The sequence below is a fragment of the Bradyrhizobium sp. ERR14 genome, from assembly GCF_014198235.1.
Taxonomy (GTDB): Bacteria; Pseudomonadota; Alphaproteobacteria; order Rhizobiales; family Xanthobacteraceae; genus Bradyrhizobium.
This window is the reverse complement of the sequence record NZ_JACIHD010000014.1, coordinates 55,685-109,465: the sequence shown is the minus strand read 5'-3', so window position 1 is coordinate 109,465 and position 53,781 is coordinate 55,685. Positions and strand designations below refer to the sequence as shown.

Sequence of the window (53,781 nt, the reverse complement as noted above, 5' to 3'; positions counted from 1 at the left end):
GTCGAGCTGCCACCGTCCCCGGAGAGACTCCCCCTCACCCCAACCCTCTCCCCGCAAGCGGGGCAAGGGAGCAGACCGCCGATGCGGTTGGATTGTCGTTTACAACTTCCCCTGCCCGTTCACCTGACCCTGCTGCTGCCGCTGCTTCTCCTGTTCCTTGGCGTGGTGCCTGCCGTAGAGGCAGCCGGCGGCGGCGCCCAGCACGCCGTGATGGCCGGCATAGTGGCCGGCAACGCCGCCGACGACGGCGCCCTTGATGCAGCCCTTGGCGTTGGCGGCGGAGGTCGCGCCGCACATGAGCAACACGGCAGCGATGGCGAAGAGTGATTTCATGGATCGTGTCTCCGGAGGCAATGTCGGCGTCCCAACGAGCGCGAGCACATCGCGGTTCCATGCGGCTGCGCCGCGGTGACCTTGCGCATTGCGCCATCTGCGTTGCGTGTCATGCAGCTGAATGCAGCAAGAATTCGTGCAGCCTTGCCGCAATTCAACTCGCAATTGGCACGCCATGAACCTGGCATTGCGCTCGAGCGTCATATCGTCTGCAACATCCCTGTGATTTTGCGGATTGCCGGTGCAGGAGACCGCGCGTTAGCGTTGCAGGGCGCCACACGGCCAATGAGGACGGGCGGAATGACTGTCGAGAAGCTCAATCGCCAGCGCGTGCTGCATCTGCTCGACGCCTTCGCGCGCGGCGACATCGAGGCCGCGCTGGCGTGCTGCACCGATGACGTCGACTTCCTCACCCATGCGCCGATCGACGTGCTGCCGCACATGGTGCCGCGCCACGGCAAGGCCGAGCTGCGCGAGCTGTGGCAGACCGTCTGGTCGCGCTATTCGGAGATCCGGTACAAGGCACCGCACATCCTGGCCGAGGGCGAGGCGGTCGCGACCTACATGCAGGCCTATTTCAGGAAGCGCAGCAACGACCGCATCGTGCAGTTCGACATGGCCGTGTTCTACACCTTCCGCGGCGGGCTGGTGGCGGAGATCCGCGAGATCATCGATTCCTACGATCTGGTGCAGCAGGTGCTGGAGCGCGAGATCGGGCCGCTGATCACGGGTGCACGGGTGGACTGAGCCTGCTCCCTCCCCTGGAACCGAGCCGCCAGGACCCGGAAGATTACGGGGTTTTATTGCAGATCTCACATATCGCCATCAATTGTGCATTGCGAAAACGTGAATTGCGTTTTGGCCGAAATCGGGTATTTTATTCGTATACAAATGAGTTGAGCCCCACCGCCTGACTGCGCTGGGGTCGTTTTCCGTTTTTCTTTCGCAAAGCCAGCTTCAGGACTGCCCAAAATGACAGAGCACAGCCTCTGGCGTTTCTCGCGCGCGTTGCACCGCGCGATCAACGACCGGCATTTCGAGGACATCGAGGCCCTGATCGACGAGGATGTCGAATGGGCGCTCTACGGCCCGATCGACATGTTTCCGTTCCTCGGCGCGCGCCAGGGCAAGGACGCCGTGCTCGACGTCATCCGCCAGCTCGCCGACAATTTCCAGGTCCGCCGCTTCGACCGCGAGAGCATCATGCTGGGCGTCGATTCCGCCGCCTCGATGATGCGCTATTCGCTGACGGCACTGGACTCCAACAAGCCGATCAGCTTGCGGGTCGCGCAGTTCGCCCAGTTCAGGGCGGGCAAGCTTACCAGCATGCGCGTCCTGATCGACACCTTCGACCTGGTCGAGCAGGCACTCGGCCGCGCCATTCATCTGCCGAAGATGACCAGCGTCGGCTGAGGGGGACGCCAACGGGCCCCGCTGTTCGGGACCGACGACAATGCCTGACGCGACGTCCTGGCCGCCAGCCCCGCCGGATGCCGTCGCATCGAGAGCTCGTCGTCGGGCGCGCGCCTTTCGCGCGGCCCGTTGGTTCGCATCCCCACGCGAGTTGCCACAATTTCGCAACGATAAATCCGCATTGATGCAAGCAGACCGAATGGCGCATGGTCATCACCAAGGACCGCCTTATATTGGCGGACAACATGCGCTGGGGCTTGCGGGCAGGACGATGGAATTCTCGACAGGTTTCGGCTGGACCAGGCTGCCGGTGCTGGCGGCCGCGTTCATCTTGGGCTCTGTGCTGACGGTTTCGGCGCAGATCATTCCGCCCTTCTCCCCACCCGCGGCCGCGCCAGACGAGGCCGAGACGGCAGAGACCCCCGACGTCAACGACCCCGACGTGCTCAAAGGCATCGACGTCGACAAGCTCGACTGGAGCCAGCTCGCGGTCGATGCCGGCACCGGCATTGACCCGATCGCCGCCAAGAAGCGCGCCAAGGCCGCCGCCAAGGACGGCCTGGACTGGTCGTCGAACGCCAATGCGAACGGCTCCTCGGCGGTGACGGTGAAGCAATCCGTGTTCTCGTTCTGGGATACGCGGATCGGCGCCGACATGACGGTGACGAGCGAGCCGCGGACGATGTCCGAGCTGCTGGCGCAAAAGGCCACCAATGGCGGCAACCTGCCGCAATCCTCCGGCAGCGCCTGGGCGACGGCAACCGCGCCCGGCGCCGGAGTGATCTGGGACAAGACCGCGGTGGAAGCCCGCGTCGATCCCGGCTCGGAACAGAGCAAGCTCGGGGCCTCGCTGACCAAATCGGTGCCACTGTCCGGCGACACCTCACTGACGCTGCAGAACGGCTACAGCGTCAACCAGCAGGGCACGAGTGCGGTCCCCGGCATCGGCGGCCACATCACCCGCAATTACGAGACCGACCAGTCGGCCAAGGTGACCCTCACCGACACCGGCACCAGCATCACCGCCGGCCAGTCGCTGTCGACCACCGACGACAAATGGCTGCGCAAGGTCGGCGCCGAGCAGAAGCTGTTCGACAATGTCACCGTCTCCGGCTCGGTCGGCGAGACCTCGCAAGGCGCGATCAACAAGAGCCTGACGGCGGGTTTCAAGAAGAGCTGGTAGGCCGAGCCTCCACTCTTTCTCCTCGTCCTGAGGGCGCTCCGAAGGAGCGCGTCTCGAAGGATCGAGGCCCTGCATGGTTCGAGACGCGCTTCGCGCTCCTCACCAGGAGGAGCTGGAACGGTGGCCGCCGCAGCGACGTTCACACTCTCCTAACCATACGCCACGGCAAAACCCCCGAATGGTCCGCCCTTGCCGCATCTCGGCCCATTTGCGGCCCAATTCCGGCGCCCTGATGCGGGCTGCCTCACAGACGTCGTCGTGCGGGGGACACTCGCGCTGCGCTCAACGCGAACAGGGGAATAACGATGAACGCCATGCGTCCGGAAAAGACCGAAGCCGCCGAGACCGAGACGGTCGACACCAACCTCGCTGCAGTCACGGAAGTCGAAGCCGGCATCCGCGACTTCGTCCGCAACGACATTGCCTATCTGCGCCGTCCGGCGGCGGCGACCACCGACGCGCCCCCGCTCGATCCGAGCGCGGACGCCACCGTCACCAACGTCAACTCGCTGATCCAGCGCGTCGCCGGCACCTCGCTCGCCGAGATCGAGAATCTGATCTCGGAGCTCGAGAGCCTGCGTGACCTGCTGCATGCCGAGGGCCAGCGCGTCCAGCGCGAGATCTCCGGCTACGCCCAGCTCAGCCAGGCCGCGATGAAGTCGACCCGGATGATCGCCGACAACGTCGCGCAGTGGAAGCGCGCCGCCGACGGCCTGCGCAACAGCTAAGCACTGACATCACGCATCACCGGCTGCCGCGTTCCGCAAGGAGCGCGGCAGTTTTGATTCGGGATGTCGCCCCGGCGTAGCGTGTCCGGACGCTATCTCGTCAAAACAGGTGTCATCACCCGCGAAAGCGGGTGATCCAGTATTCCAGAGACGCCAGTGATTGAACCGAGACGCCGCGGCGTACTGGATGCCCGGATCAAGCCCGGTCAAGCCGGGGCATGACGGCGGTGGGTGTGGCTGCGAAAAAGGCCGCGTAAGACCGTGGACGCACGTTCACACCGTCGCCGTAGACATGCGGCGCGCTATTGAACCCGCCGCGCCTTCCCGACGACCAATGCCAAGCGCCCGCTTCTTTTGCGGCCGGGCCGGGGGACATCTCATGGAAAGCATTCGGCCCGACAACACGGACCCGATATCGCTGCGGCCCGCGCCCAATCAGCTCGGCACGATCATGCTGCGCTTCGTCGGATTGCTGGTGGTTGCGATCGCGGTGCTGGCGTTCGTCTATAGCCGCTGAGGCGGGGCCGTTTTCCGGCCCCGAGAGCTTAACAGATTCTTACCGGCTCGCGTCGACAGCCGAGGCTTCCAGGGTGTAGGCGCCATCGGCATAGCCCTTCACCACCATGCCGGCGACCAGCATCACGGCCAGCGTCGCGGTAGCGAAGATAAATCCAACAAACTTGAGTGCGCCGCGATCAGCCATGGTCCTCGTCCCCTGTCTCTGCCCAATTCGTTTCAATTAGACAGCGACAGGTTCATAATTAGTTAGCAACTCACTGGTTCCACCAAACTGCTTCGCGGTAACCATGTTGCGCAGGCTTATGGCAGCGGCCCGGAATCGCGTCCATAGCGCGCGGGCAACACTCGCGCACTCATTTGCCCGTTCATATTGGAACAGATCTAACCGCTCTTCCTCATCGGCACGAAGGCGCTGGCGATGATGGAATAGACGTCCTCGCCGCGCTGGTTAGTGCCGGTGGTGCGGGCGGTCAGGATGCCCCAGCCGGGGCGCGAGGCCGAGGTGCGCTTGTCGGTGACCACGTTGACGTAAGCGACGGTATCGCCGGCAAGCACCGGCCTGATCCAGCGCAGGTCGCGAAAGCCCGGCGAAGGCCCCCACACCGCAACCTCCTCGCCGCGCGCTACGGCCTCGCGCGCCAGACGCTGGCCGTCAGCGACAAGCAGGCTCATGCAGGCCGAGCCGACATGCCAGCCCGAGGCGGCAAGCCCGCCGAACAGCGAGTTCTTGCCCTCCTCCTCGTCGAGATGAAAACGCTGCGGATCGAACTTCGCGGCGAAATTCTTGATGGCCTCGGCCGTGAACGTATAGGTGCCGATCTCGCGGCGCTGGCCGATCTCGATGTCGTCGAAAAACCGCATCAGACCGCCCCCTCGCGCCGCTTGATCAGGATCGGCGAGGTCATCTCGCCCAGCGGCTCACCCTTGGCGTTGCGCACGGTGCATTTGAACTTGACGATGCCGAGTTCGGGCCGGCTCTTGGAGGGGCGCGCCTCCAGCACGTCGACGTCGAGCATGAGATCGTCCCCGGGCCGGAGCGGCGAGAGCCAGCGCACCTCGTCGACGCCGGGAGACCCCAGCGACGCGGCGCGGGTAATGAAGCCGTCGGCCATCATCCGCATCATCAGCGAGCAGAGGTGCCAGCCCGAGCCGGACAGGCCGCGCAGCATGCTCTTGGCTGCGGCCTCCTCGTCCAGATGCATCGGCTGCGGATCGAACTCGGCCGCGAAGGCCAGAATCTCGTCGCGGGTGACGTGTCGCGGGCCGAATGTTCCGAACCGGCCGGGCGGGAAATCTTCGAAGGTCAGGGTCATCTTGGGATTGGCTAGCGGAAATGACAGATTGTGGCCGCACTTTGCGGCAATCTCAACCCGCCGGCCCGCATGGCTCGTGCTACATACGGGGTGGCGGCGTTGGTCTTGAGTCGGATCAACCGAGGGCCAAGATCCATTTACCAAGGCCCGATGCCCTGGGGAGAGCAATGTTTTCATTCAGCGATCTGTTTCAGTGGGACCGCTTCATCACGCCGACGATCATCAAGACCTTCTACTGGCTGGTGATCGCGCTGATCTGCCTGTTCGGCCTCTCCGGCATCTTCTCCGGCCTGGCTGCGATGGCGATCAGTCCGTTCGGCGGCTTCCTGGTGCTGCTGTCGTCGATCGCGAGCGTCGTCGTCGGAATCGTGTTCTCGCGCATCGCCGCGGAGCTGATCCTGATCGTCTTCCGCATCAACGAGCATCTCGGCGCCATCCGCGACCAAGGCAGCGGGATGCGGTGAGCGTCACGCACAGGTGCCGTAGGGTGGGCAAAGGCGCACAGCGCCGTGCCCACGATCATTCCGCGAGATGAGAGAGATGGTGGGCACGCTTCGCTTTGCCCACCCTACAGCACCGATGTTGGTGTTTTACGTATTAAACCTGAAATGCATCACGTCGCCGTCGGCGACGACATATTCCTTGCCTTCGAGGCGGAGCTTGCCGGCATCGCGGGCGCCGGCTTCGCCGCCGAGCCCGACGTAGTCCTCATACGCAATCGTCTCGGCGCGGATGAAACCCTTCTCGAAATCGGTATGGATCACGCCCGCCGCGCCCGGCGCCTTGGTGCCGCGATAGATGGTCCAGGCGCGCGCTTCCTTCGGACCCACCGTGAAATAGGTGATGAGGTCGAGCAGCGTGTAGCCGGCGCGGATCAGGCGATCGAGGCCGGCCTCTTCGAGACCCAGCGTCTCCAGGAAGTCGGCGCGTTCCTCGCGCGAAATGGTCGCGATCTCGGATTCGATCTTGGCGGAGATGACGACGGCGACCGCGCCTTCCTTGGCGGCCTGCTCCTGCACCGCCTGGGAGAACGAATTGCCCGTTGCGGCTGAGCCTTCCTCGACGTTGCAGACATAGAGCACGGGCTTGGACGACAGCAGGCCGAGCATGCCGAAGGCGCGTTCCTCCTCCGCCTTGCGCTCGACGAGGCGCGCGGGCTTGCCTTCACGCAGCAGCACCAGGGTGCGGTTGACGAGGTCGAGCTGCTCCTTGGCGTCCTTGTCGTTGCCCTTGGCCTTCTTGGTGAGGTTGTCGACGCGCTTCTCGAGGCTGTCGAGATCGGCGAGCATCAGCTCGGTCTCGATGGTCTCGATGTCGGCGAGCGGGGCGATCTTGCCCTCGACATGGGTGATGTCGGAATCTTCAAAGCAGCGCACGACATGCGCGATCGCATCGACCTCGCGGATGTTGGCGAGGAACTGGTTGCCGAGGCCTTCACCCTTGGAGGCGCCGCGGACGAGGCCAGCGATGTCGACGAAGGTCAGCCGGGTCGGGATGATCTGGCCGGACTTGGCGATCGCCGCGAGCTTGTCGAGCCTGGGATCGGGCACGGCGACCTCGCCGACATTCGGCTCGATGGTGCAGAACGGATAGTTCGCGGCCTGCGCCGCGGCCGTCTCGGTCAGCGCGTTGAACAAGGTCGACTTGCCGACATTGGGCAATCCGACGATTCCGCATTTAAATCCCACGAGCGTTATTCCTTGCCGTTCTCGTCCTTGGTCAAAAATCCCTTCGCCTGCATGGCGAGATGCACCCTGTTGGCGAAGGTCGCATCCGTGCCCTTGGCGACCAGGCCTGCGTGCTCGGCCACCGCCTCGCACAGCGCCGACACCCAGTCGTTGTCGGCCTTGGCGAAGTCCGACAGCACATGGCCGTGCACCAGTTCCTTGACGCCGGGATGACCGATGCCGAACCGGACCCGGCGATAGTCGTTGCCGATATGCGCCGAGATCGAGCGCAGGCCGTTGTGGCCGGCGATGCCGCCGCCGATCTTCACCCGCACCTTGCCCGGCGGCAGCTCGAGCTCATCGTGAAACACGGTGACGTCGCCCATGGCGATCTTGAAGAAGCTTGCGGCTTCCTGCACGGCGCGGCCGGAATCGTTCATGTAGGTCGTGGGCTTGAGCAGGATCACGCGCTCGGTGCCGAGCGTGCCTTCCGAGGTCTCGCCCTGAAAACGACGGCGCCATGGTGCGAAACCATGACGCCGCGCGATCTCGTCGACGGCCATGAAGCCGATATTGTGCCGGTTACGTGCGTATTTTGCGCCGGGATTGCCGAGCCCAACAAAGAGTCGCATGACGCGGCGCGCCCCTCGCTCGGCGCGCGATCAGAGACCGCGCGCCAGCTTTGAGAGATTACTTCTTCTTGTCGCCGCCGGCGGGAGCCTTGGCAGCCGCGGCAGGAGCAGCAGCGGCCGGAGCCGCAGCGCCAGCCGCCGGAGCAGCCGCAGCAGCTCCAGGAGCTGCAGCCGCAGCGGCGGCCTTCTGCTCTTCGGCGTAGCCAGACGGCGGCACGATGGTGACGAGGGTTGCATCCTCGCGGGTCAGCGCCTTCACGCCGTTCGGCAGCTTGACGTCGGACAGATGCAAGGAGTGACCGATTTCGAGCGAGCCGACATCGGCCTCGATGTACTGCGGAATGCTCTCGACGCCGCATTCGAGCTCGATCGCGTGGGCGACGATGTTGACGGTGCCGCCGCGCTTCACGCCCGGGGACGTTTCCGCCTTCACGACATGCAGCGGCACGCTGATGCGGATGGTGGCGCCTTCGCCGAGCCGCATGAAGTCGACATGGATCGGGAAGTCCTTGACCGGATCGAGGTGGTAGTCGCGCGGAATCACGCGGTGCTTCTTGCCCTCGAGATCGATGTCGACCAGCGTGGTCAGGAACCGGCCGGCGAGGATGCGCTGGCGCAGTTCGCGATCTTCGATCGAGATCGTGACGGGGGGCTGGTTGTTGCCATAGATCACTCCGGGCACTCGCCCGGCGCGACGCTCAGCCCGGGCGGCCCCCTTGCCGCTCTTCGGACGTGCGGTCGCCTTCAATTCCTTGACGGTCGTCGCCATGTCGTTAAGTCCTTGTTTTTGCAAAAGTTAATGGGCCGCAGCGCGGCCCATGGCATCGTTCGCAGCAAGCCTCCAGGGGTGCGGGGGCCACGAACTGGCGGGCTTTTACCCGGAAGATGCGGAAATGACAAGGAGAATGGGCGGCACCCTCCCTGGAGGGGGAGGGTAAGAAGGGCGCCTACCCGCCGAGCTTAGCCTCCAGCGCCGTGATGCGCGCCTTCAGCGCCTCGTTCTCCTCGCGGGCCAGGCGGGCCATGTCCTTGACCGCCTCGAACTCCTCGCGCTTGACCAGGTCCATGTCGCGCAGGAATTTTTCGGCCTGGGTGCGCATCACGGTGTCGAACTCGCGCTTGACGCCCTGGGCGGCACCGGCGGCATCGTTCATCAGGCGGCCGATCTCGTCGAAAAACCGGTTGTTGGTCTGGGTCATTTCGGCCTCCTGGCAGCTCCGATAAACTTTGCGCGAACGCTCCAAAACACAATGGCAATCCGATTGGGCCGGTTCAAGGCCCGATCGGAGGTATCCTTGTCATGCCCCGGTTTCCTTGCAATCGTATTCATCGTCCCTGCATAAGAAGAATCACAAGGCGCATGAGATGATCGACCAGCAGATCGCGATCCCCACCAGGGACGGCCACACCGCAACCTTCATCAGCCATCCCGAACGCGGCGGGCCGTTTCCGGTCATCCTGTTCTACATGGATGCGCCCGCGATCCGCGAAGAGCTGCGCGACATGGCGCGCCGGCTCGCGACCTCAGGCTATTACGTGATGCTGCCGAACCTCTATTACCGCTCCGGCGTGATGGAGCTCGGCGCGCTACCGGCCGACCCGAACGCGCCGGAGCGCAAGCGCATGTTCCAGCTGATGGGCTCGCTCACCATCCCCATGATCATGGACGACACCAGAGCGCTGCTCGCCTATGCCGAGGGCCAGGCGGCCGCGAACACCAAGCTGGTCGGCACCGTCGGCTATTGCATGAGCGGCCGCTACGCCATCAACGCCGCCACGCATTTCCCCGACAGCGTCAAGGCGGCCGCCTCGGTCTACGGCGTGCAGCTGGCAACGGATCAGGACGACAGCCCGCATCTGGCCGCGGCTAAGACCAAGGCCGAGCTCTATTTCGCCTGCGCCGAGAATGATGTCTACGCGCCGCCGGAGATTATCGGGAAAGTCAAAGAAGGCATGAACGGCGCCAAGGCCGAGGTCGAGATCTATCCCGGCACGCATCACGGCTTCGCCTTCCCCAAGCGCCCGGTCTATGACCGCGACGCCGCCGAGCGGCATTGGGAGCGCCTCTTGGCGCTCTATCGCCGCAATCTCGTCCAGAAATAGAAGGCGAGATGCAGCTTCTTCTCATCGACTTCCCCGCCTTCAAGCCGATCGCGCTCGAGATCGGGCCGTTCGCGATCCGCTGGTATGCGCTGGCCTATATCTGCGGCATCGTGTTCGGCTGGCTCTATGCGCGCTCGCTGCTGAAGAAGGAGCGCCTGTGGGGCGGCCCCGCGCCGATGTCGCTGCTGCAGATCGACGACTTCATCCTGTGGGTTACGCTCGGCATCATTCTCGGTGGCCGCACCGGCTACGTGCTGTTCTACAATCTGCCTTTCTTCATCGATCATCCCGCCGCGATCTTCCGATTGTGGGAGGGCGGCATGTCCTTCCATGGCGGCTTTCTGGGCTGCGTCGTCGCGGTGATGTTGTTCGCCTTTCGCAATGGCATCTCGATCCTGTCGCTCGGCGACATCACCACCGCGGTCGCGCCGGTCGGACTGCTGCTCGGGCGCATCGCCAACTTCATCAACGGCGAATTGTGGGGCCGCGCCACCGATCCGAGCCTGCCCTGGGCGATGATATTCCCCAACGATCCGACGCAACTGCCGCGTCATCCGAGCCAGCTCTACGAGGCCGGCATGGAAGGCATCCTGCTGTTCACCGTGCTCGCGGTGATGATCCGGCTCGGCGCGCTGAAACGGCCGGGCATGATCCTCGGCGCCTTCATCCTGATCTACGGTCTGACCCGGATTGCCGGCGAGCACTTCCGCGAACCGGACGCGCAGCTCGGTTTCCTCTGGGGCGGATTAACCATGGGCATGCTGCTGTCGATCCCGATGCTTATCGTCGGCGGCATACTTATTGTATTGGCAGTCAGGCGCGGTGCGCCGAAGCCCGCAGGGGCCGTTCGTTAATTCATTTCGAGAAGATAGCCGTGACCGAACAGCCGCTACTCAACGAGATCAAGGCGCTGATCAAATCCTCAGGTCCCATGCCGGTCTGGCGGTACATGGAACTGTGCCTGATGCATCCGCGCCATGGCTATTACGTCTCGCGCGATCCGCTCGGGCGTGAGGGCGACTTCACAACCTCACCCGAAGTCAGCCAGATGTTCGGCGAGCTCTTGGGACTATGGACCGCCTCGGTGTGGAAGCAAATGGGCTCGCCGCAATTCCTGCGGTTGATTGAGCTCGGCCCCGGCCGCGGCACCATGATGGCGGACGCGCTACGCGCCCTTCGCGTGCTGCCGCCGCTCTACCAGGCGCTTCATGTCCACATGGTCGAGGTCAATCCCGTCTTGCGCGAGCGGCAGAATGCGACGCTGTCAGGCGTGCGCAACATTGCCTGGCACGACAGCATCGACGACGTGCCTGAGGGACCGAGCATCATCCTCGCCAACGAATATTTCGACGTGCTGCCGGTCCACCAGATGGTCCGCCACGAGAACGGCTGGCACGAGCGCGTGATCGAGATCGATCCCAACGGCAAGCTTCAATTCGGCGCGGCGTCCGAGCCGACGCCGCGCTTCGACGTGCTCCTGCCGCCGCTCGTGCGCGCCGCACCCGTCGGCGCCGTGTTCGAATGGCGCCCCGACGGCGAGATCATGAAGCTCGCCACGCGCGTGCGCGACCAGGACGGCGCAGCGCTGATCATCGATTATGGCCATTTGCGCAGCGACGCCGGCGACACCTTCCAGGCGATTGCGCGCCACACCTTCGCCGATCCCTTGAAGGCGCCGGGCCGGGCCGACGTCACCGCTCATGTCGACTTCCAGGCGCTGGCGCGCGCGGCCGAGGACGTCGGCGCGCGCGTGCACGGGCCGGTGACGCAAGGCGACTTCCTCAAGCGGATCGGCATCGACACAAGGGCCGCCGCCTTGATGCAGAAGGCAACGCCGGAGGTCGCCACCGACATTTCGATCGCACTCAAGCGGCTGACGGACACCGGGCGCAGCGGCATGGGCTCGATGTTCAAGGTGCTCGGCATCTCCGAGCCGCGGCTGACAGGCATTGCCGGCCTCACCGATCTCGAACAGGCCGGAGAAGCCTCATGACGCTCGCTTCGTCGCTGCTGTCGGCCGTGCCCGGCCTGCGCCACTCGTTCTTCACCCGCGAAGGCGGCGTCTCCAGTGGCATCTACTCCGCGCTGAACGGCGGCCTCGGCTCCAACGACGATCAGACCCTTGTCGCGGAGAACCGCCGCCGCATGGCCGAGCATGTCGGCGTCGCGCCGGAACGCTTCCTCAGCCTGCACCAGATCCATTCGCCCGACGTGCTCGTCGCCGAGACGCCGTGGCCGAACGGGCCGCGGCCGAAGGGCGATGCGCTGGTGACGAACACGCCCGGCATCGCGCTCGGCGTCTCCACCGCCGATTGCGGGCCGGTGCTGTTCGTCGATCCCAACGCGCGCGTGATTGGCGGCGCGCATGCGGGGTGGAAGGGCGCGCTGACGGGCGTGCTGGAGGCGACGATCGCGGCGATGGAAAAACTCGGCGCGACGCGCAGCGGCATCATCGCCGCGATCGGCCCCTTGATCCGGCAGGACAGCTACGAGGTCGGCAACGAGTTCGTCGCGCGCTTCATCGCGGCCGATGCGGACAACGCGATCTTCTTCATACCCTCGGTACGCGAGGGACACGCGATGTTCGATCTCGCCGGTTTCATTCGCAAGCGGCTGGACGCCGCCGGCATCCTGATGATCGACGATCTCGGCGTCGACACCTACGCCGACGAGCGCTTCTTCAGCTATCGCCGCTCGGTGCATCGCAAGGAGCCGGATTACGGCCGCCACGTTCACGCAATCGCGCTCGAAGCGTGAACACAGCGGCAACCCCGTCTCATTCCGGGGCGATGTCCCGTTGCGATGACAGTGGCCTGTGTCGCCTCCGCCCTAGACCTTAATCGATTTTAACGATATCGCTGCCCTCCATAATGAGGGACGCGTCATTCATCCTGGGCCGTGCGGGTGCGCGCGTGCTGGCGGTCATGCTGCTCGCGGCGGCGACTGCGCTTGGCGGCTGCGCCGGCGGCGGTGGGGCCGCCAACTCCTATGCAATGGCGCCGACCGCCGGCTCCGGGGCAACGGTCGCCTTCGAATCGATCGACGGGCCGCCGCCGCAGGTGTTCGACCGCATGGTCGGCGTGCTCGACAGCGAATCCAAGCTGCGCAGCCTGTCCGTCATCTCCCGCGAGGGGACCGCCGCCTACCGCGTGCGCAGCTATCTCTCCGCCCAGGTGGTGCGCGGCAAGACGGTGATCGCCTGGGTCTGGGACGTCTACGACGCCAACCAGCAGCGGGCGCTGCGCCTCTCCGGCGAGGAACCGACCTCGGCCAAAGCCGGCCGCGATCCGTGGGCAGCAGCCGACGACCTCGTGCTGCGGAAGATCGCCCAGGCCGGATTCAGCGGACTTTCCAACATGATCAACGGAACGCCGGATACCCCGGGCACGGCTCCTGGCTTGCGGGGCCCGGCGGTGGCGAGCGTGATCCCGCAGGCCCCGGTGGCGGAGATGCCTGCCACGGCACTCGGCTATGCCGAACGATAACCCCCGCTAAACCACGGCCTCGAGTTGCGGCCAAGCCGTTGGCCCGACTCAGGATTTCGAAGGGAAAACGTAGCATCCCGGGTTGCCATTGCAGCCCCCGGCCTGATATTTCCTCGCCCGTTGTAACCGTGCTTCCAGTGGGATCTGAGATGTTGAACGTCGTATCCAGCAAAGCGCGGGAGGAAGCGTCTATGTCGGCCAAAAACGGCTCCATCAAGCTCGTCGCCGGCAACTCCAATCCGGCCCTCGCGCAGGCGATTGCGCAGGGCCTGGACCTGCCGCTGACCAAGGCGGTGGTGCGGCGCTTCGCCGACATGGAGATCTTCGTCGAGATCCAGGAGAACGTCCGCGGCTCGGATGCCTTCATCATCCAGTCGACCTCGTTCCCGGCGAACGACCATCTGATGGAGTTGCTGATCATCACCGACGCGCTGCGCCGCTCCTCGGCGCGCCGCATCACGGCGGTGCTGCCCTATTTCGGCTACGCCCGGCAGGACCGCAAGTCGGGCTCGCGCACGCCGATCTCGGCCAAGCTGGTCGCCAATTTGATCACGCAGGCCGGTGTCGATCGCGTCATGACGCTCGATCTGCACGCCGGCCAGATCCAGGGCTTCTTCGACATCCCGACCGACAATCTCTATGCCGCGCCACTGATGGTGCGCGACATCAAGGAGAGGTTCGACCTCTCCAAGACGATGGTGATCTCGCCCGACGTCGGCGGCGTGGCCCGCGCGCGCGGCCTTGCCAAGCGCATCAATACCCCGCTCGCGATCGTCGACAAGCGCCGCGAGAGGGCGGGCGAATCCGAGGTCATGAACGTGATCGGCGACGTCGCCGGCTACACCTGCATCCTGATCGACGACATCGTGGACTCCGGCGGCACGCTGGTGAACGCGGCCGACGCGCTGATCGCCAAGGGCGCCAAGGACGTCTACGCCTACATCACCCACGGCGTGCTCTCCGGCGGCGCGGCCGCCCGCATCGCGGGCTCGAGGCTGAAGGAGCTCGTGATCACCGACTCGATCCTGCCGACCGACGCGGTGACCAAGGCGCCGAACATCCGCACGCTGCCGATCGCCAGCCTGATCTCCGACGCGATCGCACGCACCGCCGCGGAAGAATCCGTGTCGAGCCTGTTCGACTAGTTTTTCCGATCCGAAAGTCTCGTAGGGTGGGCAAAGGCGCAAAGCGCCGTGCCCACCTTTTCTTTTGTGATGAAGGTGGTGGGCACGCTTTCGCTTTGCCCACCCTACGGCAGTCCGCTTACCCCACGATCCCCGCCGCGACCTGGCCGCGCAGGCGCTCCAGGCCAAGCAACGTCTCCGCACAGGCAGCCGCGACCTCGACGCCCTTGATCGCAAAATGCTTGCGGAAGAAGTCGTAGTGCACCTCGGTCTCGTGGAATTGCTGCGGCGTCAGCACCGCCGAGAACACGGGCACTTCGGTACGCAGCTGCACGTCCATCAAGGCCTTGATCACGGTGTCGGCGACGAACTCGTGGCGATAGATGCCGCCATCGACGACGAGGCCGGCCGCGACGATGGCGGTGTAGCGCCGCGTCTTGGCGAGGACCTGCGCGTGCAGCGGGATCTCGAACGAGCCCGGCACCTCGAACACGTCGACATGGGTGAGATGGCGCGCCTCGGCCTCCTTGATGAAGGCGATGCGGGCCTCCTCGACCACGTCGCGGTGCCAGCAGGCCTGCACGAAGGCCACCCGCTGCGGCTTGGCAAAGCGCGGGTGGTCGGGCGCCGGGTCTTGCGGAACCGGCGGTTGGGTGGCTTCGGAAGTTTCGGTTTTGGGGTCTTGCAGCATCTGATTCATGGCTTTCCTTCTTAAGGACCAGAATCAGGGCACACGGAACGACAAACAGCCGCATCTTGCGATGCGTCTGCCTCCGACCGTTCTCTTTCATCCGGACTCTAACCGTCGGCTTCGGAGTTGCACCGAATCTGCTGACCCTTCCCCTCGGCAAGAAAGACCTAAGGGAAGGCGCTCGCGGGCTTAGGCCTTTCGGCCCTTACCGCCGGTGGGGACTTTCACCCCGCCCTGAGAACATCGGCCGTCCGGGATGAACGGCCTGGCTGGAAATATGCCGCCAGCCGGCGGCCGCAGCAAGCGTGTTCCGTATGGGCGGATCGCATGGTCCCATGTCATTCCCGCGGGAGCGGCCCTCGCGGGACGGAATTAACGAATGGCGCCCTCCCCCGCGAATCCGATTCCGGTTTGTTCTCATCCATCCGGATCGAGGACTTCCCTCCGTTAAGAATTGTGGCGGAGATGAGCTGTGGACGAACGAGTCCTGGCTTGTGGACGGACTCGGGACCCCGTTGCGCAGATTCCGCAAATCACATCACTTGATCCGCGACAGGCCCGCGCTGATCCGAGGGATCGCAAGACTCCGAGGGGACGCCGTAGCGACGTTTAGGGAGCGCGCGCCGGGCCCAACCGCGTGCGTATCAAAGACAACAAGAAGGCAAGAGGTCGAGACGGCATGTCCCTGCTCGAAGGCACTATCGATTCCAAAAGCCATCCGCTCGCGGTGGTCGAGGATATCGCTGCCAGCAACAACTGGCCGTTCGAACGCTCCGGCGAAGACGAACTCACGATTGTCTCCAAGGGACAATGGACCGATTACCAGCTCTCCTTCACCTGGATGGGCGAGATCGAGGCGCTGCATCTGGCCTGCGCGTTCGACATGAAGATTCCGGTTGCGCGCCGCAGTGAGGTGCAGCGGCTCGTCGCCGCGGTCAACGAGCAGCTGTGGGTCGGTCATTTCGATCTCTGGACCAACACCGGCATGGTCATGCACCGCCAGGCCCTGGTGCTGCCGGGCGGGCTCACCGCCTCGACCGCGCAATGCGAGGCCATGCTCGCCGGCGCCATCCATGCCTGCGAGCGCTATTTCCCGGCGTTCCAGTTCGTGGTGTGGGCTGGCAAGACCACGACCGAAGCGATGGACGCGGCGATGTTCGATACGGTGGGAGAGGCGTAGGACCCTTAAGGAAGCCAACACTCCCTCCTCCTGTCGTCCCGGACAAACGAAGCGCCGCTCCGGGACCCATACAGCGTGATGCCTCTTGTGGCACGCGGCTTGTTGCCAACACCTTCATCCACTAGAACCGCCTGTGGTGACGCGACGAGCGCAAGCGCTCGCGCGGGGGTCCCCGCGTTCGCAGGGACGACACCTTTTGCTTGGGTGATTACAGTGGCTAACAACAGCACTCTTCAAAACATCACCGGCACCATCCTCCTCGCCGGCGCCGGCAAGATGGGCGGCGCGATGCTGACCGGATGGCTTTCGGGCGGGCTCGACCCGCGCCGCGTCGCGGTGATCGATCCGCATATCTCGCCCGAGATCACCGCCCTTGCCGCCAAGGGCGTTGCGCTCAATCCCGAAGTAGCGACGGCCGGCCAGGTCGAGACGCTGGTCGTCGCGGTGAAGCCGCAGATGTTCCGCGAGGCCGGCGCGAAGCTGAAATCGTTCGTCTCGGACAAGACGTCGGTGGTCTCAATCATGGCGGGAACCACGATCGCATCGCTCCAGGAGGTCTGCGGCGGCGCCGTGGTGCGCGCGATGCCGAACACGCCGGCCGCGATCGGCCGCGGCATCACCGTTGCGGTCGCAGCCAAGAACGTCAGCGCCGCGCAGCGCGCGGTGGCCGATGCGCTGCTGCGTGCCACCGGCTCGGTCGAATGGGTCGATGACGAGAGCCTGATGGACGCGGTCACGGCCGTCTCCGGCTCCGGCCCGGCCTATGTGTTTCTGCTCGCCGAAGAGCTGGCCCGCGCCGGCGTCGAAGCCGGACTGCCTGAGGCGCTGGCAATTAAGCTCGCACGCAAGACCGTCGCCGGCTCCGGCGAATTGCTGCACCAGTCGGAGCTGCCGTCGAGCACGCTGCGCCAGAACGTCACCTCGCCCGGCGGCACCACGGCCGCCGCGCTCGGTGTGCTGATGGGCGAGCCGGGTCTGCGCGACCTGATGATCCGCGCGATCGCGGCGGCGACGAAGCGGTCGAAGGAATTGGCGAAGTAAGCAGGTGCCGTAGGGTGGGCAAAGGCGCAGGGCGCCGTGCCCACGATCTTTCAATTGTCTCTCCGGAAGCCGTGGGCACGCTTCGCTTTGCCCACCCTACGGCGTCGTGCCCGCGGCGAGCCGCCTGTTGAACATCTCGACATTGACGAGCCCGCGCGCGTGGCGGCCTTCGCCGAGCTTGCGGGTGCCCTCGAAGGCCGCGACCTCGAAGCGGATGACGCGGCGTTCAACGGCGACGACCTTCGCGGTGGTCCGCACCGTCGCGCCGACGAGGGCGGCCGCGAGATGGCGGATGTCGACCTCGGTGCCGACAGTGACCCAGCCGGGCTGAAGCGCAGCGCGGATCGCATCGCCCGCCGTCATCTCCATTTCCAGGATCATCATCGGCGTCGCGTAGACAAACGGCATGCCCGGCACGAAGTGCCCGACCGTGCGCTCCGCCGGGACCACCAGCGTGCGCTCGGCGCTCATGCCGACCTTGATGAAATCGCGTGCGTCCATGGGGGCCTCACACACGGTGTCGTCCCGGACAAGCGCGCCTTAAGCGCGCGCCGATCCCGGACCCATAACCACAGGACGTCGTGGTTTCGGGGACTCGGAGTTACCGCTTCACCGCATAACCAGTCCCTGTGGTTATGGCTCCCGGATCTGCGCTGACGCTTGTCCGGGACGACAGCGGTGATTGACGCTACAGCACTGGCTACTTCTTCGCCGCCGCCGCTCGCTCCACGAACGTCTTGCCGCCCTTCATCTTGTGGCGGAGCGGGGCTTCGTTGATCTGGATGACGACGGCATCGGCATCGACGCCGAGATTCTTCACCAACGCCTGGGTGATGTCGCGCATCATGCCGGCCTTTTGCTCGTCGGTGCGGCCTTCGGCCATGCTGACAGTGATCTCAGGCATCGTCTTCTCCCTGTTGCTGTCGTCATGGCCGGGCTTGTCCCGGCCATCCACGTGCTCATCCATCAAACAAGACGGGGATGCCCGGGACAAGCCCGGGCATGACGGCTTGGCGGAATGGCTATCCCCACTTTACGTCATGGCGGGCCAGGACCTCGCGCACCTTGGCGACGAGATCGGCTTCGCTGCACGAGAACTGCGCCGGGCGGCTCTCGCGCCATTCCTGGTTGGAGGCGATCGCAGCCGCCGCCTTGGCGCCTTCGATCAGATCCTTGATCTGCAGCTCGCCGCGCGCCTTTTCATCCGAGCCCTGGATGATCACGCAAGGTGAATTGCGGCGGTCGGCATATTTGAGCTGATTGCCCATGTTCTTGGGATTGCCGAGATAGAGCTCGGCGCGGATGCCGGCGGTGCGCAAGCTTGCCACCATCTTCTGATAGTCGGCGACGCGGTCGCGGTCGAACACGGTGACGACGACGGGCCCGAATTCAGGCCGCGTGTCGAGCTTGCCGAGCAGCGTCAGCGCGGCCTGGAGCCGCGACACGCCGATCGAGAAACCGGTGGCCGGCACCGGCTCGCCGCGGAAACGTGAGACCAGGCCATCGTAACGCCCGCCCCCGCCGACCGAGCCGAAGCGCACAGGACGGCCCTTCTCGTCCTTGGTGTCGAGCAGCAGTTCGACCTCGTAGACGGGGCCGGTGTAATATTCGAGACCGCGCACGACGGACGGATCGATCTTGATGCGATCCGCACCGTAGCCCGACGCCGTGACCAGCTTGGCAATCTCATCCAGCTCGCTCACGCCGGCCTGACCGATCTCGCTCTTGGCGAGGTAGGTTTCGGCCGCGGCAATGGCCTCTTTCCAATCGTCGCGCGGCTTGGTGATGGCGAGCACGACATCAGCCTCCGCCTCGCTCAAATTGGCGCCCTTGGTGAAGTCGCCCTTGCCTTCCTCGCCGCCGTCCCATCGTCCGGGACCGAGCAGCTTGCGCACTTCGTCGGCGGAAAACTTGTCGAGCTTGTCGATGGCGCGCAGCACGGTCAGCCTACGGCCTGCGTTCTCGTCGCCACCGAGCCCGATGGCTGCCAGCACGCCATCGAGCACTTTGCGGTTGTTGACCTTCACGACATAGGAGCCGCGCGCGATGCCGAGCGCCTCCATCGTGTCCGCAGCCATCATGCAGATCTCGGCATCCGCCGCCGGTGTCGCCGAGCCGACCGTGTCGGCGTCGAACTGCATGAACTGCCGGAAGCGGCCCGGGCCGGGCTTTTCGTTGCGGAAGACATAGCCGACCCGGTAGCTGCGGTAGGGCAAGACCAGAGCGTCGGTGCCGTAGCGCTCGCCGACATAACGGGCGAGCGGCGCCGTCAAATCGTAGCGCAGGCTGATCCACTGCTCGTCGTCGTCCTGGAACGAGAACACGCCCTCGTTCGGACGATCCTGGTCGGGCAGGAACTTGCCGAGCGCGTCGGTGTATTCCATCGCCGGCGTCTCCACGGGCTCGAACCCGTAGAGCTCGTAGACGGCGCGGATCTTCTCGACCATCTCGCGCGTCGCCCGGATCGCTGACGGATCGCGATCCTCGAGCCCGCGCGGCAGGCGCGCCTTCAGTTTCTGGGGTTTTTTGGGTTTCTCGGCCATGCGCGGCGTTTACCAGCCGGGGCGCGAGGCGGCAACCGGCCTGTGTTCTTCACCTCGCCCCGCTTGCGGGGAGAGGGTAAGAGAGAGCTTCCTTTACGGCTGCTCCATCCGCGCCCTCAGGGCATCCGCGTCCGCCTTCGGCAGCGACTTCAGCGTCGGCTTGATGGTTTCGCCGCCGACGATCTTGCCGTTGCGCATGAACATCCAGTCCGAAATGTCGGCCTCGGTGAACTTGACCTCGTCGCCGGCCCGCTTGCCGGGCAGGTCACGCGGTTCGTTGGCGAACAGACCGGAATAGGTCCCGTCTGGCCGCTTCTTCACCTCGCCGATCCAGATGTGCTCACCGCCCTTGCGGGTCGAGAAGCGCACCTTCAGGGCGTGCCCGGCCTCCGACGGCTTTGGCGATTGATAGGAGGCCCAGAAAGTCGGCAGCGTGCCCCGGGCGCGCGCGATCGCGGCATTCATCTCGGGATCGCTGGTGCGCACATCGACGATCGGCGAGCGGTCTTGCGCGACCACCTCATGCATCGGGCCGATGGTCAGGATGCCGAAAACGGAGACGCCGGTGATTGCGGCGAGAACGACCCATTTCATGGGTTGGGAGAGTTTCGTTGCCATGGTCGCGATGTCCTGATGTCCAGATGTGTCCAGACTTTGTCGCATGTCGGCAACGGCACGTTCAGTGCACGAAAAACCACAAACGATGCGCGTTTCCCCTCTCCTCACGAAAGGAGAAACGCGCATCGCCGCATCTCAAAACACCTTGCGGATCCAGTTATGGGGATCGTTGGTGCGGCCGTACTGGATGTCGACGAGCTGCTTGCGCAGGCCCATGGCGACGGGGCCGGCGGCGCCGCCCGAGATCTCGAAATCGCCGCTCACCGAGCGCACCTTGCCGATTGGCGAGATCACGGCCGCGGTACCGCAGGCAAACGCTTCCTTCAGCTTGCCGCTGACCGCATCCTTGCGCCACTGGTCGAGCGAATACGGCTCCTCGCGCACGGTTTTGCCGGCATCCTTGGCGAGCGCGATGATGGAATCGCGGGTGATGCCGGGCAGGATGGTGCCGAGCGGCGGCGTCGAGAGCGAGCCGTCGTCGAACACGAAGAACACGTTCATGCCGCCGAGCTCCTCGATATAGCGGCGCTCGATCGCGTCGAGGAAGACGACCTGATCGCAGCCATGCTGGATCGCTTCGGCCTGTGCACGCAGGCTCGCGGCGTAATTGCCGCCGCATTTGACGGCACCGGTGCCGCCGACGGCAGCGCGCGTGTAATTCTCCGAGACCCAGATCGACACCGGCGCAGGCCCGCCCTTGAAATAGGAGCCGACCGGCGAAGCGATGACGGCGAAGATATATTCGGACGACGGCTTGACGCCGAGGAAGGTCTCGCTCGCGATCATGAAGGGCCGCAGGTAAAGGCTGCCCTCGCCGCCCGGCATCCAGGCGCGGTCGATGCGCACGACCTGCTCGACCGCCTCGATGAAGACGTCCTCGGGCAACTGCGCCATCGCCATGCGGTCGGCCGAGTCCTTGAAGCGCCGCGCATTGGCGTCGGGACGGAACAGGTTCACGCCGCCGTCGTCACGCTTGTAGGCCTTGAGGCCCTCGAAAATTTCCTGGGCGTAGTGCAGCACCGCGCCGGCCGGATCGAGCTGGAAGTTGGCGCGTGCCTCGATCTTCGCCTCGTACCAGCCGCCCTTGGCCTGATTGTAGCGCACGATCGCCATGTGATCGGTGAAGACCCGTCCGAAGCCGGGGTCCACCAGCCTGGCCACGCGGTCCTTCTCGGACGTCGGATTGGATGCGGGCTGGATGTCGAATTTCATGCTCATGTCCTTGCCTCCCGCTGCCGGTGGCGGCGCCGTTCTGGCGCCGGCCTGCCCCTTTTCGGGCCCGGCTGGCTTGATTGGTTTTAGGCCGGACCCCGCCAGCCTTGTTACGGCCGGTTTCCGTGGCCAGCATATCGCCGAGGACATGCTTTTGCGGAAGGCGGAAGTCCAGTATGTTTTGCCGAAACGCCGCTCGACAATCGCACGGTAGATCTGATCCGGCCGTCGTCGCCTGTCCGGCTCTCTCCAGCCGCCCTGCTTCGATGCCACCCGCGCGAAACGATCTAAAATTTCGTGCTGGTCAATCGTTTTGTAACATTGAACCCAAGATACGTCAATATGCCTGACATAAATTTCGCGACTTCCTCTCACGACGCCGCCGAGCCCAAGCCGGCCGCACACGACGGAGGCAATTTGCGCTGGGATATCATCGAGCTACTGTTCTTCGCCTATCGCGACTTCGTCGGCGACCCCGACCAGGAGCTGGAGGCTTTCGGCTTCGGCCGGGCCCACCACCGGGTCATGCACTTCGTCTACCGCTATCCTGGCCTCAAGGTCGCCGATCTGCTCGACGTCCTGCGCATCACCAAGCAGTCGCTCGGCCGCGTGCTCAAGCAGCTGCTGGACGAGGGCTACATCGTGCAGAAGACCGGCGACAATGACCGCCGCCAGCGCCTGCTCTACGCGACGCCGAAGGGCGAGGCGCTGGTGCAGAAGCTTGCCGGTCTGCAGACCACGCGGATCACCAAGGCGCTCGCCGAAATGGGTCCGCAGGATGCCGAGACGGTCAAGCGCTTCCTGCGCGCGATGATCGATCGCGACGATCCGGACAAGGTGCTCGAGACGATCTTCGCTTCCGTCAACCACGACGCCAAGGAGTGACCGTGACGCTCGCTGCCACTCTCGCCCGCCCGCCGGCACGCCCGGCCGATGACGCGCCGCATTTGCTGCTCGTCGACGACGACCGCCGCATCCGCGATCTGCTCTCGCGCTTCCTCGCCGCCGAGGGCTACCGCGTCACCACCGCCGCCAGTGCCGGCGATGCGCGCTCGAAACTGCAGGGCCTGCATTTCGACCTCTTGATCCTCGACGTCATGATGCCCGGCGAGACCGGCTTCGATCTCGCCCGCTTCATCCGGACATCCTCCTCGGTGCCGATCGTGATGCTGACGGCACGACACGAGGCGGAAGCGCGCATCGAGGGCCTGCAGATCGGCGCCGACGACTACGTGGCGAAACCGTTCGAGCCGCGCGAGCTGGCGCTGCGCATCAACAACATCCTCAAGCGCGCCGCTCCGCCGCCGCAAGCCACCGCGGTGGAGAAGATCGCGTTCGGTCCCTACGTCTATCATCTCGATCGCGGCGAGCTGCGCCAGGGCGAGGAGGTCATCCACCTCACCGACCGCGAGCGCGAGATGCTGCGCATTCTCTCGGAGACGCCGGGCGAGACCGTGCCGCGCAGTGCGTTGACCGGCAACGGCAGCGTCAACGAGCGCGCCGTCGACGTGCAGATCAACCGCCTCAGGCGCAAGATCGAGACCGACCCCGCCAATCCGCTGTTCCTCCAGGCGGTGCGCGGCATCGGCTATCGGCTGGTAGCCTCGCCATAAATCAGTGAAGTGCGACCGATGAGCACGATCGATACCGGCCTGACGCTGCTCCGAAGCGCCGCCGGCCGCGTTTCCGCCGCCAATGGCTGGATGGGCAACGCGTTCAAGGGCTGGATGCCGACCGGCCTCTACGCCCGCGCGCTCCTCATTATGATCGTGCCGATGGTGGTGCTGCAATCGGTCGTCGCCTTCGTGTTCATGGAGCGGCACTGGAACACCGTGACGCGCCGACTGTCGGCCGCCGTGGTGCAGGACATCGCCGCGCTGATCGACGTCTACAAGGGTTATCCGCAAGATAAGGATCGCGACCAGATCCGCCGCATCGCGCAGCAGCGCCTCGGCCTCGTCGTCGACTTCCTGCCCGCCGGCGACATGCCGCCGCCGGGACCAAAGCCGTTCTTCTCGCTGCTCGACCAGACGCTGTCGGTGCAGCTCGGCCGCCAGATCGGGCGCTCGTTCTGGATCGACACGGTCGGTCGCTCCAATCTGGTCGAGATCCGCATCCAGCTCGACGACGCCGTGATGCGCGTGTTCGCGCAGCGCAGCGCCGCCTATGCCTCCAACTCGGAGATCTTTCTGTTCTGGATGGTCGGCACGTCGTCGATCCTGCTGATCGTCGCCGTGCTGTTCCTGCGCAACCAGATCAAGCCGATCCTGCGCCTCGCTGACGCTGCCGAAAGCTTCGGCAAGGGCCGCGAGGCGCCGAACTTCCGCCCAAGGGGCGCGCGCGAGGTGCGGCGCGCAGCGGTCGCCTTCCTGGAAATGAAGTCGCGCATCGAGCGCACCATGGAGCAGCGCACCGCGATGCTCGCCGGCGTCAGTCACGATCTGCGCACCATCCTGACCCGCTTCAAGCTCGAGCTGGCGTTGATCGGCGACAGCCCCGAGCTCGAGGGCATGCGCAAGGACGTCGACGAGATGTCGATGATGCTGGAAGATTACCTCGCCTTTGCGCGCGGCGATTCCGGTGAGCAGTCGCAGCCGACCGACATGGCGCAGGCGCTCGAGGAGCTGCGCAGCGATGCCGAGCGCCACGGCCATACCGCGACCGTCGCCTTCCACGGCCTGCCCGTGGTGACGGTGAAGCCGGCCTCGTTCAAGCGCTGCCTTGCCAATCTCGTCACCAACGCGGCGCGCTACGGCAAGGCCATCGCCATCACCGGCCAGCGCGATCACCGTTATTTGACCGTGACGATCGACGACGACGGACCCGGCATTCCCGCGCATTTGCGCGAAGAAGTGTTCAAGCCGTTTCTGCGGCTGGACAACGCCCGCAACCAGGATGAAGGCGGCACCGGCCTCGGCCTCGCCATCGCCCGCGACATCGCCCGCTCGCATGGCGGCGACATTACGCTTGGCGACAGCCCGATGGGGGGACTAAGGGCGAGCGTCAGGATACCGGTGTAGCCGCCGTAGCCCTACTTCGGCAGCAGCGCCTTCAGCTTGTCCATGTCGCGCACGTTCATCTTGAAGCCGCCGGGCATCACAATGTCGCCGGGCTTCTGGTCCGGCTTGCAGGACCCGAGCCACTTGGCTTGCAGCGTCATGGTGGTATCGCGCCCCGCAGCGCCGGCGACACCGCCTTGCGCGTGCGAGGAGGTCTTCACCGTATAGGCCGAGTTGAAATCGCCGGTGATCTCGGCATGCGAGGTAGTGCTGACGCCGGCGACGCTGCATTCGGAATCGCTGACATAGCCGGTCGCGGTCTTCTTGATCTCCTGCTTGGCGCAGATCTGCTTGGCCATCGGGGAGACGTTGTTGCTCATCTCCTTGTCGACGGTCTCGTCGGTGCAGTGCTGCATGGTCATCTCGGGCACGGGCGAGCCCGATGTGACCAGCTTCATCTCCCAAAGACCGGCCTTGCGGACCGGCAGGTCGTCGGCGCACGCCACGCCTGCAGACAACGCAAGGCAAAGGGTCGAGCCGAGCAAAGCGAGTTTGCGCGTCATGTGAGAGGCTCCCGGCTGAGAAATTGCAGGCCTGCGACAGCGCCTCAATAGAGCGTGCGGATCGGCTGGTCGGCGGCGCCATAAGGCACCCAGCGGCAGGAGAACGAGATGTAACCGCCCTCATAGGCCTGCACCGCCAGGAATTTCACGACCTTGCCGTAGCGCGCGCAGTGATCGACCGCGGCCTGGCGCGCATCGACCTGGGTGGCCATTGAATAGGCGATGATGCCGCCGGTGTCATTGCCCTTGAACGGCGGCACATAGTCAGCGCGCGCCGACTGGCTCGCCATCATACCCGAGACAACCAGGCTGGCGAGAAGACCCGCGGCCGCAATGATTCGCATTCCCGTCACTCCAATTGGCTGGCGGGCAGTTTACGGTGCCGGGAGGGAAGTGGAAAGAACCCAAGCCTGCCAACCACGAAGTTGTGGTCAACTCCTGGCGAAGTGTTGCCGCGCTGCACTTGACCTCCCCCGGCCTTCGCGGCACCGTCCAACCTTCGCAAGACTTTAGCTGTCCGGATTGACCATGCGCGCCCCCTTCCTGAAATTGCTCCGCTATGCCGCCGTGCTCGGCCTCATGTTCGGCGCGATGTCGCTCGGTGAGGCTAGGGCCGCCAATCCGCTGGAGCTTAACTTCTGGCTGAGCGGCCCGCGCTATGACGGCGCCGTCGCCGATTGCGACCGGGCGCTGCCGACCATCGCCACCCAGTTCTGGGAAAAGGAAAGCACGTTCTGGAATTCCTCGTTGAGGATCACCAGCTTCGCCGCCGTTCGCGAGACCGCATTCCGGCCCTGGCAGTCCGACAATATTCCCCGCCGCTATTGCACCGGCGAGGCCATGCTCAATGACGGCAAGGTGCGCAAGGTGCACTTCTCGATCATCGAGGATGGCGGCTTCGCCGGCTACGGCAACGGCGTCGAATGGTGCGTGGTCGGGCTCGACCGCAACTGGGCCTATAATCCGGCCTGCCGCGCCGCCAAGCCCTGAGCAGGAAGCCCTGATTCGAGATGATCGAAGGCGCCGAACGGCGGTCGCCCCGAATTTTGTTCTTGAAATGTTCCTATCGCCTGCTAGGCTTCCTCGCACAGTCTAGTTGAGGGGCGTCGCCATGTTTCATTCCAGATTGCATTCGTTTTCCCGTCTCGTGATCTCCCTGACCCTTGCCGCCGGACTGGCCTTGTTGGCCGGGAGCGCGAACGCCCAGGACAAGCGGCAGAACGGGCCCGGCGAATTCGACTTCTATGTACTGTCGCTGTCGTGGTCGCCCTCGTTCTGCGAGGAGGCCGCCGAGCGTGGCGGCCGGTCGCAGATCCAGTGCAGCGGTCGGCCCTACGCCTTCGTGGTGCATGGGCTGTGGCCGCAATATGAGACCGGCTTCCCGGAATATTGCCAGCGGCCCGCACCGCGGCTGAACCGCAGCATCGTCTCCTCGATGCTTGATCTGATGCCGGCGCCGGGCCTGATCTTCAACGAATGGGACAAGCACGGCACCTGCTCGGGCCTCGAGGGCCGCAACTATTTCGAGACGATCCGCAAGGCGCGCGCTGCGATCAAGATCCCGGCCGAATATCTCGATTTGTCTCAGGCCAAGACCGTGGCACCGGCAGAGGTCGAGGAAGCCTTCATCAAGGCCAATCCGGGGCTGAGCAATGCCGCCGTCTCGGTCACCTGCAACCGGACGCGGCTGTCCGAGGTCCGTATCTGCCTCAGCAAGGACCTGCAATTCCGCGCTTGCGACGAGATCGAACGCCGCACCTGCCGCCGCGATCAGGTGACGATGCCGCCGATCAGGGGCGGATAGGATTTGTTCGCCGCCATTCCGGGGCGCGCGGAGCGCGAACGATGATGCGCATTTGCGCATCTGAGAATCCATCCAGCAGCATGCGCCGTGGCGAAATGGATTCCGGGCTCGGTGCCATGCACCGCCCGGAATGACAGCAGTTACTTTCGGCGCGTGATGTCGTAACTCTTCGCCATGAATTACCGCCACGCCTTTCACGCCGGCAACTTCGCCGATGTCATCAAGCACATCGTGCTGGCGCGCATCATCACCTATCTGCAGGACAAGCCGGGGGCGTTCCGCGTCATCGACACCCATGCCGGCGCCGGCCTCTACGATCTCGACAGCGACGAGGCGCGCCGGGGCGGCGAATGGCTGACCGGAATCGCGCGGCTGATGCAGGCGCGCCTCTCGAACGAGACCCTCGCGCTAGTACAACCCTATCTCGATATCGTCCGCGCCTTCAATCCCAAGGGTGAGCTCAAGGCCTATCCAGGCTCGCCGTTGATTGCGCGCGGCCTGCTCCGGCCGCAAGATCGGCTCATCGCATGCGAGCTGGAGCCGAAGGCGCGGAAAGCGCTGATCGACGTGCTGCGCCGCGACGAACAGGCCCGCGTGGTCGACCTCGACGGCTGGATGGCGCTGCCGGCTTTCGTGCCGCCGAAGGAGCGGCGCGGCCTCGTGCTGATCGATCCGCCCTTCGAGGCCAAGGACGAGTTCGAGCGGCTGGGCGAAGCCTTCTCCACCGCCTTCGCGAAATGGCCAACCGGCATCTATGTCATTTGGTATCCCGCCAAGAATCGGCGCGCCACCGACACACTGGTTCAAACGGTGGCGCGGCTCGCATCTGCAGCAAAACCGCCGGGAAATTGTCTGCGCCTCGAGTTCAGCGTCGCGCCTCAGCTCGACGGCGGAGCTCTCGCCTCCACCGGGCTCCTGATCGTCAATCCGCCCTACACGCTGCAGGGCGAGCTCAAGACGATCCTGCCCGAGCTGGAAATGCCGCTCGGCCAAGGTGGTGCTGCCAGATTCCGATTGGAGGTGCCCAAGCCTTAAAGCCAGCCCGTAACACTCCGGCATTCTTGGGAAAAATATGCAGGAGCGGTAGTCAATCTGCAGAGAACCGTATTATGCTGTTTCCGTGACTGGCTTTACGTTCCGCTTCCGCGAATGGTTGCGGCGGAGTGAAGGCCTAAGAAAGATCCGGCCGGACCGCCAGCGGTCCGCCCAAGGATGGCCAGCTCCCGGGCTCCGTAGTGCCCCGTCATGTCGTGACGTGAGTCTGCGTTGCGGCGGAGGAGCAATGAGGGGGAGTTTCCCGATGGCCATGACGGGAACGGTTAAGTTTTTCAACGGCGAACGCGGCTACGGTTTCATCAAGCCTGACGACGGCGGCCGCGACGTCTTCGTACATATTACTGCTGTGGAGCGGGCCGGACTGAAGGACCTTGCGGAAGGACAGCGTATTACTTTCGAAGTCGAACCCGACAAGAAGGGGAAGGGACCGAAGGCGGTCAATCTGGTCATCCTCTCCTAGCGGGCCTGACGCACAACATTCGGCGCAATACTTGGCGCGAAGAATACCTGGCGCAAAAAAAAATCCCGGCCGCGAGCGGCCGGGAGGTTGTGGTCCGGTATTTTTTTCTTCAGCTATCAGAAGCGATAGTTCACGCCTGCGCGCACAACGCTGGCGCTATAGCCGTTTGACACCCCTGTAATTGCGAACTGTGTCGTCGACAGATCGATGTAGAGATATTCCAGCTTGGCGCTCCAGTTCGGGGCCAGACCGACTTCCGCACCGGCGCCGATGGTCCAGCCGGCGGTGGTGTGCGATTCCGTCCAGCCGAAGGTCTGCGCACGCAGCTCGCCGAAGGCGAGGCCGGCGGTGCCATAGAACAGCACGTTGCTGAAGGCATAGCCGGCGCGGCCGCGCAGGGTGCCGAACCACGGATTGGAGAATTTCCACGGCGCGAAGGTGTCGTCGGCACCGGCGGCCTGGATGTCGCCCTCGACGCCGAACACAAACGGGCCATTCTGGAAGTTGTAGCCGGCCTGCACGCCGCCGACGAAGCCCGACGGCTTCGAGGGGTTGTTGTCCACCGAGCCCCATTCATAGCCGATGTTGCCGCCGAGATACGGGCCCGCCCAGCTGTACGCGTTGAGCGGCTGGTTGACGGTATAGGGCGCGCGCTGACCGTAAGTCATGTCGGCGGCCTCCGCCGAAGCTGTCCAGCCGGCGGCAACCAACGCGGCTGCGCCCACAACGAGCCTCTTCATCACTTAACTCCAACGCAACTGCCGTCACCGGTGCGGCGCCCGCGCCGCCGCGCGAGGCAAAACGCATGGTTACGGAACCACCACTTTTTCGCGTAAGATTTATCGAGAGTTTTAAGTTAAAGGGCTGTTAAGCCGGGTTACCGCGCTGTTAACAGGCTTAAGCAAGCGTTACCGGGAACTGCGCCGCCATCCTGTGCGTGCCGCACGGCCGGAACTTCAAATCGGCACCCCCAGCGCCTAAATTCGCTCCATGGTTCACGATTCCACCGACAATCCGGACGACCGCGCGCGCAAACCCGTGCGTGGCGCCGTGCCGGACGTCCCAGCCGAAACACCTCCGGACCTCGATCCCGCCACCAGCGGCGGCGATGACGAGGACGATGCGCGGCTGCCCGATATCCTGGAAGAGAGCGGCGCCGTCGGCGAAGGACCGCTGGCGACCGGCCATGAGGCGATCGAGCACGCGGTGCGGCTCGCCCCGACCTCGCCCGGCGTCTATCGCATGCTCAATGCGAATGCCGACGTGCTCTATGTCGGCAAGGCCAAGAACGTCAAAAAGCGCCTATCCAACTATGCGCGCCAGAATGCACCGCAGCCGGCCCGCATCCTGCGCATGATCGCGGCCACGGTGACCGTGGAGATCGTCTCGACCAACACCGAGACCGAGGCGCTGCTGCTGGAAGCCAACCTCATCAAGCAGCTGCGGCCGCGCTTCAACGTGCAGCTGCGCGACGACAAATCGTTTCCCTACATCCTGATCACCGGCGACCATTGGGCGCCGCAGATCCTGAAACATCGCGGCGCGCAGAGCCGGCCCGGGCGCTATTTCGGGCCCTTCGCCTCCGCCGGCGCGGTCAACCGCACCATCACGGCGCTGCAGCGCGCCTTCCTGATCCGCTCCTGCACCGATTCCTTCTTCGAGAGCCGCACCCGGCCCTGCCTGCTCTACCAGATCCGCCGCTGCGCCGGCCCCTGCACCCGAGAGATCGACTTCGGCGGCTATACCACCCTGGTGCGCGAGGCGAGTGACTTCCTGTCCGGCAAGAGCCATGCGGTGAAGCAGGAGCTTGCAGGCGAGATGGAGAAGGCGTCCGGTGAGCTCGAGTTCGAGCGCGCCGCGCTCTACCGCGACCGCCTCGCCGCGCTGTCGGCGATCCAGTCGCAGCAGGGCATCAATCCGCGCACGGTGGAGGAGGCCGACGTGTTCGCCATCCATCAGGAGGGCGGCTTCTCCTGCGTCGAGGTGTTCTTCTTCCGCACCGGCCAGAACTGGGGCAACCGGGCCTATTTTCCGCGCGCGGAGAAGACGTACACCCCGGAAGAGGTGCTCGGCTCCTTCCTCGCCCAGTTCTACGACGACAAGCCGCCGCCAAGGAACATCCTGCTCTCGCACGAGATCGAGGAAAGCGAGTTGCTCGCCAACGCGCTGTCGATCAAGGCCGGCCACAAGGTCGAGGTCACCGCGCCCAAGCGCGGGGAGAAAAAGGAACTCGTCGCCCACGCGTTGACCAATGCGCGCGAAGCCCTCGGCCGCAAGCTCGCGGACACCGCCACGCAAAGCCGCCTGCTCGATGCCATCGCCACGACGCTGAGCCTGCCCCATTCGCCCAAGCGCATCGAGGTCTACGACAACAGCCACATCCAGGGCACCAATGCGGTCGGCGCCATGATCGTCGCCGGCCCCGACGGTTTCGTGAAGAACCAGTACCGCAAGTTCAACATCAAGTCGGAAGGGATCACGCCGGGCGACGACTTCGCCATGATGCGCGAGGTGCTGGAGCGGCGCTTCAAGCGCCTGATCAACCCGCCCGAGGAGGGTGCGACCAAAGCGAAGGACGACGACTTCCCGCAATGGCCTGATCTCGTCATCATCGACGGCGGCCGCGGCCAGCTCAACGCCGTTCGCGAGATCTTCGCCAATCTCGGCCTGACCCAGGTGTCGCTGATGTCGGTCGCCAAGGGGCCGGACCGGGATGCCGGACGCGAGACCCTGTTCATGCCCGAGCGCGAGGCGATCAAGCTGGAGCCGCGCGACCCCGTGCTTTATTTCATCCAGCGGCTGCGCGACGAGGCCCACCGCTTCGTCATCGGCTCCCACCGCAAGCTGCGCAAGAAGGACATCCGCGAGGCCGGTTTGCAGGAGATTCCGGGCATCGGCCCGTCACGCAAACGTGCCTTGCTGCATCATTTCGGAACCCTGAAGGAGATCGAACGGGCCTCGATCGCCGATCTCGGCAAGGTTCCGGGGGTCAGTGCCGAGAGTGCGCGCAGGATTTTCGAGTATTTCCATCCCCAGCCGGGATGAATTAAAGGGGGACCGCAGTCATATGATCGTCGTGTCCGCACCTCATTTGGGGTGCGGGACGGTTGACGTTCAGGCAGCAGCGGTATTGGTAGGACGGATGAACATCGCCACCACACGAGGGACGACCAGCCGCGCGATGTCCCTCCCCAACATCCTGACCTATGGCCGGATCGCCGCGATCCCGGTCGTCGTCGGATGCATCTATGCGCAGTCGATTCTGGATCAGCCGCTCTGGCTGCGCTGGGTGGCGGTCGCCCTCTTCATCGCGGCCGCGGTCACCGATTACCTCGACGGCTATTACGCGCGGATCTGGAATCAGCAATCGGCGTTCGGCCGGATGCTCGACCCGATCGCCGACAAGCTGCTGGTCGCCTCGTGCCTGCTGATGCTGGCCGCCGACGGCATCATCCATGGCTGGTCGTTGTGGGCCGCCATCGTCATCCTGTGCCGCGAGATCCTGGTCTCGGGCCTGCGCGAATACCTCGCCGCGCTCCGGGTCAGCGTGCCCGTGACCAAGCTTGCGAAGTGGAAGACCACGGTCCAGCTCGTCGCGATCGGCTTCCTGCTCGCGGGACCTGCCGGCGACGAGGTGGTGCCCGTCGTCTCGATGATTGGCCTCGCGCTGCTGTGGGCCTCGGCGATCGTGACCATCTATACCGGCTACGATTATTTCCGCGCCGGCATCCATCACCTCATCAAGGAGGACGAGGGATGAAGGTGAAGTATTTCGCCTGGGTGCGCGAGCGCGTCGGCAAGGCGGAGGAGACCATCGAGCCGCCGGCGACCGTGCGCACCGTCGAGGAGTTGATCGCCTGGCTGTCTGGCCAGAGCGAGGCCTATGCCTACGCGTTCGAGAAGCCGAAGGTGATCCGCACCGCGATCGACCACGCCCATGTCAAATCGGATGCCGCGATCGCGGGCGCCCGCGAGATCGCGTTTTTCCCGCCGATGACCGGCGGTTAGGCCATGTCTTCCCCAGTCGCCAGCTGCCCTGTCACCATCCGTATTCAGGAAGACGATTTCGACATCGCGCGCGAGATCGCCGTCCTGACCAAGAGCCGAACCGACATCGGCGCGGTCGTGAGCTTCTCCGGCATCTGCCGCGCGGACGATGACAGCGCCAAGGTCGCCGCGCTCACGCTCGAGCACTATCCTGGCATGGCCGAGGAAGAGATCAGGCGCCATGCCGACGAAGCCATTTCCCGCTGGCCGCTGAACGGCGTCACCGTGATCCATCGCGTCGGCCGCTTCATGCCGGGCCAGAACATCGTGCTGGTGCTGACCGCCTCGCAGCACCGCCAGGCCGCATTCCATGCCGCCGAGTTCCTGATGGACTACCTCAAGACCAGCGCCCCGTTCTGGAAGAAGGAAGAGAGCGCCACCGGCACCGGCTGGGTCGAGGCCCACGCCCGTGACGACGAGGCCGCCGCACGCTGGACCAAATCCTGATGGCAAGAGCATCCAAAAAGACCGCGCGCAGCCGCGCCGCACCGAAGCTCGCGACGGTCGGACGCGGCGAGCTCCTCACGCTGCTCGACTACGTCCGCTACGCGGTGAGCCGCTTCGTTGAAGCAAAACTCGCCTTTGCTCATGGCACGACCGATCCGGTCGCCGAAGCCGCCTTCCTGGTCTGCGAGGCGCTGCATCTGCATCCCGAACAGCTCGAAAGCTTTGCCAACGCGCGCGTCACGGCCGCCGAGGGCAAGACCGTGCTCGATCTGATCCACCAGCGCGTGACCACGCGCAAACCGGCCGCCTATCTCGTCAACAAGATCTACATGCGTGGCCTGCCCTTCTATGTCGACGAGCGCGTCATCGTTCCGCGCTCCTTCATCGGCGAACTGCTGGATTCGCATTTTGGCGGCGACGGCGAGGCCGGATCGCTGATCGACGACCCTACGGGCGTCGAGCGCGTGCTCGATCTCTGCACGGGATCGGGATGCCTCGCCATCCTCGCCGCGCAGCATTTCCCGAACGCCGCCGTCGATGCCGTCGATATCTCGAAGGGAGCGTTCGAGGTCGCCACGCGAAATGTCGGCGAATACGGGCTCGAGGACCGGATCAGCCTGTATCGCGGCGATCTGTTCGCCCCGCTCGGCGATGCGCGTTACGACCTGATCATCACCAACCCGCCCTATGTCGACGCAGAAGGCATGGCCGCACTGCCGCCTGAGTGCCGGGCCGAACCCAAGCTCGCCTTCGACGGTGGCGCCGACGGCCTCGACGTGGTCCGCCGCATCCTGGCTGAGGCGCCCGATCACCTCACCCCGGACGGCGGACTGATCTGCGAGATTGGCCGCGGCCGCGAATTGGTCGACGAGGCCTTTCCGGAACTGCCGCTGCTCTGGCTCGACACCGAGGACTCCGAGGGCGAGGTGTTCTGGATCGCGGCCGCCGATCTCGCCTGATTCACCACGACGGACGGTGCTCCGTCGGAACAAGTCAAATTCCGCCACGTTCATCCCCCGAACGAATTTTCTCGCTCTCGGAGGATGTCCGCATGCTCGCGCCATCGGGCGAACTGCTGCGCGCCGGCATGGCGCTGAAGCTCAACCACGTCAAACGCGCCGCTCAATCCTATCTGCGTGACCAGACCAGCCAGGCGACCGGCAAGGTGACGTCTTACGCCGTGGCCGGCGGGCTGTTTGCGGTCGCGGGCCTGTTCGTGATCGCGGCATTCTTCGTCGGGCTGATCGCCCTGTACCGCTGGGTCGCCATCACCTACGGGCAGTTCTGGGGTTTCGGGGCCGTCGGCGGCGTGCTGCTGGTGCTGGCGGCGGTCTGCGCGGGCGTGGCAATGGCGCAGATGAAGCGCAAAGCCAAGCCGATCGTGCCGCTGGCCAGCCGGTTGCGCGTTGCGATCGCGACCCCGCGGATCCCGCGCGGAACGGTCAAGGAGGCCGTGAAAGAGGTGGCGACCACGATTCCCCTTGCGCCGCTCGCGCCGGGCGAGCGCCGCCATGGCGCAAGAGCCCGGCCCGTTCGCACCAACCGACCCGTGCAGCTTGGCTTGATGCTCGCCGCGATTGGGTTGGCAGGGTTCACGGCAGCGCGCCGCCGGCGTCACGGCCGGAGATTGGACGCTTAAATGCTGGTGCGGCGCTCCGAACAGATCGACTCCTGGCTGCTGGTGGCGGCGACGGCCGTCTTCGTGCTGACGGCGGAGCGCTACTTTCAGGACAGGGACCTGGTCCCATCGGGGCCCCCGCAAGACCATCGCAAAGGCGAGGCGAATTCACCGGAAACGCATCCCGCGCGCGCGGCCGTGCAGCCCGGCCATGGCCGCCGCGCCAAGAGCCCGTTTGAGATCCCCTGGAAGGGCTGGAAGGATATCTTCTGGCGGACCTATCAGCGCATCGATGAGGATCGCCTGCTGGCGACAGCGGGCGGCGTCGTGTTCTTCGGGCTGCTCGCGGTCTTCCCGGCGGTCACGGCGGTGGTCTCGTCTTACGGCCTGTTCGCCGATCCCGCGACAATCAGCGCCAATCTGCAGACGCTTGCAACGATGCTGCCCGAGGGCTCGTTTCAGATCGTCGAGGACCAAGTGGCGCGCGTGGTCTCGCATGGCAATACCACGCTCGGTGCCACGTTCCTGCTCGGCCTTCTGCTGGCGATCTGGAGCGCCAATGCGGGGGTCAAGGCGATCTTCGATGCCCTCAATGTGGCCTATGAGGAACGCGAGAAGCGCAGCTTTATCCGGCTCAACATGGTCTCGCTGGCCTTCACGGTCGGCGGCATCGTGGCACTGCTAGTGATGGTGGGGCTTGTCGTTGCCTTTCCGCTGGCGCTCAATCATCTCGGCATGGCGCCCGAAAGCAAGCTGATCGTGGCGCTGGCACGATGGCCGCTCATGTTCCTCGTCCTGCTGGTGGCGCTTGCGATCCTCTACCGCTTCGCGCCCAGCCGGGATGCGCCGCGCTGGCAATGGCTGAGCCTCGGCGCGGTGATCGCCGCCATCCTCTGGATCGCCGGCTCGGCGCTGCTGTCCTGGTATCTCTCGGAGTTTGCCAACTACAATGCGACCTACGGCTCGCTCGGCGCGGCAATCGGCCTGATGACCTGGATGTGGATGTCGGCGATCGTCATCATGTTCGGCGCCGAGCTGAATTCGGAGATCGAACGGCAGACGCTGAAGGACACGACCGCGGGGCCACCCAAGCCGCTCGGCACCCGCGACGCCGTCTCGGCCGACACGGTCGGGGCCGCCGCGCCAGCCTGACCGCGCCCGGGAACGGGCCGCTATCCCCTCGAATCAACAATGATGATAAGCTCATGCAGCTTGGGGGAGCATGAGGCGTGACGGGTTCGCACAGCGGCCCGTGTTTTCCCGGGTGAGGCAGTCAGCTCTTTGAGGCGTAACGCGCGGCATGATTCGCATTTCGACGATCTTCATCGCCATCTGCATGGTACTGGTCGCGGCCTCGCTCGGGCTTGTGCTCTACGCCGTCGCCGGCATCAGCGGAACCGAATCCGCGATCGTTGCCCTGACCGCGCTGACCTTCCTGATCCTCTACAACGCGGTGTCGATGCGGCTGCGCGACCGCAGCGATGTCGGCGGCCAGATCGCCGATTTGTCGCGCGGCACCGCCGACCTCGCCCGCCAGGTGGCGGAGTTCGGCCGCCGCCTGGCCGCGATCGAGGGACGTATCGCCTCGTCCAATTCGACCAACTCCGACCGCATCCAGTCGGTGGTCGGCGAGATCAACGAGCTCGGCGGATTGGTCAGGCAGCTCGCCACCACCGTATCGACTCATGAGGATCTGTTGGCTGGCAATGCGCCAGCGCCGGCTCCCGCTCCGATCGCCAGGCTGGAGCCGGAGGCGCCAATCGACCTGATTACGCCGTTCGAGGAGCGGCCTGCCCCGCCGCCGCTGCCCGCACCGCCGTCACGACCAGCACCGGCGATCCAGACCCAGGCCGCCAATCCGGTTCCGGCAGTCAACGGGCGCAACCAGACCCAGTTGCTGGCGGCGCTGCGCAACGCGATCGACGAAAACCGCATCGACATCTTCCTGCAGCCGATGGTGACGCTGCCGCAACGCAAGGTGCGGTTCTATGAAGCCGTGACGCGACTTCGTGACGAGCGCGACCAGCTGATCGCCGCCGAGGAGTTCATCAGCATCGCAGAAGCGTCCGGCCTGATCGGGCGCATCGACAACATGGTGATGCTGCGCTGTGTGCAGGTGCTGCGGCGCCTGATGGTGCGCAACAAGGACGTCGGCGTGTTCTGCAACGTCGCGGCCTCCACGCTCGGCAATTCCACCACCTTCGCGCAATGCCTCGACTTCCTCGAAGCCAACCGGGCGCTGGCGCCCTCGCTGGTGCTGGAGTTCAAGCAATCGACCTTCCGCAATCTCGGCCCGGCCGAGACCGAAAATCTCGCGGCGCTCGCTCAGCGCGGCTTCCGTTTCTCGATCGACCATGTCACCGATTTGCGCATCGAGCCGCGCGAGCTGGCCGACCGCGGGGTGCGCTTCATCAAGGTGCCGGCCACCCTGCTGCTCGACCCCCGGCAGGCCTCGGCCTCGGACATCCATCCCTCCGACCTCTCCGACCTGCTCGGCCGCTTCGGCATCGACCTGATCGCCGAAAGGATCGAAGGCGAGCGCGCGGTCGTGGACCTGCTCGACTATGACGTGCGGTTCGGCCAGGGCTTCCTGTTCGCGCCGCCCCGGCCATTGCGGCCTGAGGGGGCATCTGCTACCGGCGGGGCCTCGCCGAACCAGGCGCAGGACATTCAGGGATCCAATGGCTCCGCTCCCCCCAGCCAAGGCGCGACATCTGGCGCGACGTCAGCCGCTCCGGCACAACGCATCACCGGCAACGCGGCGCTCGCGCGCCGCATCTGATCGACGCTGCGCATCATGACCACACTGCATTTCGCCGAAAGCCTGCGCGAGCTCGTGGGCGGTGTCGATGTCGTGCTCAGCGACATCTGGGGCGTGGTCCATAACGGCCTCGAATCCTTCCCGGAAGCCTGCGAGGCGTTGCACACTTATCGCAGCCGCGGCGGTACGGTGATCCTGATCACCAACGCACCGCGCCCGGCCGATAGCGTGCAGCGGCAGTTGCGCAAGCTCGGCGTCGCCGACGAGACCTATGACGCCATCGTTTCGTCCGGCGACCTGACCCGGCTCTATGTCGCCGAGCATCCCGGCCGCAAGATGTTCTGGCTCGGTCCCGAGCGCGACAACTCGATCTATCGCGGGCTCGACGCGAAAACCGCGCCGCTGGAGGAAGCCGACTACATCGTCTGCACCGGCCTCTATGACGACGAGACCGAAACGGCGGAAGACTATCGCGGCATGATGCTGAAGGCGCGCGAGCGCAAGCTGACGCTGGTCTGCGCCAATCCCGACATCGTGGTGGAACGCGGCGACCGGCTGATCTATTGCGCCGGCGCCATCGCGGAGCTCTATCGCGAGCTCGGCGGCGAAGTGATCTTCTACGGCAAGCCGCACCGGCCGATCTACGAGCGCGCCATGGCACTCGCCGGCGAACGCCAGGGCCATCCGATCGACCGGAAAAAAGTGCTGGCGATCGGCGATTCCGTCCGCACCGACTTAACCGGCGCGCGCGAATTCGGCATCGACTGCCTGTTCGTCACCCGCGGCATCCATGCCGAGGAGTTCGAGGGCCTCGATCAGCTCGACCCGGCATCGGTGATGGAATTGTTCGGCCACCCGCCGAAGGCGTTGATGCGCGAATTGAAGTGGTGACGGCTGGGCGTGAACTGACGCCGGCTTAGACCAATTGCGTAGCTCTCAACACCGTCATGGCCGGGCACAGCCGTCCGAAGGACGGCGTCGCTTCCGCTCGCCTATGACCCGGCCATCCACGACTTGCTTCCAACGCCCAAGAACGTGGATGCCCGGGACAAGCCCGGGCATGACGATCTCTATAGAAAGCTGTGTTTGGATCAGGCGGCGCTTTACGCGCTCGCCATGTCCGGGAAGACCGCCTCGATCTTGGTCTTCAACGTCGCCGCGTTGAACGGCTTGACGATGTAGTTGTTCACACCGGCCTTCTTGGCCGCGATCACGTTCTCGGTCTTGGATTCCGCGGTGATCATGATGAAGGGCGTGGTGGCGAGGTTCGGATCCGCGCGCACTTCGCGCAGCAGGTCGTAACCCGTCATCGGCTCCATGTTCCAGTCGGAGATCACGAGCCCGTACTTCTTGCCGCGCATCTTGTTCAGTGCTGCCGAACCGTCGCTGGCATCATCGATGTTCTCGAAGCCAAGCTGCTTCAGCAGATTCCTGATGATACGGATCATGGTGCTGTAGTCGTCCACCACCAGAACCGGCATCGACAAATCAACCGCCATCTCGACTCCCCCAACGCAAACCCAAGGAATATTACGATCAGACCTGCCCAAGCCGGAGCCCGGCAGTTCCACGCTCAAGGACTAGCACCAAGGCGTTAAACAGCGCGTTAATTGGGGACGCCCGCCAAGAACTGAAATCGCGTTCGATGTGGCCGCCTCCCTCCCGCTTGACTTCATCCGGCCGGTCGCGCCACGGTCCCGCCCGGTCCTGCCGGTTTGAGAATTCCCCTGATGGCTCCGCATTTTACCATTATCCGCGACACCACGCCGGTCTCCGCGATTCCAAGGGGTGCCGTGGTCGCCATGGGCAATTTCGACGGGGTTCATCTCGGCCACCGCGCCGTGATCGCCGCAGCCCTGGAAATGGGCCGAGCGCAGGGCCGCCCCGCGCTGGCATTGACCTTCGAGCCGCATCCGCGGCGGTTTTTCAGCCCCAACACCCCCCAATTCCGCCTGACGGACGAGCGGGCCAAGCTGCGGCTCCTGGCCGGCACCGGGCTAGCCGGCGCCGTGGTCATGGCCTTCGACAAAGCCCGTGCCGGAACCAGCGCGCAAGACTTCATTCACCATGACCTGATCGGGCGGCTCGGCGTCAGCGGGATCGCGGTCGGCTATGACTTCCATTTCGGCAAAGGACGCGTCGGCTCGCCGAGCCTTCTGGTCAACGAAGCGCCCCGCCTCGGCATCGAGGTCGATGTGCAGCCCCATGTCGATATCGACGAGCGGCCGGTGTCCTCCAGCGCCATCCGGATCGCACTCGCCGAAGGCCTCCTCGGCGAAGCCACCACCATGCTCGGCGCGCCCTGGTTCGTCACCGGCGAGGTCATCCACGGCGAAAAGCGCGGCCGCGATCTCGGCTATCCCACCGCCAACATCCGCCTGGACGCCAATTGCGGACTGAAGCACGGCATCTATGCGGTGCGGGTCGGCCGCGGGCCTGAGCGGCTGGACGGGGTGGCAAGCTTCGGCCGCCGCCCGACCTTTGATAACGGTGCCCCGCTGCTCGAGATCTTCCTGTTCGACTTCAAGGGCGACCTCTACGGGCAGGCTCTGGACTGCGCCTTCGTCGGCTTCATCCGCGAGGAGCTGAAATTCGACAGTCTGCAGGCCCTGATCCGCCAGATGGACGACGATTCCGCCCGTGCCCGCGCCATCCTGGCCGCCGCCCCGGACGCATTTCCGCGGCTCGGCACCATCGATTGAGCCCGAACCCGGCTTCCCCGAACCTTTGCGCTTCCCTTGGCCCCCTGCTATGGAGGGCCCATGTTTGCGCGGCGCATCATAGGGATTAGCGGCCCGGCTTCCGCCTGAGCCTTCGGCTCGGCGCAAGACCGGGATTTTGTCGTTTCACCCCGCGATTCCGCATCGCCATCCGTTCCCGCGCCCTTCCGAGCCAGTCAGCCTCATGTCCGAAAAGCCGCAAAAATCCCCAAAGTCTGAAGCCAAAGACTATTCGAAGACCCTGTTCCTGCCGCAGACCGAATTCCCGATGCGCGCCGGCCTGCCGCAGCGCGAGCCGGAGATCCTCAAGCGCTGGTACGAGATCGGCCTCTACGAGAAGCTGCGCGAGGCTGCCCAAGGCCGCGCCAAGTTCGTGCTGCATGACGGCCCGCCCTATGCCAACGGCAACATCCATATCGGCACCGCGCTGAACAAGATCCTCAAGGATCTCGTCACCAAGAGCCAGCAGATGCTCGGCTTCGATTCCAACTACGTGCCGGGCTGGGACTGCCACGGCCTGCCGATCGAATGGAAGGTCGAGGAAGAGCACTATCGCAAGAAGGGCAAGCAGAAGCCCGACTTCCGCGACAGCGCCGCGATGATCGACTTCCGCAAGGAGTGCCGCGCCTACGCCACGCATTGGCTCGGCGTGCAACGCGAGGAGTTCAAGCGCCTCGGCGTCATCGGCGACTGGGACCATCCCTACGCCACCATGAGCTTCCCGGCCGAAGCCCAGATCGCGCGCGAGCTGATGAAGTTCGCGGCCAACGGCACGCTCTATCGCGGCTCCAAGCCGGTGATGTGGAGCGTGGTCGAGAAGACCGCATTGGCCGAAGCCGAGGTCGAGTACGAGGACCACACCTCCGATACGGTGTGGGTGAAATTCCCGGTCACCTCGCCCGCGCACGGTGTGCTCGCTACCGCAAGCGTCGTGATCTGGACCACCACGCCGTGGACGTTGCCGGGCAACCGCGCCATCTCGTTCTCGCCGAAGATCGCCTACGGCCTGTACAAGGTGACGGACGCGCCCGCCGACAATTGGGCCAGGACCGGAGATCTCCTGATCCTCGCCGACGCGCTCGCTGAAGAGGTCTTCAAGCAGGCGCGCGTGACGGCCTTCGAGAAGGTGCGCGACGTGCCCGGCGACACCATGGACGCGATCGAATGCGCCCATCCGCTGAAGGGTCTTGCCGGCGGCTACGACTTCATCGTGCCGCTATTGCCCGGCGACCACGTCACCGACGACACCGGCACCGGCTTCGTGCACACCGCGCCCGGCCATGGCCGCGAGGACTTCGATGCCTGGATGGCGCAGGCGCGCGAGCTCGATGCGCGCGGCATCACCACGGCAATCCCCTACACCGTCGACGAGAACGGCGCCTACACCGATCATGCGCCGGGCTTTGCCGGCAAGCGCGTCATCAACGACAAGGGCGAGAAGGGCGACGCCAACGAGGCCGTGATCAAGGCGCTCGTCGAAAAGGGCATGCTGCTCGCGCGCGGCCGGCTCAAGCACCAATATCCGCACTCCTGGCGCTCCAAGAAGCCGGTGATCTTCCGCAATACGCCGCAATGGTTCATCGCGATGGACAAGGACGTGGCGCAGGGCGGCAAGACCAAGAGTGGCGACACGCTGCGCGCCCGCGCGCTGCACGCGATCTCGGTGACGCAATGGGTGCCGCCGTCAGGCGAGAACCGCATCAACGGCATGATCGAGGCGCGGCCCGACTGGGTGATCTCGCGCCAGCGCGCCTGGGGCGTGCCGATCGCCGTGTTCGTGCGCGAGAAGGGCGACGGCTCCGCCGAGATCCTCCAGGACGAGGCCGTCAACACCCGTATCGGCGAGGCCTTCGAGCAGGAAGGCGCGGACGCCTGGTACGCCAAGGGCGCGCGCGAGCGCTTCCTGGGCGCACGGGCCAATGAAGACTGGCAGAAGGTCGACGACATTCTCGACGTCTGGTTCGATTCCGGCTCGACGCACGCCTTCGTGCTCGAAGACCCCGTGCAGTTTCCCGGGCTCGCCGGCATCAAGCGCAAGGTCGACGGCGGCACCGACACGGTGATGTATCTGGAAGGCTCGGACCAGCATCGCGGCTGGTTCCACTCCTCGCTGCTGGAGAGCTGCGGCACCCGCGGCCGCGCGCCCTACGACGTCGTGCTGACCCACGGCTTCACCCAGGCCGAGGACGGCCGCAAGATGTCGAAGTCGCTCGGCAACACCATCGAGCCGCAGGCCGTCATCAAGGAATCCGGCGCCGACATCTTGAGGCTCTGGGTGGCGTCCTGCGACTACACCGACGACCAGCGCATCGGCCCCGAGATCCTGAAGAACACCGTCGAGACCTACCGCAAGCTGCGCAACACCGTGCGCTGGATGCTCGGCACGCTGCATCATTACAAGCCGGCCGACGCAGTGGTGCCTGCCGAGATGCCTGAGCTCGAGCGGCTGATGCTGCACGAGCTCGCGATCCGCGCCGCCGCCGTCGACAAGGCCTATCGGGAGTTCGACTTCAAGACCGTGGTCGCGATCCTGTCCGCTTTCCTGAACAGCGAGCTCTCGGCGTTCTATTTCGACATCCGCAAGGACACGCTGTATTGCGATCCACCGTCGTCGCCGACGCGCAAGGCGGCGCTGACGACGATCGACCTGTTGTGCGCCTCGGTCCTGAAATGGCTGGCGCCGATCCTCAGCTTCACCGCGGAGGAAAGCTGGCGCATGTATCGGCCAGATGCCGAGCCATCGGTGCATCTGACGCTGTTCCCGACCGATCTCGAAGCCTTGCGTGACGACAAGCTCGCCGCGAAATGGGAAGCGATCCGCAACGTCCGCCGTGTCGTCACCGGCGCGCTCGAGCTCGAACGCGCCGCCAAGAACATCGGCTCCTCGCTGGAGGCTTCGCCGGTGATCTACGTCGCCGACCGGGACATGCTGATGACGCTGTTCGACGTCGACCTCGCCGAGATCTGCATCACCTCGAACTACGAGGTGCGTGAGGGCGAGGCGCCCGCCGATGCGTTCCGGCTCGATGCCGTCCCCGGTGTCGCGGTCGTGGTGGAGAAGGCGGTCGGCACCAAATGCGCCCGCTCCTGGAAGATCTCCCCGACGGTCGGCGAAGACGCCGAATATCCCGACGTCACCCCACGCGATGCACAGGCGCTTCGCGAGTGGAAGGCGTTGGGCGTGAGCGTCTGATCCCGCGGCCATGACCCCGCTCCGCGCCGGCATCCTCGCGGCCCTGGTCACCCTCGTGGCCGACCAGGCCTCAAAGCTCTGGCTGCTGAACGGGTTCGACCTCGCCCGTCGCGGCGTGGTCAAGGTGACGCCGTTCTTCGACCTGGTGCTGGCCTGGAACATCGGCATCAGCTTCGGCTGGCTGCAGAACGACGGCCAGGCGGCGCAGCTCGCGCTGATGGCCGTCAAGGCCATCGCCGTGGTCGCGCTGGCGATCTGGATGGCCCGCTCGCACACCCGGCTGGCCACGATCGCGTTGGGCCTGATCATCGGCGGCGCCATCGGCAACGGCATCGACCGCCTCGCCTATGGCGCGGTGGTCGATTTCGCCCTGCTCCACATCGAGATCGGCGGAAATACCTATAATTGGTATGTGTTTAACCTCGCCGACGTGGCGATCGTTGCTGGGGTGGCGGGGCTATTGTATGATTCCTTCCTGGGGGTACCCGCCGCAAAAGCGCCCTGATCCCGGCCGATACGGACCGGCAGGTGGAACCCGGCCTTTGCGAGGGTTTGCCGCGTGCGAGCGGCGATCTGACACAATATGGAACAGGTACAGTAATGCGCAGCTCGAAGACCAGCATTTCGATGGTTCGAGACCCCCGATTGGGGCTTTGGCGGGCGTTGAGATTGTCCGCTGTCGCGCTCGGCATCGGCCTCGTCATGTCGGCTGGCGCAGCGCGCGCCGGTGACGACGACGATGAAGATGACGGGATGACCTTCGAAGAGAAGATCATCGACAATCTGATGTCCGGCATCGGCGCCAAGAGCATGGAAAAGCCCGGCATCGAGTACCGCGAGCGCTCGCCGCTGGTGGTGCCGCCCAAGCTCGACCTGCCGCCTCCCGCGACCCAGGCCAAGGCTGCGCCGAACTGGCCCAAGGACCCCGAGGAGAAGCGCCGCAAGGAAGCCATCGCCGCGCGCAAGAAGGCAACCAAGGAAACGGAAAACTGGCAGGCCGCCCGACAGCTGACGCCCGCCGAGATGAAGGCCGGCCAGGTCGCCGCAGCCCCCCGGACAAGCAATGACCCGATCCAGCCGGGCACCAACGGCAATCCGTCACTCAGCCCCGCCGAACTCGGCTTCTCCGGCGGCCTGTGGAATATGATGAAGGGCGGCAACGCCACCGAAGAAAAGAAATTCACCGAGGAGCCGCCGCGCCAGTCGCTGGTCGAGCCGCCGCCGGGTTATCAGACGCCGTCTCCGAACTACGCCTATGGCGCCGGGCCGGACAAGTCGCGACGGACCTATTTCGACATCATGTCCGGCAAGGACAAGGAACAATAGCGTTCCTGTTCCACAGACCCGAAACCCCGCGCCGGCGATTCATGTACGCCGGCCGAGGCGCATAAATTGCTGATCAGTAACTTGCCATCGCGTTGAGTTCTCTGCTTCGTGACGCGAAGCCTCAGCCGCACGGTGTAGCATGCCGTGCCGTCCGAGCCGGACATCCGGACCTCGGCCTTTCACTAGGGATCATGATGTCCGCAAACCGATCGGCTGCCTGCCTCCTTGCCGCGCTGCTTTCGACCAGTGTCCTGACATCAGGCGCGGCCCTTGCCCAGACCACGGTCACATCGGCCCCGCCCGCCAGCTTCACGCTCAGCAACGGCATGCAGGTCGTGGTGATCCCCGATCACCGCACGCCCGTCGTCACCGAGATGATCTGGTACAAGGTCGGCTCGGCCGACGAGACGCCGGGCAAGTCCGGCCTCGCCCACTTCCTCGAGCACCTGATGTTCAAGGGCACCTCGAAGCACCCCGTCGGCGAATTCTCCCAGACCGTGCTTCGCGTCGGCGGCAACGAGAACGCCTCGACCTCGGTCGACTACACCAACTATTACCAGCGCGTGCCGAAAGAGCAGCTGCCGACCATGATGGAGTTCGAGGCCGATCGCATGACCGGCCTCATCCTCAAGGACGAGAACGTGCTGCCCGAGCGTGACGTCGTGCTCGAAGAATACAATATGCGCGTCGCCAACAATCCGGACGCGCGGCTGAACGAGCAGATCATGGCCGCGCTCTATCTCAATCATCCCTACGGCCGTCCGGTGATCGGCTGGCACCAGGAGATCGAGAAGCTCGACCGCGAGGACGCGCTCGCCTTCTACCGCCGCTTCTATGCGCCGAACAACGCGATCCTGGTGATCGCCGGCGACGTCGAGGCCGCCGACATCCGTCCACTGGTCGAGCGCAATTTCGGCTCCATCCCGGCCCAATCAGCCATCCCGGCGCGGCGCGTCCGTCCGCAGGAGCCGGAGCCCGCCGCCCCGCGCACCGTCACGCTGGCCGACCCGCGCGTCGAGCAGCCGAGCATGCGGCGTTATTATCTGGTGCCCTCGGCAACCACGGCCGCGGCCGGCGAGAGCGCGGCCCTCGACGTGCTGGCGCAGCTGATGGGCAGCGGCAGCAATTCCTATCTCTACCGCGCCCTCGTCGTCGACAAGCCGCTCGCAGTCTCCGCCAATGCCAGCTATTCGAGCATCTCGCTCGACCCGACCCAGTTCGCGATCTCTGCCTCACCGAAACCCGGCGTCAGCTTCGCAGAGGTCGAGCAGGCCGTCGACGGCGTCATCGCCAATGTCGCGCAGAACCCGATCCGCGCCGAGGATCTGGAGCGGGTCAAGACCCAGCTCATCGCGGAAGCGATCTACGCCCAGGACAACCAGGCGGTGCTGGCACGCTGGTATGGCGGCGCGCTGACCACCGGCCTGTCGATCGAGGACATCAGGAGCTGGCCCGATCGCATCCGCGCGGTCACCGCCGAGCAGGTCCGTGCGGTCGCGCAGAAATGGCTCGAGAAGAAGCGCTCGGTGACGGGCTATCTGATCAAGGACACTGCCGCCACCAAGCGCGAGGAGAAGCGTTCGTGACCTATCCTTTCCTTAGACGCGTTGCCTTCTCGTTTGTCACGGGCGCTGCGCTTTCCCTCGCCGCCATCTCGCCGTCGCAGGCGGCCGCAAAGATCCAGCACCTGGTCTCGCCGGGTGGTATCGAGGCCTGGTTCGTGCAGGACGCAACCGTGCCGCTGATCGCCATGGAATATTCCTTTGCCGGCGGCTCGGCGCAGGATCCCAAGGACAAGCCGGGCGTCGCCAATCTGGTCGGCGATCTCCTCGACGAAGGCTCCGGCGATCTCGACTCCAAGACCTTCCACGAGCGGCTCGACCGCCGCGCCATCGAGCTCTCCTTCAGCGCCACCCGCGACACTTTCCGCGGCAGCCTGCGCATGCTGCGCGACAACAAGGACGAGGCCTTCGACCTCTTGCGGAGCGCGCTGACCTCGCCGCATTTCGACCCCGCCGATGTCGAGCGCATCCGCTCGCAGGTCGTCTCGGGCCTGCGCCGCGAGACCACCAATCCGACCTCGCTGGCGAGCCGCAAATTCCTGGAGGTCGCCTTCGGCGATCATCCCTACAGCCGGCAGAGCAACGGCAACCTCGACAGCGTGCCGACCATCACGATCGCGGACATGAAGGACTATGTCGGACGGGTCCTCGCCAAGGACGGGCTGAAGATCGCAGTCGTCGGCGACGTCGATCCGGCGACGCTCGGCAAGCTGCTCGACCACACCTTCGGCAGCCTGCCCGCCAAGGCCAACCTCACGCCGGTCCCCGACGTCGAGGCTGCAAAACCGCCGCAGCGCGCCTTCGTGACCCTCGACGTGCCGCAGACCGTGATCACTTTCGGCGGCCCCGGCGTGAAGCGTAGCGATCCCAACTTCATGGCGGCCTATGTCGTCAATCACATCCTCGGTGGCGGCGGATTGTCTTCCAGGCTCTATCGCGAGGTCCGCGAGAAGCGCGGCCTTGCCTATTCGGTCTATGAAGCGCTGCTCTGGATGGAGCATTCGGCGGTGTTCATCGGCAATACCGGCACGCGCGCCGACCGCGCCGGCGACACCATCGATGCCATTGAAAAGGAAGTGCGCCGGATCGCCGAGGAAGGCCCGACGCAGAAGGAGCTCGACGAGGCCAAGTCCTACCTCAAGGGCTCGCAGATGCTGGCGCTCGATACCTCCTCCAAGCTGGCCCAGGCGCTGCTGCAGTACCAGCAGGACAAGCTGCCGATCGACTATATCGAGAAGCGCAACGCCATCGTCGACGCCGTGACGCTGGACGACGCCAAAGCCGCCGCCAAGCGTCTCTGGGGCCAGGGCCTCCTGACCGTCGTCGTCGGCCGCGCCCCCCAGGCCGCGGCGCAGCCCTCCGCGGCTCCGGCGACGAAGTCGAACTGACGTCCCTCTCAGATGTCCTGAAATGGCCGGGCTCGCCCGGCCATTTGCGTTTCCACCAAGCACCATTGCCCAACGCAGACGTCCGCGATATGTCCGGACATCACGAATGGTGCCATCATGCTGCGGATATCCCGCGATCTCGTCATCGACGAGGACGACATCGAGATCGGCTTTGTCCGCGCCTCCGGCCCGGGCGGGCAGAACGTCAACAAGGTCGCGACCTCGGCGCAGTTGCGCTTCGACGCGCGCAAGCTGACCCTGCCGGAGGATGCGGCGATCCGGCTCGCCCGCCTCGCCGGTCAGCGCATGACCAAGGACGGCGTGATCGTGATCCAGGCGCAGCGCTTCCGCACCCAGGAGCGCAACCGCCAGGATGCCATCGACCGCCTCACGGAGATGCTGCGCGAAGCCATGGTACGGCCAAAGCCGCGGCGGGCGACAAAGCCGACTTTTGGCTCAAAGCAACGCCGGCTCGAGGGCAAGAAGCGCCGCAGCGACGTCAAGGCCGGACGCGGCGGGCGCTTCGACGACTAATTAGCGCGGCAAAAAACTCCGGCCGCTGGGCGACCGGAGTTTTGCCGTTTCACCGGCGAGACTAGTAACGCTTGGAAGGGGCTGCGCCGCCTGTCGTGGCATCGTCGGCCGTTCCCTTGTGCGCAGCGCTACCCGTGGTGCCGACCGTGCCCCTGGTGCCTTTGGTCGATTTCATCCCGGTCTTCTCGCCCGCCGCGCCCGGCTGAGCATTCATCTCCTCGTCGCCGCTGCCCATCGTGCTGCCTTGCATGGGTTTGCTCTGCACGGTGCCGCCGGGCTTGGCGGTGGGGGGCGCGCTTTGCGCGAGAACGGGCGTCGCAATGAGAGCCGACAGAGCGCATGCGATCATCGAGGTCTTCACCAACTTCATCCATTTCTCCTGGATTGTTTCGCGACGAATGGCTCGGCGGCTTTCACGCCGCTCGTCTGTACCGGACCATTGCATCGCGTCGAGAATTCGAGCGGCGCAATCGTCATGCAATGCGCATGGTGTGGTGATCGTTTAGGGATTTGACGGCGGTTTCGCGGAATTGTGCTCCGCATATAAGGCAGCGCGGAACACTGCGCATCACGAGCATCTCCGCGCGCAACGAAACAGCCCGCTACTACCACCGCCCATCTGACGCCGCCTAGAGTTTGCGCAGGTTGATGTCGATGGGCGGCTCTAGACGATGCGCGCGTTCGTGCTGGGATTGTGCACCGCGATGGTGCTGGTGGTGCGGGTTGCCGACGCACAGATGCCTTTGCCGGCCGCAAAGCCGCCGGACGGTGCGACACTCTTCAAGCAACAATGCGCGGCGTGCCACACCACGAACCTGTCGGAGCCGGCGCGCCAGGGACCGCCGCTGCTCAAGGTCGTGGGCCAGCCCGCCGGCAAGGTCGAAGGCTTTCGGTATTCGCAAGGCCTCGCCAACGCAGATTTCACCTGGGACGAAGCCCGGCTCGACGCCTGGCTGACCAATCCGCAAGCCGTCATTCCCGGCGTCGTCATGGCCTACCGGCAAGGCAAGCCGGAGACGCGCGCCGCCATCATCGCTTACCTGAAGGGGCAGAACTGAGTGGCAAAGCCGGTCCATTCCATGATCCGCGTGCTCGACGAGGCGCGCTCGCTCGACTTCTACCGGCGAGCCTTCGGCCTCGAAGTCGCCGACCATCTGAAATTCGCGGACTTTGCCCTGATCTATCTGCGTCATCCCTCCTCACCTTTCGAGGTCGAGCTGACGGTGAATTTCGATCGCAAGGAGCCGTACCAGCTCGGCGACGGCTACGGCCATCTCGCCGTCGTGGTCGAGGATCTCGAGGCCGAACATGCCCGCTTCGAGCGCGAGAAGCTCGCGCCGGGGCCCTTACGCGATTTCAAGCACGACGGCAGGACGCTGGCGCGCTTCTTCTTCGTCAGCGATCCCGATGGCTACAAGATCGAGGTGATCCAGCGGGGCGGACGGTTCGGCTGACACAAAGGTCCAAATCATAAAAATCCACGGAGGAATGCCATGAGAGAGGTCGATCGTCGAAGCAAGCACAGCCGCCGCGTCTTTCTCAAGGGCGCAGCGACCGCCGTGCCGGTCGTAGCCGTCGCGACCAGCGTCACTGTGAGCATCGAAGATGCGTGGGCCGATGATGCCAGCGCACTCTCGCCCGCGACGATGAAGACACTGCTGAAAGTCGCGCGCGACATCTATCCGCACGACGTGCTCGGCGACAGCTACTACATCACCGCGGTCAAGCCGTGGGACGGCAAGGCGGCGAAGGATCCCGCCGTCAAGTCGCTGATCAGCGATGGCATCACGCGGCTCGATCAGAATGCACGGGATCGCCACAAGGTGCCCTATGTCGAAGTGCCATGGGAAGCCGACCGTGTGGTGCTCTTGAAGGAGATCGAGGGAAGCGACTTCTTCCAGAAGGTGCGCGGCGACCTCATCGTGTCGCTCTACAACCAGAAAGAGGTCTGGCCGCGGTTCGGCTACGAGGGCTCCTCCGCCGAGCACGGCGGCTACATCAACCGTGGCTTCGCCGACATCGACTGGCTGCCGAAGGCTTGAGACCCACCCCAACGGTTCAGGAGAACGCATATGGCAAAATTCGATCTGAACGACTCCAGCGTTGTGGTGATCGTCGGCTCCGGTGCCGGCGGCGGCACGCTGGGCAACGAGCTCGCGCAGAAGGGCGTCAAGGTGGTCATTCTCGAAGCGGGTCCCCGCATCGAGAACCACGACTTCGTCAACGACGAGTGGGAGAGTTTTTCCCAGCTTGCCTGGACCGATGCGCGCACCACGTCGGGCACGTGGCGCGTCGCCAAGGATTTTTCCGGCCTTCCCGCCTGGATCGTCAAGGCGGTCGGCGGCTCGACGACCCATTGGGCCGGCGCCTCGCTGCGCTTCGATGAGCACGAGTTCAGGGTGAAGAGCACCTACGGCAACCTTCCCGGCGCCAACCTCCTGGACTGGCCGGTCACGCTCGCCGAGATGGAGCCGTGGTACGCCAAGGCCGAGAACAAGATGGGCGTGACCCGCACCAACGGCATTCCCGGCCTTCCCGGCAACAATAATTTCAAGGTGCTGGAAGCCGGCGCCAGGAAGCTCGGCTACAAGACGGTGCACACCGGCAATATGGCGATCAACAGCCAGCCGCGCGACGGCCGGGGCGCCTGCCAGCAGATCGGCTTCTGCTTCCAGGGCTGCAAATCCGGCGCGAAATGGTCGACGCTCTACACCGAGATCCCGAAGGGCGAGGCGACCGGCAATCTCGAAGTGCGACCGAGCAGCATGGCGATCAAGATCGAGCATGATGCCGGCGGCAAGGTCACCGGCGTCGTCTACGCCGACGAGAGCGGCGCGATGCAGCGCCAGAAGGCGCGCATCGTCGCGGTCGCCGGCAATTCGATCGAGAGCCCGCGGCTCCTGCTCAACAGCGCCTCCACCATGTTCCCCGATGGCCTCGGCAATTCATCGGGCCAGGTCGGCCGCAACTACATGCGGCACATGACCGGCAGCGTCTATGCCGTGTTCGAGAAATCAGTGCACATGTATCGCGGCACCACCATGGCCGGCATCATCCGCGATGAAGCCGCCAACAACCCGAAGCGCGGCTTCGTCGGCGGCTACGAGATGGAGACGCTATCGATCGGGCTGCCGTTCATGGCGGCGTTCCTCAATCCCGGCGCCTGGGGACGCTCGTTCACGTCAGCGCTCGACGGTTATCCCAGGATGGCCGGCATGTGGCTGGTCGGGGAGGACATGCCGCAGGAGACCAATCGCATCACGCTCGACCCTCGCGTGAAGGACAAGTTCGGGCAGCCGGTCGCGAGTGTGCATTTCGACGATCATCCCAACGATCTCGCGATGCGCGCGCACGCCTACAAACAGGGCGCTGCGGTCTACGACGCCGTCGGCGCCACCGTGACCTATCCGACGCCGCCCTATCCGAGCACCCACAATCTCGGCACCAACCGGATGAGCGAGAAGCCGCGCGACGGCGTGGTCAACAAGTTCGGACAGAGCCACGACGTCAAGAACCTGTTCGTCTCGGACGGCAGCCAGTTCACCAGCGGCGCGGCGTGCAACCCGACGCTGACCATCGTCGCGCTGGCGATCCGGCAGGCGGACTACATCGCGGGCGCGATGCAGAAGAAGGAGATTTGATCGTACGTTGGCGTCGCTCGCCAGGACGACGTTGAGGAGGGATTGCGTATCCACACTCAGGTGTCGTCCCGGCGAACGCCGGGACCCATAACCACAGGGAGCAGTTTGGCGGAAATTGGCAGTTCGGTACTCCGACCTTCCGCAATCGATAGATCACGCGGTATGGGTCCCGGCTTTCGCCGGGACGACGCCGAGAGTGGGGCGACTATTCCGCCGCATCGAGAATCGGCGCCACCGTCGCCTTAAACTCCGGCACCGTCGCCATGCTCTTCGAGCGATAGATCAAACACGAACACCGCAGCAGCGAGGCGAAATTGTTGACCTCGCCATGATGGTCGAGCACCTCGTTGTAGAGCGTCGTCAGGAACTTGCCGAGGCTCATGGCCTCCCTGGCCGCGATCTCCTCCAGCGTGTCCCAGAACGCCATTTCCAGCCGGATCGAGGTGCAATGGCCATCGATCCTTAAAGAACGGGTCTGGGATTCGTAATCGCGTTGGGGCTGATGCGCGAAGAGATGGCACATGGCGTCCTCCCGTCCTGTTGCCATTTTTTCACGATGCTACACCGCTGCCCGACGCCTCACAATCCGGACCGTCGTCGGATGTCGGCAGGTGCCGGCCTGCGCAATTTTCTCGAACGCTCAATGTCTTCAATGCGATAGGTAGCCCTCTTCCCCAGGCGGCCACACGGCTGTTGCCCAACACATGCTTTTGACGCAACACGGCCTAGAATAGCGCTGTCCGCGAATCCAGATCAGAATCTCATGCCCGTCCGCCAGCTTCCAGAACAGGTCGTCAACCGCATCGCCGCCGGCGAGGTGGTCGAGCGTCCGGCGAGCGTGGTCAAGGAGCTGGTCGAAAACGCCATCGATGCCGGCGCGAGCCGGATCGACGTCTTCACCGATGGCGGCGGGCGGCGCCGGATCGGCATCACCGACGACGGCGGCGGCATGACCGCGAAAGACCTCGCGCTCGCGGTCGAGCGCCACGCCACCTCCAAGCTTGACGACGAGGATCTGCTCCAGATCCGCACGCTCGGGTTCCGCGGCGAGGCGCTGCCCTCGATCGGCTCGGTGGCACGACTGTCCATCACCACCCGGCATGCGGGTGAGCCGCACGCCTGGGCGCTCACGGTCGAGGGCGGCGAGAAGTCCGAGATCATGCCGGCGGCGCTGGCGCATGGCACCCGCGTCGAGGTTGGCGACCTCTTCTATGCGACGCCGGCCCGGCTGAAATTCCTGAAGACCGACCGCACCGAGGCGGAAGCCATCCGCGAGGTGGTGCGGCGCCTCGCGATGGCGCGGCCCGATATCGCCTTCACGCTGGCGGGCGAGGAGCGCGCACCGGTGACCTGGGCTGCCGCGCTGCCCGGCGCCGCCGGCCGCCTGACGCGGCTCGGCGACATCCTGGGCGCTGAGTTTCGCAGCCATGCCTTCGAGGTCCATGCCGAGCGCGAGGGCGTCGTCGTCGCCGGCTATGCCGCTGCACCTGCGCTGACCAAGGCCAACGCGCTCGGGCAGTATCTCTTCGTCAACGGCCGCCCGGTCCGCGACAAGCTGATCCTCGGCGCGGTGCGCGGAGCCTATGCCGACTATTTGCCACGCGACCGGCATCCCGTGCTTGCGCTGTTCGTTACGCTCGACCCACGCGAGGTCGATGCCAACGTCCATCCGGCCAAGACCGAAGTGCGCTTCCGCAACGCCGGCCTCGTCCGCGCGCTGATCGTGCACGGATTGAAGGAAGGTCTCGCGCGTGAGGGGCGTCGCACCGCCGCCAACAGCGGCGAGAGCGCGTTGTCCGCGTTCCGGCCGGCCTTCACGCCGCCGCGTCCCGCAAGCTGGGACTGGCGGGCTTCGCCGTCCGCCCCGGTCGCGCCGA

At 65.0% G+C, this 53,781-nt stretch carries 62 protein-coding genes and 1 riboswitch (1 of these 63 running past the window's edge); of the genes, 42 read left to right on the top strand and 20 right to left on the bottom strand.

The annotated features are described in order from the left end of the window. Positions 1–99: 99 nt before the first annotated feature. Positions 100–333, bottom strand: a complete 234-nt coding sequence (locus GGD62_RS29530; RefSeq protein ID WP_020508682.1) for a hypothetical protein — start codon at positions 331–333, stop codon at positions 100–102. 300 nt (positions 334–633) lie between these two features. Between GGD62_RS29530 and GGD62_RS29525 the strand changes: the two genes are divergently transcribed. The 5 genes from GGD62_RS29525 (at position 634) to GGD62_RS29505 (ending at position 4,174) form a co-directional block, all read left to right on the top strand. Continuing rightward, entirely contained in the window at positions 634–1,080 is a 447-nt protein-coding gene (locus GGD62_RS29525; protein WP_026202000.1) for a nuclear transport factor 2 family protein, read from the top strand. Positions 1,081–1,305: 225 nt separating this feature from the next. Further along, positions 1,306–1,746: a nuclear transport factor 2 family protein gene (locus GGD62_RS29520; protein ID WP_018318318.1), complete on the top strand. Its 441-nt coding sequence runs from the start codon at positions 1,306–1,308 to the stop codon at positions 1,744–1,746. Positions 1,747–2,017: 271 nt separating this feature from the next. After that, complete coding sequence (locus GGD62_RS29515) at positions 2,018–2,929, top strand: hypothetical protein (RefSeq protein ID WP_183711647.1); 912 nt, start codon at positions 2,018–2,020, stop codon at positions 2,927–2,929. A gap of 305 nt (positions 2,930–3,234) precedes the next feature. Next, positions 3,235–3,657: a hypothetical protein gene (locus GGD62_RS29510; RefSeq protein ID WP_092255060.1), complete on the top strand. Its 423-nt coding sequence runs from the start codon at positions 3,235–3,237 to the stop codon at positions 3,655–3,657. Positions 3,658–4,036: 379 nt separating this feature from the next. Next, positions 4,037–4,174, top strand: a complete 138-nt coding sequence (locus GGD62_RS29505) for a hypothetical protein (protein WP_164936752.1) — start codon at positions 4,037–4,039, stop codon at positions 4,172–4,174. 39 nt (positions 4,175–4,213) lie between these two features. On the opposite strand, the gene GGD62_RS29500 is transcribed toward GGD62_RS29505, so the two are convergent. The 3 genes from GGD62_RS29500 to GGD62_RS29490 all read right to left on the bottom strand — a co-directional run bounded on the left by GGD62_RS29500 (position 4,214) and on the right by GGD62_RS29490 (position 5,489). Beyond that, on the bottom strand, positions 4,214–4,360 hold the full coding sequence (locus GGD62_RS29500; protein WP_018318322.1) for a hypothetical protein: 147 nt from the start codon (positions 4,358–4,360) through the stop codon (positions 4,214–4,216). Between the two features lie 197 nt (positions 4,361–4,557). Next, complete coding sequence (locus GGD62_RS29495) at positions 4,558–5,037, bottom strand: MaoC family dehydratase (RefSeq protein ID WP_183711645.1); 480 nt, start codon at positions 5,035–5,037, stop codon at positions 4,558–4,560. Further along, entirely contained in the window at positions 5,037–5,489 is a 453-nt protein-coding gene (locus GGD62_RS29490; RefSeq protein WP_183711643.1) for a MaoC family dehydratase, read from the bottom strand. Before GGD62_RS29490 ends, GGD62_RS29495 begins: the two co-directional genes overlap by 1 nt. Before the next feature lie 167 nt (positions 5,490–5,656). Between GGD62_RS29490 and GGD62_RS29485 the strand changes: the two genes are divergently transcribed. Next, complete coding sequence (locus tag GGD62_RS29485) at positions 5,657–5,953, top strand: DUF4282 domain-containing protein (RefSeq protein ID WP_018318325.1); 297 nt, start codon at positions 5,657–5,659, stop codon at positions 5,951–5,953. Between the two features lie 126 nt (positions 5,954–6,079). Here the strand turns inward: GGD62_RS29485 and ychF are convergent, their stop codons facing one another. The 4 genes from ychF to GGD62_RS29465 form a co-directional block, all read right to left on the bottom strand. Continuing rightward, positions 6,080–7,177: a redox-regulated ATPase YchF gene (ychF, locus tag GGD62_RS29480; RefSeq protein ID WP_018318326.1), complete on the bottom strand. Its 1,098-nt coding sequence runs from the start codon at positions 7,175–7,177 to the stop codon at positions 6,080–6,082. A gap of 5 nt (positions 7,178–7,182) precedes the next feature. Then, positions 7,183–7,788 (bottom strand): aminoacyl-tRNA hydrolase, encoded by a 606-nt coding sequence (pth, locus tag GGD62_RS29475; RefSeq protein WP_183711641.1) that lies wholly within the window; start codon positions 7,786–7,788, stop codon positions 7,183–7,185. A 58-nt stretch (positions 7,789–7,846) separates the two neighbouring features. After that, positions 7,847–8,557 carry a 50S ribosomal protein L25/general stress protein Ctc gene (locus GGD62_RS29470; protein ID WP_018318328.1) on the bottom strand — a complete coding sequence of 237 codons (711 nt, stop codon included), beginning with the start codon at positions 8,555–8,557 and terminating at the stop codon, positions 7,847–7,849. A gap of 178 nt (positions 8,558–8,735) precedes the next feature. After that, positions 8,736–8,987 carry an accessory factor UbiK family protein gene (locus GGD62_RS29465; RefSeq protein WP_011090176.1) on the bottom strand — a complete coding sequence of 84 codons (252 nt, stop codon included), beginning with the start codon at positions 8,985–8,987 and terminating at the stop codon, positions 8,736–8,738. Between the two features lie 166 nt (positions 8,988–9,153). Here GGD62_RS29465 and GGD62_RS29460 point away from each other — a divergent pair, with 166 nt between their 5' ends. From GGD62_RS29460 to GGD62_RS29435, 6 genes are all read left to right on the top strand, one after another. Then, on the top strand, positions 9,154–9,891 hold the full coding sequence (locus GGD62_RS29460; RefSeq protein ID WP_183711640.1) for a dienelactone hydrolase family protein: 738 nt from the start codon (positions 9,154–9,156) through the stop codon (positions 9,889–9,891). An 8-nt stretch (positions 9,892–9,899) separates the two neighbouring features. Then, entirely contained in the window at positions 9,900–10,745 is an 846-nt protein-coding gene (gene lgt / locus GGD62_RS29455) for a prolipoprotein diacylglyceryl transferase (RefSeq protein WP_092255070.1), read from the top strand. A 20-nt stretch (positions 10,746–10,765) separates the two neighbouring features. Further along, positions 10,766–11,884 carry an SAM-dependent methyltransferase gene (locus GGD62_RS29450; RefSeq protein ID WP_183711639.1) on the top strand — a complete coding sequence of 373 codons (1,119 nt, stop codon included), beginning with the start codon at positions 10,766–10,768 and terminating at the stop codon, positions 11,882–11,884. Continuing rightward, entirely contained in the window at positions 11,881–12,648 is a 768-nt protein-coding gene (gene pgeF, locus GGD62_RS29445; protein ID WP_183711638.1) for a peptidoglycan editing factor PgeF, read from the top strand. Before GGD62_RS29450 ends, pgeF begins: the two co-directional genes overlap by 4 nt. Positions 12,649–12,761: 113 nt before the next feature. After that, on the top strand, positions 12,762–13,376 hold the full coding sequence (locus GGD62_RS29440; RefSeq protein ID WP_183711637.1) for a hypothetical protein: 615 nt from the start codon (positions 12,762–12,764) through the stop codon (positions 13,374–13,376). Positions 13,377–13,567: 191 nt separating this feature from the next. Further along, entirely contained in the window at positions 13,568–14,521 is a 954-nt protein-coding gene (locus GGD62_RS29435; protein ID WP_026202002.1) for a ribose-phosphate pyrophosphokinase, read from the top strand. A 118-nt stretch (positions 14,522–14,639) separates the two neighbouring features. Here the strand turns inward: GGD62_RS29435 and GGD62_RS29430 are convergent, their stop codons facing one another. Continuing rightward, positions 14,640–15,200 carry a 6,7-dimethyl-8-ribityllumazine synthase gene (locus GGD62_RS29430; RefSeq protein WP_018318336.1) on the bottom strand — a complete coding sequence of 187 codons (561 nt, stop codon included), beginning with the start codon at positions 15,198–15,200 and terminating at the stop codon, positions 14,640–14,642. Positions 15,201–15,275: 75 nt separating this feature from the next. Then, positions 15,276–15,437: riboswitch (FMN riboswitch) on the bottom strand. 433 nt (positions 15,438–15,870) lie between these two features. Between GGD62_RS29430 and GGD62_RS29425 the strand changes: the two genes are divergently transcribed. Together GGD62_RS29425 and proC are read left to right on the top strand one after the other, a co-directional pair. Continuing rightward, positions 15,871–16,371, top strand: a complete 501-nt coding sequence (locus GGD62_RS29425) for a YbjN domain-containing protein (RefSeq protein WP_026202003.1) — start codon at positions 15,871–15,873, stop codon at positions 16,369–16,371. Positions 16,372–16,584: 213 nt separating this feature from the next. After that, positions 16,585–17,412 (top strand): pyrroline-5-carboxylate reductase, encoded by an 828-nt coding sequence (proC, locus tag GGD62_RS29420; protein ID WP_312014307.1) that lies wholly within the window; start codon positions 16,585–16,587, stop codon positions 17,410–17,412. A 96-nt stretch (positions 17,413–17,508) separates the two neighbouring features. On the opposite strand, the gene GGD62_RS29415 is transcribed toward proC, so the two are convergent. From GGD62_RS29415 to GGD62_RS29395, 5 genes are all read right to left on the bottom strand, one after another. Further along, positions 17,509–17,913, bottom strand: a complete 405-nt coding sequence (locus GGD62_RS29415) for a thioesterase family protein (protein WP_183711635.1) — start codon at positions 17,911–17,913, stop codon at positions 17,509–17,511. A 199-nt stretch (positions 17,914–18,112) separates the two neighbouring features. Continuing rightward, positions 18,113–18,379 (bottom strand): tautomerase family protein, encoded by a 267-nt coding sequence (locus GGD62_RS29410; protein WP_018318340.1) that lies wholly within the window; start codon positions 18,377–18,379, stop codon positions 18,113–18,115. A gap of 55 nt (positions 18,380–18,434) precedes the next feature. Then, the gene (gene hisS, locus GGD62_RS29405; RefSeq protein ID WP_183711633.1) at positions 18,435–19,955 is read right to left on the bottom strand and encodes a histidine--tRNA ligase; all 1,521 of its coding nucleotides are present in this window, start codon (positions 19,953–19,955) and stop codon (positions 18,435–18,437) included. A gap of 93 nt (positions 19,956–20,048) precedes the next feature. Further along, positions 20,049–20,573: a YegJ family protein gene (locus GGD62_RS29400; RefSeq protein WP_092255088.1), complete on the bottom strand. Its 525-nt coding sequence runs from the start codon at positions 20,571–20,573 to the stop codon at positions 20,049–20,051. Positions 20,574–20,708: 135 nt separating this feature from the next. Continuing rightward, on the bottom strand, positions 20,709–21,791 hold the full coding sequence (locus tag GGD62_RS29395; protein ID WP_183711631.1) for a branched-chain amino acid aminotransferase: 1,083 nt from the start codon (positions 21,789–21,791) through the stop codon (positions 20,709–20,711). A gap of 336 nt (positions 21,792–22,127) precedes the next feature. Between GGD62_RS29395 and GGD62_RS29390 the strand changes: the two genes are divergently transcribed. The 3 genes from GGD62_RS29390 to GGD62_RS29380 are packed head-to-tail and all read left to right on the top strand — an operon-like array spanning position 22,128 to position 24,805. Then, a complete protein-coding gene (locus GGD62_RS29390) occupies positions 22,128–22,670 on the top strand; it encodes a MarR family winged helix-turn-helix transcriptional regulator (RefSeq protein WP_018318344.1) in 543 nt (180 codons plus the stop codon). Then, the gene (locus GGD62_RS29385; protein WP_018318345.1) at positions 22,667–23,398 is read left to right on the top strand and encodes a response regulator; all 732 of its coding nucleotides are present in this window, start codon (positions 22,667–22,669) and stop codon (positions 23,396–23,398) included. The genes GGD62_RS29390 and GGD62_RS29385 overlap by 4 nt, the downstream gene beginning before the upstream one ends. An 18-nt stretch (positions 23,399–23,416) precedes the next feature. Next, the gene (locus GGD62_RS29380) at positions 23,417–24,805 is read left to right on the top strand and encodes an ATP-binding protein (protein WP_018318346.1); all 1,389 of its coding nucleotides are present in this window, start codon (positions 23,417–23,419) and stop codon (positions 24,803–24,805) included. 11 nt (positions 24,806–24,816) lie between these two features. Here the strand turns inward: GGD62_RS29380 and GGD62_RS29375 are convergent, their stop codons facing one another. Both GGD62_RS29375 and GGD62_RS29370 read right to left on the bottom strand, forming a co-directional pair. Next, positions 24,817–25,347, bottom strand: a complete 531-nt coding sequence (locus GGD62_RS29375) for a DUF3617 family protein (protein WP_179731598.1) — start codon at positions 25,345–25,347, stop codon at positions 24,817–24,819. Positions 25,348–25,391: 44 nt separating this feature from the next. Continuing rightward, positions 25,392–25,691 carry a hypothetical protein gene (locus GGD62_RS29370; protein ID WP_038947472.1) on the bottom strand — a complete coding sequence of 100 codons (300 nt, stop codon included), beginning with the start codon at positions 25,689–25,691 and terminating at the stop codon, positions 25,392–25,394. A gap of 184 nt (positions 25,692–25,875) precedes the next feature. Here GGD62_RS29370 and GGD62_RS29365 point away from each other — a divergent pair, with 184 nt between their 5' ends. The 4 genes from GGD62_RS29365 (at position 25,876) to GGD62_RS29350 (ending at position 28,667) form a co-directional block, all read left to right on the top strand. Further along, positions 25,876–26,337 (top strand): hypothetical protein, encoded by a 462-nt coding sequence (locus GGD62_RS29365; RefSeq protein WP_026202004.1) that lies wholly within the window; start codon positions 25,876–25,878, stop codon positions 26,335–26,337. Between the two features lie 121 nt (positions 26,338–26,458). Beyond that, positions 26,459–27,151, top strand: coding sequence for a ribonuclease T2 family protein (locus tag GGD62_RS29360; protein ID WP_183711629.1), 693 nt, complete (start codon positions 26,459–26,461; stop codon positions 27,149–27,151). Between the two features lie 174 nt (positions 27,152–27,325). Further along, a complete protein-coding gene (locus GGD62_RS29355; protein WP_183261665.1) occupies positions 27,326–28,186 on the top strand; it encodes a 23S rRNA (adenine(2030)-N(6))-methyltransferase RlmJ in 861 nt (286 codons plus the stop codon). A gap of 265 nt (positions 28,187–28,451) precedes the next feature. Then, the gene (locus tag GGD62_RS29350; RefSeq protein WP_008544396.1) at positions 28,452–28,667 is read left to right on the top strand and encodes a cold-shock protein; all 216 of its coding nucleotides are present in this window, start codon (positions 28,452–28,454) and stop codon (positions 28,665–28,667) included. Positions 28,668–28,783: 116 nt separating this feature from the next. Here GGD62_RS29350 and GGD62_RS29345 read toward each other — a convergent pair whose 3' ends face one another. Next, positions 28,784–29,407 carry an outer membrane protein gene (locus tag GGD62_RS29345; protein ID WP_020508683.1) on the bottom strand — a complete coding sequence of 208 codons (624 nt, stop codon included), beginning with the start codon at positions 29,405–29,407 and terminating at the stop codon, positions 28,784–28,786. 250 nt (positions 29,408–29,657) lie between these two features. Here GGD62_RS29345 and uvrC point away from each other — a divergent pair, with 250 nt between their 5' ends. From uvrC to GGD62_RS29300, 9 genes are all read left to right on the top strand, one after another. Then, a complete protein-coding gene (uvrC, locus tag GGD62_RS29340) occupies positions 29,658–31,712 on the top strand; it encodes an excinuclease ABC subunit UvrC (protein ID WP_179731602.1) in 2,055 nt (684 codons plus the stop codon). Positions 31,713–31,809: 97 nt separating this feature from the next. Continuing rightward, on the top strand, positions 31,810–32,427 hold the full coding sequence (pgsA, locus tag GGD62_RS29335; protein WP_018318354.1) for a CDP-diacylglycerol--glycerol-3-phosphate 3-phosphatidyltransferase: 618 nt from the start codon (positions 31,810–31,812) through the stop codon (positions 32,425–32,427). Then, positions 32,424–32,675: a molybdopterin converting factor subunit 1 gene (gene moaD, locus GGD62_RS29330; protein ID WP_018318355.1), complete on the top strand. Its 252-nt coding sequence runs from the start codon at positions 32,424–32,426 to the stop codon at positions 32,673–32,675. The genes pgsA and moaD overlap by 4 nt, the downstream gene beginning before the upstream one ends. Positions 32,676–32,678: 3 nt before the next feature. Continuing rightward, positions 32,679–33,161: a molybdenum cofactor biosynthesis protein MoaE gene (locus tag GGD62_RS29325; protein WP_018318356.1), complete on the top strand. Its 483-nt coding sequence runs from the start codon at positions 32,679–32,681 to the stop codon at positions 33,159–33,161. After that, the gene (gene prmB, locus GGD62_RS29320; RefSeq protein ID WP_018318357.1) at positions 33,161–34,120 is read left to right on the top strand and encodes a 50S ribosomal protein L3 N(5)-glutamine methyltransferase; all 960 of its coding nucleotides are present in this window, start codon (positions 33,161–33,163) and stop codon (positions 34,118–34,120) included. The genes GGD62_RS29325 and prmB overlap by 1 nt, the downstream gene beginning before the upstream one ends. Positions 34,121–34,212: 92 nt before the next feature. Beyond that, positions 34,213–34,800: a phage holin family protein gene (locus GGD62_RS29315; protein ID WP_183236809.1), complete on the top strand. Its 588-nt coding sequence runs from the start codon at positions 34,213–34,215 to the stop codon at positions 34,798–34,800. Then, positions 34,801–35,931 (top strand): YihY/virulence factor BrkB family protein, encoded by a 1,131-nt coding sequence (locus GGD62_RS29310; RefSeq protein WP_183711626.1) that lies wholly within the window; start codon positions 34,801–34,803, stop codon positions 35,929–35,931. A gap of 148 nt (positions 35,932–36,079) precedes the next feature. Beyond that, positions 36,080–37,561, top strand: coding sequence for an EAL domain-containing protein (locus GGD62_RS29305; RefSeq protein ID WP_183711624.1), 1,482 nt, complete (start codon positions 36,080–36,082; stop codon positions 37,559–37,561). A gap of 15 nt (positions 37,562–37,576) precedes the next feature. Then, entirely contained in the window at positions 37,577–38,431 is an 855-nt protein-coding gene (locus GGD62_RS29300) for a TIGR01459 family HAD-type hydrolase (protein ID WP_028140142.1), read from the top strand. Between the two features lie 212 nt (positions 38,432–38,643). Here the strand turns inward: GGD62_RS29300 and GGD62_RS29295 are convergent, their stop codons facing one another. Continuing rightward, positions 38,644–39,039 (bottom strand): response regulator, encoded by a 396-nt coding sequence (locus GGD62_RS29295; RefSeq protein WP_008567674.1) that lies wholly within the window; start codon positions 39,037–39,039, stop codon positions 38,644–38,646. A 231-nt stretch (positions 39,040–39,270) separates the two neighbouring features. On the opposite strand from GGD62_RS29295, the gene GGD62_RS29290 reads away from it, so the two are divergent. From GGD62_RS29290 to arfB, 7 genes are all read left to right on the top strand, one after another. Continuing rightward, positions 39,271–40,242, top strand: a complete 972-nt coding sequence (locus GGD62_RS29290; protein WP_183711622.1) for a bifunctional riboflavin kinase/FAD synthetase — start codon at positions 39,271–39,273, stop codon at positions 40,240–40,242. A gap of 202 nt (positions 40,243–40,444) precedes the next feature. Further along, a complete protein-coding gene (gene ileS / locus GGD62_RS29285; RefSeq protein ID WP_183711620.1) occupies positions 40,445–43,453 on the top strand; it encodes an isoleucine--tRNA ligase in 3,009 nt (1,002 codons plus the stop codon). Between the two features lie 10 nt (positions 43,454–43,463). Continuing rightward, positions 43,464–43,958 carry a signal peptidase II gene (lspA, locus tag GGD62_RS29280; protein WP_018318364.1) on the top strand — a complete coding sequence of 165 codons (495 nt, stop codon included), beginning with the start codon at positions 43,464–43,466 and terminating at the stop codon, positions 43,956–43,958. Positions 43,959–44,053: 95 nt separating this feature from the next. After that, a complete protein-coding gene (locus GGD62_RS29275) occupies positions 44,054–44,779 on the top strand; it encodes a hypothetical protein (RefSeq protein WP_092255207.1) in 726 nt (241 codons plus the stop codon). Between the two features lie 194 nt (positions 44,780–44,973). Then, positions 44,974–46,365 carry a pitrilysin family protein gene (locus GGD62_RS29270; RefSeq protein ID WP_183236937.1) on the top strand — a complete coding sequence of 464 codons (1,392 nt, stop codon included), beginning with the start codon at positions 44,974–44,976 and terminating at the stop codon, positions 46,363–46,365. Then, the gene (locus GGD62_RS29265) at positions 46,362–47,729 is read left to right on the top strand and encodes a pitrilysin family protein (protein ID WP_179731618.1); all 1,368 of its coding nucleotides are present in this window, start codon (positions 46,362–46,364) and stop codon (positions 47,727–47,729) included. Before GGD62_RS29270 ends, GGD62_RS29265 begins: the two co-directional genes overlap by 4 nt. Positions 47,730–47,846: 117 nt before the next feature. Further along, positions 47,847–48,263 carry an alternative ribosome rescue aminoacyl-tRNA hydrolase ArfB gene (arfB, locus tag GGD62_RS29260; protein ID WP_018321949.1) on the top strand — a complete coding sequence of 139 codons (417 nt, stop codon included), beginning with the start codon at positions 47,847–47,849 and terminating at the stop codon, positions 48,261–48,263. Between the two features lie 61 nt (positions 48,264–48,324). Here arfB and GGD62_RS29255 read toward each other — a convergent pair whose 3' ends face one another. Next, positions 48,325–48,633 (bottom strand): hypothetical protein, encoded by a 309-nt coding sequence (locus GGD62_RS29255; RefSeq protein ID WP_026202641.1) that lies wholly within the window; start codon positions 48,631–48,633, stop codon positions 48,325–48,327. 301 nt (positions 48,634–48,934) lie between these two features. Between GGD62_RS29255 and GGD62_RS29250 the strand changes: the two genes are divergently transcribed. The 4 genes from GGD62_RS29250 to GGD62_RS29235 are packed head-to-tail and all read left to right on the top strand — an operon-like array spanning position 48,935 to position 51,904. Further along, positions 48,935–49,321 carry a c-type cytochrome gene (locus GGD62_RS29250; protein WP_179731620.1) on the top strand — a complete coding sequence of 129 codons (387 nt, stop codon included), beginning with the start codon at positions 48,935–48,937 and terminating at the stop codon, positions 49,319–49,321. After that, positions 49,322–49,717, top strand: coding sequence for a VOC family protein (locus tag GGD62_RS29245; protein ID WP_018321946.1), 396 nt, complete (start codon positions 49,322–49,324; stop codon positions 49,715–49,717). A gap of 39 nt (positions 49,718–49,756) precedes the next feature. Beyond that, a complete protein-coding gene (locus GGD62_RS29240; RefSeq protein ID WP_092255219.1) occupies positions 49,757–50,305 on the top strand; it encodes a Twin-arginine translocation pathway signal in 549 nt (182 codons plus the stop codon). A 30-nt stretch (positions 50,306–50,335) separates the two neighbouring features. Beyond that, positions 50,336–51,904, top strand: coding sequence for a GMC family oxidoreductase (locus tag GGD62_RS29235; protein ID WP_183711618.1), 1,569 nt, complete (start codon positions 50,336–50,338; stop codon positions 51,902–51,904). A gap of 205 nt (positions 51,905–52,109) precedes the next feature. Here the strand turns inward: GGD62_RS29235 and GGD62_RS29230 are convergent, their stop codons facing one another. Beyond that, positions 52,110–52,427: a ribbon-helix-helix domain-containing protein gene (locus GGD62_RS29230; protein ID WP_018321943.1), complete on the bottom strand. Its 318-nt coding sequence runs from the start codon at positions 52,425–52,427 to the stop codon at positions 52,110–52,112. Positions 52,428–52,667: 240 nt separating this feature from the next. Between GGD62_RS29230 and mutL the strand changes: the two genes are divergently transcribed. Beyond that, positions 52,668–53,781, top strand: partial view of a DNA mismatch repair endonuclease MutL gene (gene mutL / locus GGD62_RS29225; RefSeq protein WP_179731624.1) — the 5' portion only. Its footprint extends 701 nt past the window's final position; the window shows 1,114 of its 1,815 coding nt (coding positions 1–1,114); its start codon is at positions 52,668–52,670; its stop codon lies off the right edge, out of view.

Excerpts from the sequence above, each read along its gene's own strand:
- GGD62_RS29530 (WP_020508682.1), bottom strand. The coding sequence starts at position 333 with ATGAAATCACTCTTCGCCATCGCTGCCGTGTTGCTCATGTGCGGCGCG.
- GGD62_RS29525 (WP_026202000.1), top strand. The coding sequence starts at position 634 with ATGACTGTCGAGAAGCTCAATCGCCAGCGCGTGCTGCATCTGCTCGAC.
- GGD62_RS29520 (WP_018318318.1), top strand. The coding sequence starts at position 1,306 with ATGACAGAGCACAGCCTCTGGCGTTTCTCGCGCGCGTTGCACCGCGCG.
- GGD62_RS29515 (WP_183711647.1), top strand. The coding sequence starts at position 2,018 with ATGGAATTCTCGACAGGTTTCGGCTGGACCAGGCTGCCGGTGCTGGCG.
- GGD62_RS29510 (WP_092255060.1), top strand. The coding sequence starts at position 3,235 with ATGAACGCCATGCGTCCGGAAAAGACCGAAGCCGCCGAGACCGAGACG.
- GGD62_RS29505 (WP_164936752.1), top strand. The coding sequence starts at position 4,037 with ATGGAAAGCATTCGGCCCGACAACACGGACCCGATATCGCTGCGGCCC.
- GGD62_RS29500 (WP_018318322.1), bottom strand. The coding sequence starts at position 4,360 with ATGGCTGATCGCGGCGCACTCAAGTTTGTTGGATTTATCTTCGCTACC.
- GGD62_RS29495 (WP_183711645.1), bottom strand. The coding sequence starts at position 5,037 with ATGCGGTTTTTCGACGACATCGAGATCGGCCAGCGCCGCGAGATCGGC.
- GGD62_RS29490 (WP_183711643.1), bottom strand. The coding sequence starts at position 5,489 with ATGACCCTGACCTTCGAAGATTTCCCGCCCGGCCGGTTCGGAACATTC.
- GGD62_RS29485 (WP_018318325.1), top strand. The coding sequence starts at position 5,657 with ATGTTTTCATTCAGCGATCTGTTTCAGTGGGACCGCTTCATCACGCCG.
- pth (WP_183711641.1), bottom strand. The coding sequence starts at position 7,788 with ATGCGACTCTTTGTTGGGCTCGGCAATCCCGGCGCAAAATACGCACGT.
- GGD62_RS29470 (WP_018318328.1), bottom strand. The coding sequence starts at position 8,557 with ATGGCGACGACCGTCAAGGAATTGAAGGCGACCGCACGTCCGAAGAGC.
- GGD62_RS29465 (WP_011090176.1), bottom strand. The coding sequence starts at position 8,987 with ATGACCCAGACCAACAACCGGTTTTTCGACGAGATCGGCCGCCTGATG.
- GGD62_RS29460 (WP_183711640.1), top strand. The coding sequence starts at position 9,154 with ATGATCGACCAGCAGATCGCGATCCCCACCAGGGACGGCCACACCGCA.
- lgt (WP_092255070.1), top strand. The coding sequence starts at position 9,900 with ATGCAGCTTCTTCTCATCGACTTCCCCGCCTTCAAGCCGATCGCGCTC.
- pgeF (WP_183711638.1), top strand. The coding sequence starts at position 11,881 with ATGACGCTCGCTTCGTCGCTGCTGTCGGCCGTGCCCGGCCTGCGCCAC.
- GGD62_RS29440 (WP_183711637.1), top strand. The coding sequence starts at position 12,762 with ATGAGGGACGCGTCATTCATCCTGGGCCGTGCGGGTGCGCGCGTGCTG.
- GGD62_RS29435 (WP_026202002.1), top strand. The coding sequence starts at position 13,568 with ATGTCGGCCAAAAACGGCTCCATCAAGCTCGTCGCCGGCAACTCCAAT.
- GGD62_RS29430 (WP_018318336.1), bottom strand. The coding sequence starts at position 15,200 with ATGAATCAGATGCTGCAAGACCCCAAAACCGAAACTTCCGAAGCCACC.
- GGD62_RS29425 (WP_026202003.1), top strand. The coding sequence starts at position 15,871 with ATGTCCCTGCTCGAAGGCACTATCGATTCCAAAAGCCATCCGCTCGCG.
- GGD62_RS29415 (WP_183711635.1), bottom strand. The coding sequence starts at position 17,913 with ATGGACGCACGCGATTTCATCAAGGTCGGCATGAGCGCCGAGCGCACG.
- GGD62_RS29410 (WP_018318340.1), bottom strand. The coding sequence starts at position 18,379 with ATGGATGAGCACGTGGATGGCCGGGACAAGCCCGGCCATGACGACAGC.
- hisS (WP_183711633.1), bottom strand. The coding sequence starts at position 19,955 with ATGGCCGAGAAACCCAAAAAACCCCAGAAACTGAAGGCGCGCCTGCCG.
- GGD62_RS29400 (WP_092255088.1), bottom strand. The coding sequence starts at position 20,573 with ATGGCAACGAAACTCTCCCAACCCATGAAATGGGTCGTTCTCGCCGCA.
- GGD62_RS29395 (WP_183711631.1), bottom strand. The coding sequence starts at position 21,791 with ATGAGCATGAAATTCGACATCCAGCCCGCATCCAATCCGACGTCCGAG.
- GGD62_RS29390 (WP_018318344.1), top strand. The coding sequence starts at position 22,128 with ATGCCTGACATAAATTTCGCGACTTCCTCTCACGACGCCGCCGAGCCC.
- GGD62_RS29380 (WP_018318346.1), top strand. The coding sequence starts at position 23,417 with ATGAGCACGATCGATACCGGCCTGACGCTGCTCCGAAGCGCCGCCGGC.
- GGD62_RS29375 (WP_179731598.1), bottom strand. The coding sequence starts at position 25,347 with ATGACGCGCAAACTCGCTTTGCTCGGCTCGACCCTTTGCCTTGCGTTG.
- GGD62_RS29370 (WP_038947472.1), bottom strand. The coding sequence starts at position 25,691 with ATGCGAATCATTGCGGCCGCGGGTCTTCTCGCCAGCCTGGTTGTCTCG.
- GGD62_RS29365 (WP_026202004.1), top strand. The coding sequence starts at position 25,876 with ATGCGCGCCCCCTTCCTGAAATTGCTCCGCTATGCCGCCGTGCTCGGC.
- GGD62_RS29360 (WP_183711629.1), top strand. The coding sequence starts at position 26,459 with ATGTTTCATTCCAGATTGCATTCGTTTTCCCGTCTCGTGATCTCCCTG.
- GGD62_RS29355 (WP_183261665.1), top strand. The coding sequence starts at position 27,326 with ATGAATTACCGCCACGCCTTTCACGCCGGCAACTTCGCCGATGTCATC.
- GGD62_RS29350 (WP_008544396.1), top strand. The coding sequence starts at position 28,452 with ATGGCCATGACGGGAACGGTTAAGTTTTTCAACGGCGAACGCGGCTAC.
- GGD62_RS29345 (WP_020508683.1), bottom strand. The coding sequence starts at position 29,407 with ATGAAGAGGCTCGTTGTGGGCGCAGCCGCGTTGGTTGCCGCCGGCTGG.
- uvrC (WP_179731602.1), top strand. The coding sequence starts at position 29,658 with ATGGTTCACGATTCCACCGACAATCCGGACGACCGCGCGCGCAAACCC.
- pgsA (WP_018318354.1), top strand. The coding sequence starts at position 31,810 with ATGAACATCGCCACCACACGAGGGACGACCAGCCGCGCGATGTCCCTC.
- moaD (WP_018318355.1), top strand. The coding sequence starts at position 32,424 with ATGAAGGTGAAGTATTTCGCCTGGGTGCGCGAGCGCGTCGGCAAGGCG.
- GGD62_RS29325 (WP_018318356.1), top strand. The coding sequence starts at position 32,679 with ATGTCTTCCCCAGTCGCCAGCTGCCCTGTCACCATCCGTATTCAGGAA.
- prmB (WP_018318357.1), top strand. The coding sequence starts at position 33,161 with ATGGCAAGAGCATCCAAAAAGACCGCGCGCAGCCGCGCCGCACCGAAG.
- GGD62_RS29315 (WP_183236809.1), top strand. The coding sequence starts at position 34,213 with ATGCTCGCGCCATCGGGCGAACTGCTGCGCGCCGGCATGGCGCTGAAG.
- GGD62_RS29310 (WP_183711626.1), top strand. The coding sequence starts at position 34,801 with ATGCTGGTGCGGCGCTCCGAACAGATCGACTCCTGGCTGCTGGTGGCG.
- GGD62_RS29305 (WP_183711624.1), top strand. The coding sequence starts at position 36,080 with ATGATTCGCATTTCGACGATCTTCATCGCCATCTGCATGGTACTGGTC.
- GGD62_RS29300 (WP_028140142.1), top strand. The coding sequence starts at position 37,577 with ATGACCACACTGCATTTCGCCGAAAGCCTGCGCGAGCTCGTGGGCGGT.
- GGD62_RS29295 (WP_008567674.1), bottom strand. The coding sequence starts at position 39,039 with ATGGCGGTTGATTTGTCGATGCCGGTTCTGGTGGTGGACGACTACAGC.
- GGD62_RS29290 (WP_183711622.1), top strand. The coding sequence starts at position 39,271 with ATGGCTCCGCATTTTACCATTATCCGCGACACCACGCCGGTCTCCGCG.
- ileS (WP_183711620.1), top strand. The coding sequence starts at position 40,445 with ATGTCCGAAAAGCCGCAAAAATCCCCAAAGTCTGAAGCCAAAGACTAT.
- lspA (WP_018318364.1), top strand. The coding sequence starts at position 43,464 with ATGACCCCGCTCCGCGCCGGCATCCTCGCGGCCCTGGTCACCCTCGTG.
- GGD62_RS29275 (WP_092255207.1), top strand. The coding sequence starts at position 44,054 with ATGCGCAGCTCGAAGACCAGCATTTCGATGGTTCGAGACCCCCGATTG.
- GGD62_RS29270 (WP_183236937.1), top strand. The coding sequence starts at position 44,974 with ATGTCCGCAAACCGATCGGCTGCCTGCCTCCTTGCCGCGCTGCTTTCG.
- arfB (WP_018321949.1), top strand. The coding sequence starts at position 47,847 with ATGCTGCGGATATCCCGCGATCTCGTCATCGACGAGGACGACATCGAG.
- GGD62_RS29255 (WP_026202641.1), bottom strand. The coding sequence starts at position 48,633 with ATGAAGTTGGTGAAGACCTCGATGATCGCATGCGCTCTGTCGGCTCTC.
- GGD62_RS29250 (WP_179731620.1), top strand. The coding sequence starts at position 48,935 with ATGCGCGCGTTCGTGCTGGGATTGTGCACCGCGATGGTGCTGGTGGTG.
- GGD62_RS29240 (WP_092255219.1), top strand. The coding sequence starts at position 49,757 with ATGAGAGAGGTCGATCGTCGAAGCAAGCACAGCCGCCGCGTCTTTCTC.
- GGD62_RS29235 (WP_183711618.1), top strand. The coding sequence starts at position 50,336 with ATGGCAAAATTCGATCTGAACGACTCCAGCGTTGTGGTGATCGTCGGC.
- GGD62_RS29230 (WP_018321943.1), bottom strand. The coding sequence starts at position 52,427 with ATGTGCCATCTCTTCGCGCATCAGCCCCAACGCGATTACGAATCCCAG.